Here is a 57,671-nt window from a genome sequence, read left to right as displayed (position 1 = left end):
CCGCCGTTCAAAAACGGCATGCCGCAAGCGTACCGCCGGCACCGGACCCGCGGAATACATGGAGCCTGAGGTTGAGCTGGAAACTGACTGTCATCCGTGTGCCGAACGCGCGTGTCCGTGATGCGAAAAGCTCACTGGCGAAGCCGCGCTCGGCGCGAAGTCGGCGGCTCCGCTCGCACCGGGGCGCCGAACGTCTTGCGCTAATGTTGCAGTGTCACAGTGCAATTAGCGGGACGCGGCGCCTAAATATCGAAATACGTTCGACCGCAACATGTTCGCTAACCGCTCCGGCGCTACGGCGGCAACACATATCCAAAGCCGAGCGCCAGCGCCACCCGTGGCGGGCAAGCGATCGATCCGGCTAAGATCACCACCAAGCGTGGGGACGCCGGCGCCCGAGACCGTGCCCTTTGCGAGCGGCACGCGAAGGCTCGTGCACCGCAACACCTTAGGAGTGGCCGTGGACGAAGACTGCCTGAAGCTCACCACATATCTGGCCGAGCGCCGGCGAACCGAGCAGGGCTTCCTTTCCGATGTGCTGCTCGACCTCTACGCCCGGCATCGCGTCGCCTGCGGCGTGGTGTTGCGCGGCATCGGCGGCTTCGGCAGCGGACGCCACCTGAGAACCGACGAATCGTTGTCGTTGTCCGAAGACCCGCCCGTCGCGATCATCGCCGTCGACACCAGGGCGAAGATGGAGGCCCTGCTCGAACCGGTGCTCGCCATCAAGCAGCGCGGCCTGGTCACCGTGGAGCGGGCGCGGCTGCTGCGCGACGGCATCGCGCCGCTGTCACTCCCCCAGAAGTTGCGGGAAGCCGTCAAGCTGACCGTGTACGTCGGCCGCAAGGAACGTGTCGACGGCACCCCCGCCTACGTCGCCGTCTGCGATCTGCTGCACCGGCGCCGGATAGCCGGCGCATCGGTGCTGCTGGGGGTCGACGGCGTCACCGACGGGCACCGGCACCGGGCGCGCTTCTTCGGACGCAACGCCGACGTGCCGATGATGATCGTCGCCGTCGGTTTCGCCGAGCGCATCGGCGCCGTCCTGCCGGAGCTGGCCGAGCTACTCCACCAACCCCTGGTCACGCTGGAGCGGGTCCGCGTCTGCAAACGCGACGGCGAACTCTTGGAACGGCCCCACGTGCTGCCGGGGGTTGACGAACGCGGGCTGCCGCTGTGGCAGAAGTTGACCGTCTACACCTCGGAGTCGGCGCTGCACGACGGGGTGCCGATTCACCGCGCGATCGTGCAGCGGCTCCGCCAGCGCGAATCACCCGACGGCGCGACGGTGGTGCGCGGCATCTGGGGCTATGACGGCGATCATCGACCGCACGGTGACAAATTCTTTTCGCTACGCCGCCGCGTCCCCGTGCTGACCACCGTCATCGACACCCCGGCCCACACCGCCGAATCCTTCGATGTGATCGACGAATTGACCCGCGAGGAAGGGCTGGTGACCAGCGAGATGGTGCCCGCGGTGGTGTCGGACGAGGACGACACGGACGAGGGCCCGCCGCGCATGGCCCGCCACAACTACTAGGTACGTCAGCCGGCGACCGAGGCGTCGTAGATCGACTGGATCGCCTTGTCCAGCGTGGCGTTGAACTGCTCGTCGGACTGGTCGACGGTGAGCCCCTCGGTCAGCGCGCGGCTGAAGCTGGCGATCAGCCCGGTGTTCTTCGCCAGTAGCTCGTTGGCCTCTTCGCGGGAGTAACCGCCGGAGAGGGCGACCACCCGCATCACCTTCGGGTGTTCGATCAGGGGGCGGTAGAAGTTGACCTCGCTGGGCAGGCTCAGCTTCAGCATCACCCGCTGCCCGTCGGGCACGTTCTCGAGTTGTTTGGTGATCTCGTCGCGCAGCATCGCCTCGGCCTCGGCCTTGTCCGAGATCGAGATGGTGACCTCGGGCTCGATGATGGGCACCAGGCCGTGCGAGAGCACCCGGTGCGCGAGCTCGAACTGCTGGGCGACCACGGCGGCGATGCCCTTGGCGTTGGCGCCGCCGATCACCGATCGCTCCTTGGTGCCGAACACGCCGAGACCGACGGCCCGCTCCAGCAGTTCGTCCAGGCCGGGGATCGGCTTCATCAGCTGCACGTCGTCAGCCGCCTCCGCCAGGCCCTTGTCGATCTTGAGGATGGGCACCACACCCTTGGTCTCCCACAGGTAGGTGGTCGACGGCTTCCCCGCGATCTGGCGGTCCATGGTCTGCTCGAACAGGATGGCGGCCAGCACGCGATCCCCGGTGAACGCCGGGGAGGTGATGATTCGGGAACGCATCTGGTGAATGAGGTCGAACATCTCCTCCTCGGAGGAATACGCGTCGTCCTGGATGCCGTAGAGGCGCAGCGCCTTGGGCGTCGAGCCGCCGCTCTGGTCGAGCGCCGCGATGAATCCCTTCCCCGACGTCATCCGCTCCGCTTGCTGCTGGTTCGGCATGGAAGTTCTCCACTCCTTCGTGGTCCCGTGTGGTCACGGCGCCCGCGGCGCTCCGCACCCTTGAGATGATCGTGCCGATCATATTCGGCCGGTCAGCGCCCCTGGAGGCAGGTCGTCACAGCCCCGGTTGATCCGGCCGCACCGCGACGGGCCTGACGCGCCACAGCGCCATCCGGTCAAGGAGCCGGTCGCGCAGGACGAGCGTGTGGAAGAGTACCGCGCACATATGGGCGGTAAACGCCGCGAACAGCAGGAACGCGAAGGCCCCGTGGCATTCGCGGAGGACCGCGAACACGTCGATGTTGTGCGGCGCGATGCCGGGCAGTCGCAGCGGGCCGGCCAGCGTGACCGGGAACCGCGCCGCCGACAACATCGCCCATCCGGTCACCGGCTGCACCAGCAGCAGCGCGTAGAGCAGGTATTCCGACCACGTCGCGATGCGCCGTTCGGCGCCACTCATCGTGGACAGGAACGGCGGGGGCCGGTGCCTGAGCCGGTTCGCCAGCCGCACCAGGGCGAACAGCAGAATGAGCACGCCCAGCGGCCGATGGATGGCCAGCAGCACCGGGTAATAGCTCAGCGCCGAGACCATGGTGACGCCGATGAGCAGTTGCGCGATGACCATCGGCGCCATCAGCCAGTGCAGCAGCCGGGACGGGAGCGCGAACCGGGGCGCGGCGGCGCTGTCCTTCACCGAAGCGCCCGGGAGACGTCGACTGCGCTGGCCGTCTTGGGCTCCTCGGCGCGGCGGGTGAACGAGCGGGCGTAGACCGCCGACCGCGCGGCCAGCAGCGGATCGTCGGAAGCGGTCATGCCGTCCGGCAGCACCAGCGGGTCGAAGTTGACATCGCGCGCGTTGCCGGGCGCCTCCGTCTGTGCGGCCGTCACGGTGACGATGCCGGCGTCGACGGTGCGCCGCTGCCGCGGCCACGGCTTGGTGGCGTCGCCGGTCGGGTCACCCGGCTCGCCGATGGTGAGCACCAGCCGCCAACTCAATGGTCGCCGGGCCAGGGTGCGGATGAGGTCGTCGAACAGGTAGTCCGTGCCGGCCGGCGACGCCGCCGCGACCGCCGCTTCCTGCGGGACGACGGCCCAGCGCACCGCAACGGTCGTCCCGGCGGCGTTGGTGAACCGGAACGCATTCAATCCGTAGAACGTGCTGTCGGCGAACCCCGCGCTCGGCGGGGCCTGCTTGATGACCTTCATCGCCGCGACCGTCTCGGGATGGCGGCCGAGGAAGGCGGCCATCCTGGCGGGGTCGGGCTTGCCGGTCCCGGGCAAGGGCTTGGACGCGAGCAGCCGGTCGTAAAAATCCTGCGGCGTGCTGTCCGGAAACACGGGAATGTTGATCATCGCGGTGCGCCATTGCTGGCCGTCCGGGCCCTGGAAGAGCAGGCCCAGCCCGCGGACCGTGCCGGGTGCGTCGGCCTGATCCGGGAGACCGCCCGACAGGGAAAACCGCCCGAGCAGCGGCACGCTTCCCGCCCGGAACACCGCGGCCCGGCAGACCTCCTCCCCCGCCCCGGTGCTGGAGAAGGTCCCGGCGGCGCTCAGACCCTTGGCGTGGTTGCGGCGAAAGCCGTCGTGGCGCCCGTAGACGTGCTCGAAGCGGTCGGCGAACCGGGGCGGCGTCAGCGCGCCGGGCCTCAGCCAGCCGCCGGCATACGCGAAGCCACCGACGTCGACCGCGGCGACGCCGGCCACGGCGCCCATGCCCAGCAATGCGCGCCGTCTCGTCACGGCGTCGACGGGGGGTCGCACGGGCTTGACGTCACCGGGCGGATCGTCCGGCCCGCCGCCGCCTTCACCGGGCTCCACGGCCACCGTCCTCCCGCATCTGCGCAGGCCAAACGGCCCGCAGTCGGCACGAATCCGGTGGAAGCAATTCGCGCATGGGCCACCCCCATGCGCAACTTCTGTGGGGCCCGTCGCACACACTCACAGGACGTGGCCGCGCCCCGATTCGTTCACTCGTTTTGAGTGTGGTTCGCCGCGTGACATACCATCGGAAAAAGAACTTGCAGCTGCATCTGTAGCTAGCAGCGTGGATCGACGGAGTGTGTCTCCTCCGATGGGCACGCGTTTTCGCGGGGTTGAACAAGCAGCCCCCGGGCTTGGCAGCGGCTATTTTGAGAGCTAACAGTGTCCCAGCGGGACCGAATGTGGGTGATAGACCATGGGCGAACTTACCGGCGATCCAATCGACCCGGCCGCTTTTTCGGTAGGAAAGCAGCAGGTAGAACAGGCGGTCGTACTCACCGTCTCAGGTGAAGTGGACATGCTCAGCTCGCCGCACCTGGCCGAGGCGATTCAGACGGCGCTGGCGACCAAACCGGCCGCGCTGATCGTCGACCTGTCGAAAGTGAACTTCTTGGCCTCGGCCGGGATGACGGTCCTGGTCACCGCGCAGGCGGAGACCGAGGCGCCCACCCAGTTCGCGGTCGTCGCCAACGGCTCGGCGACGAGCAGGCCGATCAAACTGATGGGAATCGACAGCGTGCTCGCGCTGTACAGCTCGCTCGACGACGCGCTGAGCGGCATCGCTGGTGGGTGAACCTCGCGATGGGGGCACAGCTGGGAACGATGGGGCGCTTTGATCGACAACCGCATAGCGTGTCAAACGTCGACGACCGGTCCCGCTTCGTGCGGAGTCGCGTCGCCGCCGATCCCCGCAGCGCCGCCCGGGTACGAGCCGACTTCGGGGCCTGGCTCGAAACGCACTTCGCCCTCGGCGCCGACCGGTTCAGCGACGTCCTGCTGGCGGTGAACGAGGCCATCGCCAACGCGGCGGAGTTCGCCTACTGCGAGGCCCCGCAGCGCGGAACGCTGGACGTGAGCGCGGCCTACGACCGGCGGTCGGATCGCCTGGCCGTCACCGTCGACGACCGCGGGCGCTGGCGCCAACGGATTCCGGCGCAGTACCGGCAGCAGTTGCGTGGACGCGGCATCCCCCTGATGGAGGCGCTCGCCGACGACGTGACCATCGATCGCACCCCGCGTGGCACCCGCGTGACGTTGACCTGGGCCGACCTCACGCAACGGTCCGACGTCTGATCCGCGCCCTACGTGGCGTGGGCGAGAACCTGCTGGACGCGCTCCTCGCGGGGCAGCACCGGACCGTCGTCGAGGGGTTCGTCGATGCCGAGTTCGGCCAGCCCGGCTTTGGTCAACAGCGAGGTTCCGTAGGCGGCCAGGACCAGCTTTTGATCGTCGCTGTGCCCGTCCTCGATGAGCATCGCCCCGATGAGGCAGATGACGGCCATCTTGTAGGCGTTGAGGGCGCGGTACCACTCGCGGTTCTGCACCTTGATGCCGCTCGCCTGCTCGTAGTGGGCGACCAGGGCGTCGATCGGGGGCGCGGCGGGATGGCTGTTGATGCCGACGGGCTGGGCCCACAGCATTTCCAGCCAGCCGAGGTCGGTCAGCGGGTCGCCGACCGTGGTCATCTCCCAGTCGAACACCGCGCTCACCTCCCCGCCGGTGAACGCGAAGTTGCCCGGTTTGGCGTCGCCGTGCACCAGAGTGACCGTCGGGCATGGCGCGGGCCGACGTTCGCGCAGCGCCCGGTGCAGCCGCTCTAGGGCGGGCAGCGGGCCCCGCCTTACCCGGTCCAGCTCCGCGGTCCAGTGGTCGAGTTCCCGGTCGAGGTGAGTGCTGCCGTCGTCGAGCGTGCCGAGCCCGGTCCGGGCGAGGTCGACGGAGTGGATGGCGGCGAGTTGCTCGACCAGGCTCTGACACATTCGCACCACGGTGTGATCGGCGACGTCGGCGGGCGCCTGCATCTCGTAGACGTCGCCGGGGGCGCGTTCCATCACGAGGAACGGCCGGCCCAACACCTCGCCGGTCTCCTCCAGCCAGAGCGCCCGCGGCACCCGCACCGGGGTGTCGCCCAGCGCACGCAGGATGCGGAATTGCCGCGCGAGATCGTAGGGCTCGAGCAGGGCGGGCGGCCGGGGGCGTAGCCGCAGCACCATGTCCCGGCGCGGGTATCGGTCGTCGCGGGTGACGACGGTGAGCATCAGCATCTCCGCCGAATGCCCGAAGCTCATCCGCTCCAGACCCTCGACGTGGACGTCGTCGGAGCCGGGCAGTCGGGTGCGCAGCCAGGCGGACAGGCGCTCCGCGAAGGTCGCGTCGGATGTCACCGCAGGGCCCCTGCGGCGTCGTTGTCGGCCGGCAGGCGCTCGACGGGGGTTTTGTCCTGGGTGAAGGCGGACATGTCCATCGCCGTCCAGTTCGGGTACCGCCGGTAGCCGTCGCCGCCCAGCAGCAATTCGAAGACGCCCCAACCGGTGTGGCCGTCGCGCTGGAAGCGCATCAGCTGATCGAGCGCCATCGACTTGGCTTCCGTCTCGGCGAGCTGATCGGGATCGCCGCTGTCCCAACGAAAATGGATGAAGTATGCGCCGGCGCCCAGGTCCTCGTACTTGCAGTGCGACATCGGCAGCCCGTAGTAGGCGTTGACGTGTTGATGCGGAGCGTCGGCGGTCACCCGATGCGTCGCACCGTCCTCGTCGGTGAACACCAGCACCGCCCGGGCGGGCCGTTTCCACTCGCCGTCGAACTCGACGTCATGCTCGATCTTGACGAACCGCTTGGACAGGGCGCCGTCCGCATAAGTGATGCCGCCGTCCACGTATTGCACCGTGCCGTCGGATGATTCGATGACCCAGGCCTCTATCGCGTGGTCTTCGAAACCGGCGTCGAGCCACAGCCAGAAGTCGATCTTGTCGGACACCCGCACACCGAAGGTTCGGTCGCGGCCACCGTGGAATCCGTCGACGCCGATGCGTTCGCCGTCGATCCGCACCCATCCGCTCCAGCGTCCGGGTTCCTTCATGTGATACATGTCGGCGAGCATCCGGCCGTCGTTGCCGACCACCTTCATGGGCAGCAGCTCCCACATCGGCGCGGTCGGCTCGTAATAGAGCTCCCACTCGATTCCGGACCCGTTGGGCGCCACGTCAAGCCGCCACTTCCGCAGCGGCTCAACGCACGTCCAGCGCATCGGCCCGGTGCTCAATTCGGCGCGGTCGCCACCGGTCACCGGCCGACCCGACAGCAGGTCCCAATGTCGCCCGTCGGCGAGGCTGACCTTGACGTAACCCAGCCCGCTCGCGGTGTTCGGGTTGTTGCCGTAACCACTGGCCAGCAGCATGGTTCCGTCGGGCGACGCCGCGAAGAAGTAGCACCGATCCGACCACGTCGGGTCGACGTCGTGCACCGCGTCGAACGTCGTCGGGAGCTGATGCGTGAACGACTCATCGGCGGCGGAGTAGACCATGGCTGCCCTCTCTGGCGATGTGCTTGATTCGCAATGGGATTCGTTGTTTTGCGCGGCAGATCCCGTAACATCTGCGCCATGGAACCGAGCCGCTGGTGGGGTGATGACCGCGCGATCCTCGACGACGAGGAGGCGCGCAGACGCATCCTGGACGCGGCGGGCCGTTGCATCGTGCACCGCGGCAACACTCAATTCCGGATGGGTGAGGTCGCCGACGAGGCGGGGGTGTCGCGGTCAACGGTGTACCGGTATTTCCCCGGCCGCGACGAGGTGCTGCTGGGCCTGATCCTGAGCCGCGTCGATGACGCGCTGGGCAAGTTGGTGCGCTCGCTGGCCGCGCCGGACGATCCCGTGCGGTCGGTGCCCGAGATGGTGCTGGCCCGAGTGGAGTCGGTGGACGGCGATCCGCTGAACGAGGCGCTGTTCGCAGCCGAGAGCACCGCGCTGGGGACGGCTCTGGAGAAGGGTTCGGAGCCCATCGTCGAGACGCTGTTGCGGCACTACCAACCGTTGCTCGATCGCTGGAAGTCGACGGGCCGCCTGCACGCCGACCTCGATCCGCGGTCGGTGGTCCAGTGGCTGCACGCGACGACGCTGTTTCTGCTCGCGCCCTCGTGGCGGTACCGCTCGGCGGCCGACAAACGCGAGTTCGTCGAGCAGTTCGTGGTGCGTGCCCTGGTACCACACATCAGACAATAATGACGTATTGTCTGATGTCCAGACGTTCAGGTATTTTTGTCTGACCCCGTGCCGCGACGTCCGAACGGCTCGCGGTGCGGGTGACACGTCCGCACCGAGGAATGAGCCCTATGAAAAGCCCGGCGCCGCAGGCTCTTTCGGTCGTCGGCCTGGCCGCCCACCTGGGCCGCGGGGTGGGCCGGGTGGCTACCGACACGGTCGTCGGCGGCCGCTGGGGATTGCCGCGCCGGGTGCAGGACATCGACGCGGCGGTGCTCTCCAGGGTGATGGGCGCAGCCGTCAGGTCGGTCCGCGTCCTGAGCAGCGACGCCGGGACGTCGTCGCGCGCCCGGCTGGTGCTCACCGGAAAGAACGTGCCGGACTCGGTGTTCGTCAAGCTCGCGGCGGAGACGGCGGCCACCCGTTTGATGGGCGAGTTGGGCCGGCTCGGGCAGACGGAGGTGCGCTTCTACCGCCAGCTCGCCCGGCAGGTCGTCGGCGCGCCGTACGCGTACGGCGCGGCGTTCGATCCGTGGACCGGCCGCTACCTCCTGGTCCTGGAAGACCTGCCCGCCGAGTCGTGCGAATTCCCCGACACCCTGCATCCGCTGTCGCCCGATCAGGCCGGCCTGATCGTCGAGCTGCTCGCCGACCTGCACGCCACCTTCTGGACACGGCTGGGCCCCGAGCGACGCGGACCGCTGGGCTGGCTCTACACGCCCTCCGGCGACGCCACCTCGCTGTTGACCGGCTCGCTGATGAACGCCTCGATCAAGCGCCTCGCCGAACGCACGCAGCTGCCCGTCGACCGGGGACGCTTCATCGCCGACAACTACCGCGCCGTCGCCGCCCTCATCGACACTCCCCCGCACACCGTCATGCACGGCGACGCGCACCCGGGCAACATGTACTTCCACGGCGGCAAGGCCGGGCTGCTCGACTGGCAGGCGGTGCGGCGCGGGCATCCCTCCCGCGAACTGGCCTACACGCTGATCACCAGCCTCACGCCCGAGGATCGCCAGGCGACCCAGCGCGAGCTGCTCGACGACTACCGCCGGGCACTCGCGGCGGCCGGCGGACCCGAACTGGACCGCGACGACCTGTGGCTGCGATTCCGCCAGGGCGCGCTGTATGCCTACGTGGCCCCGCTGATCACCGCCGGAATGGGCGGCATGCAGGTCGAGAACATCGCCATGGAGGGGCTACGGCGCGGCGTCGCGGCGCTCGACGATCTGGAGACGGTGGCGGCGCTGCAGGCGTCGCTCTGAGCCAAACAACTTGGGACCGAACCTATCGCGATGGCCACCGCGCGAGTTACGCTACTTCGCGTAGCGTAATGCTGCGGATCTTGTGAGCCTTCGGCCCGTGGCGGCGAGGAGAGTCTGATGTTCGACCTGAAGATCATTGGCGGCACGGTCGTCGACGGCACCGGCGCCGAGCGCTATCGCGCCGACATCGGCATCAAGGACGGCAAGATCGTCGACGTCGTCCGGCGCGGCGCCGACGACGCCGCACTGGGCGGGGAAGCCGCCGAAACCATCGACGCCACCGGGCGCGTGGTGGCCCCCGGCTTCGTCGACATCCACACGCACTACGACGGCCAGGTGAGCTGGGACAGCCTCCTGGAACCGTCGAGCGGTCACGGGGTCACCACGGTGGTCACCGGCAACTGCGGTGTGGGCTTCGCCCCCGTCCGCCGCGGGACCGAGCAGTGGCTCATCGAGTTGATGGAGGGCGTGGAGGACATCCCGGGCACCGCGCTCACCGAGGGCATCACCTGGGGCTGGGAGACCTATCCCGAGTACCTCGACACCATCGGCAGGCAGAAATTCGCCGTCGACGTCGGCAGCCAGGTCGCGCACGGCGCCATCCGCGCCTACGCGATGGGCGAGCGCGGCGCCCGCAACGAACCGGCCACGCCCGACGACATCGCCGCGATGGGCCGGCTGGTCACCGAGGCGATCGAGGCGGGGGCGCTCGGCTTCTCCACGTCCCGCACGATGGGCCACCGCGCGATGGATGGCGAACCGGTGCCCGGCACGTACGCGGCCGAAGACGAACTGTTCGGCCTCGGCCGGGCCATGGCGGCCGGCGGGCAGGCCGTGTTCGAGCTGGCCCCGCAGGGTGCCGCGGGCGAGGACATCGTCGCGCCGAAGAAGGAACTGGAATGGATGCGGCGGCTGGGGGCCGAAATCGACCGGCCGGTGTCGTTCGCACTGATCCAGGTCGACGCCGACCCGAAACTGTGGCGCGAGATGCTGGACCTGTCGGCGGACGCGCACGCGGCGGGCGCCCGGCTGTACCCGCAGATCGCGGCGCGTCCCTTCGGCATGATGATCGGATTCCAGGGTCACCACGGCTTCAGCCACCGGCCCACCTACCGCCGGCTGAAGGCCGAATGCGGCCGCGAAGAGCTCGCGCAGCGCCTGGCCGACCCGGCGGTGAAGGCCGCGATCCTGTCCGAGGACGACCTGCCCGCCGACCCCACCCTGTTGTTCGACGGCATGTTCGCCCTGGTGCAGCACTCCCTCGGGCGGCTGTACGCGCTCGGCAACCCACCCGACTACGAGCCCACCCCGGACCGCACGGTGGCGGCCATCGCCGAGGCCCGCGGCGAGGACCCGCTGTCCACCCTCTACGACCTCATGCTCGAGTCGGACGCGACCTCCATGTTGATGCTGCCGCTGTTCAATTACGCCGACGGCAACTGCGACGCGATCCGGGAGATGCTGCTGCACCCCGCCGGTGTGCTCGGGCTGTCCGACGGCGGCGCCCATTGCGGGATGATTTGCGACGCTTCCTATCCCACGTTCCTGCTGACGCACTGGGCCAGGGATCGGCGCCGGGGCGAGAAGCTGTCGCTGGAGTACGTGATCCGCAAGCAGTCCCGCGACACCGCCCACCTCTTCGGTCTCACCGATCGCGGCACCATCGAGCCGGGCAAGAAGGCCGACATCAACGTCATCGACATGGACGCCCTGACGCTGCACCCCGCGGCGATGGCCTTCGACCTGCCCGCCGGCGGCAACCGCATCCTGCAGGGGGCCAGCGGCTACGCGGCCACGATCGTCAGCGGGACCGTCACCCGCCGCAACGACGTCGACACCGGGGCCCGCCCGGGCCGGTTGGTGCGCGGAGCGCGTTAAGGGCTCCGGCATGCACGCGCCCGCCGGCAACCCGGCCCGCACTCGCTCGCACGTCCAAGAGGACGCGATCGGCACGCCGCCGGACAGGCCAACCCTGGTGCCCGCCGAGCGCTACTACTCCCCGGCGTTCGCCGCGCTCGAGGTCAAGCGGATGTGGCCGAAGGTGTGGCAGCTCGCGTGCATGGTCGACCACGTGGCCGAGCCGGGCGACTACTTCGAGTACCGCTGCGGGCCGTACGGGGTGTTGATCGTGCGCGGTGACGACGGGGTGCTGCGCGCCTTTCAGAACGCCTGCCGCCACCGCGGCAACTCGGTGTGCGTGGGCTCGGGCTCCGGGCTGCGCGAGCTCAAGTGCGGCTACCACGGGTGGACCTGGGACCTGGCCGGCACGCTCAAGCGGGTGCCGAACCGCAAGGGCTTCGGCTCGCTCCAGCTGTCCGATTTCCCGCTGGTACCGGTCCGGGTGGACTCCTGGGAAGGGCTCGTCTTCGTCAACCTCGACCCCGAGGCGATGCCGCTGCTCGAATATTTGGAGGCGGTGCCCGACGACATCGCCTGGTGCCGGCTGCGGGACTTCCGCTGCTACGCGACGCTCACGGTCGAGGTCGAGGCGAACTGGAAGACGATCGCCGACGGCTACAGCGAGACCTATCACATCCAGACGCTGCATCCGGAGTTGCTGCGCTGCGTCGACGACATCCATGCGCCACAACGCATCTGGGGCCACACCGGCAAGTCGGACCAGCCCTACGGCGTGCAGAGCCCCCGCTTCGACGGCGCGCTGAGCGACGAAGAGGTTTGGGACGCTTACGTTTACACGCAGGGCGCGCTCATGGGCGCTCCCGAGGGAACCCCTTTTCCCGCCGACGAACGCCGGCCGGGGCAGACGGTCCAGGATCTGATCGCCGCCCACACCCGGGCGTTTGCGGCCACGCGCGGCGTGGACCTCGAGTGGGCGGACACGGACCGGATCACCCGGCTGCACCAGTACAACGTGTTCCCGAACATGACGCTGCTGGCCAACGCGGACCACCTGACCGTGATGTGCTCGCGGCCGGGCCCGGACCCCGATCACGGCGAGCTGGTCATGTTCTTGATGACGCGGATGCCGCCGGGCGCCTCTCGCGCCAAGCCGACCGATGTTCGGGTGACCGCCGGCGAGGCCGAGCCCGGCGTGGTGCTCAGCCAGGACATCCGGGTGCTCGCCGGCCTGCAGCGCGGGATGCATCAACCCGGCTTCACCCATCTCGTGCTGTCCGGCGAGGAACGGCGCGTGATCAACACGCACCGCAATTTGGAGCGTTATCTGGACTTACCCCAGTCCGAGCGGATGAGCGGGGCGCCGATCGACCCGCCTCAAACATAATTCCGTGTAGACACGCCGTAATCAGTCCGATGCGATTTAGAATCCATTTCGTGATGACCCCGTCAAACCCGTGGGGGGACGACCGAGGGCAACTCGCGCATCAGCTACAGATGCGATATCAACCACTCGCGCGAAGACGCGCGCGGCGAATGTGCCAGAACTTCGAACGCGTCGGCGTTCGGACGGCGCCCGACCGCGTGCAGGAAATGCTGGCGGGGGCGCCCCTCGCGGCTCATGAGGTGGTGGACGTCCATTTCGCGCTGATCGCGCTGCGGCTCGACCGGGAGACGCGCGCCGCGCGGTACAAGCGGCTGAAGCGGCAAGGCACCCGCTCGATGATGTTCGCCGGGCTGGTCCTGGTGGTGCTGAACTTCCTGATGTGCATGGCCTACCTCTTGCTGAACCTGGCCGAGCAGGGCGCGCCGCTCTGACGTTCAGCGCGGGACGACGATGCCGTTGTCGCGCCCGGCCGTCCGCTGTCTACTGCTGCGGGATGACCGCGGTGGACGGCATCCCGACCAGCACGCCCTCGACGTCACCGTCGACGCTCACCATCAGGCCGCGCCCGGGTGGCAGCGCTTGCGCGCGGACCGAGCGGTTGATCCGGTTCTGCGGGTCGTTGTCCATGTACAGCTGAGCCACCTTCGCCGAGTTCTGGAACCGCATCCACGGATCCATCTGCAGCGTCGCCCAGTTCGCGCTGTTGCGGGTGGTGAACACGTGCAAGCCGATCTGGCGGGCGCGCTCCATCAGCTTCCACAACGCCGCGCCGACCGGGGGTTTGGGCGGGTAGCTCTGGTCGGGGCGCAGGTCCTGCACGTCGTCGATCAGCACGAAGTGGCGTGCACCCTCCCAGGGCTTGAGCGCGCGCAGCTCCTCCTGGCTCAGGCCCTTCGGGGGCAGCCGGGGCAACAGGACCTGTTGTGCGAGTTCGGTGATCACCTCGTCGATCTCGTCCTGGTCGTAGGCGTACGCGCGCACGTAGCCCGGCCCGCTCAGGTCCCGCAGACCGTGCGGCGCGGTCTTCGGGTCGATAAGCGTCAGCTGCGCCTCCTCGGGGCCGAAGCGACTCATGATCGCCTCACCGATGGACACCAGCGACAGCGTCTTGCCGCAGCCCTGCCGGCCCAGAATCATCAGGCCCGGGCTCTCCCGAAGCCGCAGCGGCACCGGACCCAATTCGTGGCGCTCCCCGATGGCGAACGCGATGGACTGGTCGTCACCGCTCGGATGCGCGGCGTCGTACTCGAGGATCGCCCGCAGCTCCACTCGCTGCGGAAGCCGCTGCAACGTCGCGTGTTTGGTCACACCGGCGACGTCGGCGATCTGTGCCCCGACGTCGACGATGCTCACCAGCGCGCCGGTGGCGGGGTCGGACAGCGCCGGGACGCCGACCCGCAGTTCGTGCAGGCTGTCTGTCAGGCCGAAGCCCGGCCGGTTCAGCGTCCGCCGCGCGGCGTCGCGCGATTCCAGCGACGAATGCCCCATCTGACTCTCACTCGGATCGGCCAGCCGCAATTGGATTCGGGCCGTGGCGTTTTGCAGCAGGCTTTGCCGCTGCCCGTGGATCCACCCGCCGGCGCTGCACATCACGTGCACCCCGTACTCGGGGCCGCGGCTGCTCAACGAGATGATGCGGTCCCCCAGGACGGTGTCCTTCGAGTACACGTCGTCGTAGTCGTCCACCACCACGAACACATCCCCGAAGGGGTCGTTCGGGTCGGTGCCGCCCAGCCCGTCACTGCCCGGCGCGAACCGGCGCTCGCGGAACCCGTCGAGGTCGATCTTCAGCCGACGAAACGAGTCCTCGCGCGCGTCGATGAGGGCGTCCATGCTGCTCAAGATGCGCTCGATGCCCTCGGCGTCCTTCGGCGACACGATGTCGGTGACGTGCGGCAGCGACGCCACCTGGGCCAGGGTCGCACCACCGATGCAGAAGAACGTCACCCGCGACGGGCTGTACATCGTTGCCGCCGAACACATCAGCGTCATCAGGGTGGTCGTCTTGCCGCGCTGCTTGGCCCCACCACGATGACGTTGCTGCGCAGCGCGTCGATCGCGTGCACCACCTGCTTGGACTCCTCGGGGATGTCCATCACGCCCACCGGGAACATCAGTCCCTGGTTCTGGCCGTAGTCCACGTGCCACGGCTTGCCCCGGTAGGCCCCCACCAACGTGTCGACGGGCTCGGGATCCTCCAGCGGCTCCAGCCACGGCCGGCGCGGCGCGCGGTGCGGAACCTGGTGCAACGACTCCCGCAGCACGTCGACGATCTTCTTCCGCTTGAAACCGTCGTCGTGGTAGAGGAATTCGTCGGGCTCGGTGTCGACGGCGGCCGCGGCCTCCAGCGCCGCGGCGTCAGACGCCTCGAGCGGCTGGAACTGCCAGTTGTACAGCCGCGGCTTGGTGAGCGTCATGTCGACGGTGGTCGCCACCTCTTTCACCTTGGGCACCACGAAGGGCGCCGACAGGTAGAAGCAGCGGAACGGTTCGAGGTCGCGCGGCCCCACCTTCAGCAGGGCGAACCCGTTCTCCTTGGACGGCAGGTGGTAGGCCGCGTCCGAACCGATCACCTCGCGGCTGTCGTCGCCGGACTCGGCGCGCAGCGCGATCCGGAACGCGATGTTGGACTTGACCTTTTGCAGCGACGACAGGTCGAGCCGCTGCCCGCCCAGCATGAAGAAGACGTTCGCGCCACGACCTTCCTGACCGATGTGGATGATCAGGTTGATCCACTTTTCGTGATTGGCGAAGAGTTCCAGATACTCGTCGACGATGACGAGCAGGACGGGCACCGGAGGCAGGTCGCGGCCGGCGAGCCGGATCTCCTCGTAGTCATTGGCGTCCCGCGCTCCCACCGACGTGAACAACTCGTAGCGCTGTTTGATCTCGCCGTCGATGACCCGGCGCATCCGCTCGGCCAGGTGCCGCTCGTCCTTGCCGAGGTTCGACAGGGCGGCCACCACGTGCGGGATGCCCAGGATGTCCTGGGCGGCCGACTCGAACTTCATGTCGACGAAGATGACGTTGAACGCCTCCGGCGAGTGGGTCAACGCGATGCCGTAGACCAGCGACAGAAAGAACTCCGACTTACCCGAACCGCTGGTGCCGATGACGACGGAGTGAAACCCGAAGCCGCCGAAATCCTTTGCGCGAATGATGATGTTCTGCAGCTCGCCGGTGGGTTTCGCCCCGACCGGGATCTCACACCACCGCTCGTCGCCGCGGCCCCGGCGCTCGGCCCACAATCGGTCGACGTCCAGCTCGCGGGGATCGGCGATGCCCAGCGCGCGCAGCAACTCGGCGGCGCCGCCGGTCGAATCGGCGATCTCGCTGCGGCTGGTCGGTGACCACCGCGCCATGGCCCGCGCATAGCGGTAGGCACGGTGGATGGACAGCTGGTCGGCGTGGGCGAAGAACTTGCCGCGCAAACGCAGCAGGGGTGCGGGGCGCCCGTCCTCGCCGTCGGCGTCGAAGCCGTTCCGGCCGAACTTGACTTCTCCGTTGACCGGCAGCTTGTGCCGCTCCCCCATCTCGAAGACCTGGTCCTGCGCGAACCCCACCCCGGTGCCCACGCGGGAGGCGATGCGCAACAAGGTGATTCCCGCCTTGCCGACCTGTCCGACCACGCTCTCCCACGCGTCGGGGCTGCCGGTGTTGTCGTCGACGATCACCAGGTGCGGCCCCAGATCCACCGCGTCGGCGCCCGTTTCGAGCGCGGACCCCATCGCGGTCGGGCTGGCCGCCGCCAACGGCGTCCAGGCGCCCCGTTTCCCCTTCATGTGCAGCTCGCCGGCGAGGGTCTCCTCCAGCTCCTCCGGGGTGGCGAACACCAGGCGCCGAAAGCCGCACGCGTCGAACAGCTCGTCGTGCAGGTTGTGCGGCAGCCAGACCATCCACGACCACACCTCGGGGTTGCGGGTGACCACCATCAGCTTCAGGTCGCGCGGGTTGTGGAACACCGCCAGCGAGCACAGCACCGAGCGCATCAAGGAACGCAGCCGGTCCTGGTCCTCGCCGACGAAGCTGAAGCCGGGCGCCGAGCGCAGGTTGACGACCTTGGCGATGTCGCGAATCTTGCGCTGTTCCAAAATGAAATCGCGCAGCGCCTGCCCGGTCACGGGTTCGAGCTCTTCATCGGAGGGAATGTCGGGCCACGTCACCGACAACACGGAGTCGGGCGCGTGCTGCACGCCGGTACCCAGCCGTACCTCCAGGAAGTCCACGTCGCCGCGGCCGCGCTCCCACATTCGCGGACCACCGATGATCGCGCCCAGCCCGCGCGGATCCGAATGCACCGCGTGCTGCCATTCGCGCTGCGCGCACACCGCGGTCTGGATCTCGTCGCGGTTGGAGTCGAGGTCGCGGAGGTAGCGGCGCCGGCCCTTTTCCATCTCGCCCCAGGTGATCTTGCGCGCCCGCCCGAACCGGCCGGAGAACGCCAGCATGCTGAACGCGCCGATACCCATCAGGGGGAAGAACCCGGTGGACAGACTGCGCACCCCCGACACGTAGAGCATGACGATGGTGCCGATGAGCGCCACGATCAGCGCCGGCACCCCGATCATCACCCAGATGTTGCGGGGTTCGCGCTCCGGCAGGGCGATCGGCGCATTCGGCGCCACCCGAACGGGTTTCGGCGGCTCGATCTTGACCCGGTTGATGGGAAACGCTTTCTTGGACATCCCCTAGCCTCCCGCCTTCGCCGATGTCGTCACCACGGCCGCCTTCCCCAGGGCCGGCACGGTGTCGCGCGCCACGAGCGCCGCCTCCCGCGACAGGGCCGGGCCCGCAGCGAAAGTGCGCAGTAACGGCCACGGCGCCTGCACCGCCGCGGCCGGGTCGAGCCCGAGCGCGCGCATCGTGTCGTCGTTGGCGGCGATGCCGAACCGCACCCCGTTGTCGGACACCCAGAACAGCGATTCGCGCGAGTCCGAGGTGATGACCCCGCTGGTCGAGGTGACGAAGTTGGCCGCCCCCGGCAGCACCAGCACCTGGTCGGCGACCACCGACGCCGGGTCGCGGTCGTCGCGCACCAGGTGCACGATCCGGTCGTCCAGGTACGAATACACCGGAAGGCCGCGTCCGTTGTAGATGACGACGCGGGCCTGCGGGTCCGTCGAGCCCTTCTCCCACCCGACGCAGGTGGTCGGATTGGCCGCGGTGTCAACGAAATTCAGCCGCTTGGTGGGGTAGTAATCCACGGCCAGCGAGTTCACCTGGGGGATGTTGACCAGCACGTCGGGGGTGACCACGCGCGGCGCCGTCGAACCGTAGGAGTTGGCGCTGCGCAGCAGGTCGGCGACGAAGCTGGTGATCTTCTGGACTCCGTCGGGCAGCAGGACATAGAACTGCTTGCCCCCGCCGGCGGTTTGGGCCTGCAGCACCGCGCCCACCTGCGAACCCGACACCCAGGTCGACGGCGCGCCCGCCTGGGGAACGTCGGGGACGCGCAACGGCTCGGTGGCGGGCAATCCGTCGAACAGCGCGCGCGAAATCTCCACCGGCGACGTCACTCCCGGGTCGAGCCCCAGGCTCAGGGTGATCGCTCGGCTGGCCGGGTCGACCTGCGAGCGCTTGCCGCCCCAGATGACGTAGGTGTTGCCCTCGAACGTGACCAGCACGCCGGCATCGTCGGCCAGCGGCGCCGCGCGACCGCCGCCGTTGAGCGTGCCCGCGATCGAGGTGACGACCGGCTTCTCGCCGCTGCGCGGGCGCCCGGCAGTGTCGCACACGGCCCACGCCGAAATCGCGCCGCGATTCACCGGCATCGCCGCGGGGGCACCGGGGATGCCGATCAGCGGCCCGGTCGGGTACTTCGCGATCTCGCTGCGCTTCACCCAGGTCGGTTGGTTCGCCGTTCCGGTGGCCAGCCGGGCGGACGTCAGGTTCAGCGCCGGATAGAGGCGCCCGTCGATGCGGGCGTAGATCGCGCCGGAGTCCCGGTCGCCGATGATGGACGATTCTCCCACTGCGCCAGTCGGTTTCAGCACGTTGAGCAGCATCATCCATCCGGCGGCAATGGCCACCAGCAAGATGGACAACACCAGCGCGGCGGTCTGCTTGCGGTCGTCGTGCTTCATCCGCACCGAGAACCGGGTGGTCGCCGCGCGCAGCCGTCGGTTGTAGAACAGGTGACCGGAATTCTGGTCGCGGTTCGACAGACTCAGCGGCATGCTCAATACCCCTTAGGTGATCGGCGAGGATCGGCCTGCTGAATCAGATCGGCCAGATTGGACGCGTCCGGGGCGACGCCGTAGCGGCCCATCGCATAGTTGATGAACGCGCACGCCTGTGCCACCAGGTTGTGGATGTCGCGCGATGTTCCCGGCTGGTGATAGGCCGCGAACGTGGGCGCGATGAACTGCCACGCGCCCTTGCTCGGCGTGCCCCGCGCCGCGTTGGAGTCCCAGTCGTTGACCGCGTTGGCGTTGTAGTCGGACTCGCGGCGAGCGACCAGATCCATGCCGCGTTCCCAGCGGGCGCGCGCTGCCGGATCGTGAATGCCCTTGATGTCCAACGCCTTACGGATCGCCGCTACGACGGCCGGCCGTCCGCTGCCCTGGTCGCCTCGCATTTTCCGCCTTTGTCGGTAGCGCAGCCGGCGCAGCCGCAGCGCCAGCAGCCGTGCCCGCCGGCGCGAGTTGAGGATGTGCCGGCGCTGGGCCCGCAGCCTGCCCGCCATCCGGGCCATCGCCTCGCGCCGTGCCATCGGGGTATCGGCCGTGGACAGGTCGGTCGTGGCGTCGTCCAGGACCGCCCGGGTCGCGGCCCTCGCCTGCGCATGATCCTGGTGCGCCATCGCCATGATCCGTGCCAGCGTGCGGTCGGTGTCGGTGGACCGGCGGAGTTCGTTCAGGGTTTTGGTCGACCTTCTTGCTGCCGCGTCGGGCAGGCCCTCGGTTCGCACCTCGCCGTGTTGCTGCGTGTTGTCGACCCGGGCGGCGGTCGCCTCACTAGCGAACAGACCGTGGCCGCGGGCCAAGGCCGCCACCGCGTGCATCGTCAGCGGATCAGTCAATGACTGCCCCACCCTGGTCCCCTATTGCGTCCATCCGTCCTGGACACTCGAGCTGCTACTCCCACACCCTCTGGCCGCAAATCCGTAGCAATAGCATGCACGAATCGGCAGTTCCGCTGTCAATAACGAGCGATTACGTAGCGACCCTACTGCCGGGACCGGCGCGCGACCACTCACCTTCGGAGTCTTGAGAATGGCGCCGCAGGCTGGGCTATTCCTTAGCCGCGTCGTCCGTCGGCATGATCACGATCCGCCGATTCGGCCGGTTGGTCACCACGGTGGGTTTGTCCTCGCCGGGCTTGGGCGCCGGCGGGCTCGGCGGCATCGTCAGGCGGCCCTTGACCGGCTGGCCATTGGGCACGCCCGGGGCCGAGATGCGCTTCTCCGGAGGCTTCTCTTTATTGCCGCCTTCGCCGTGGCCGCCCATCGCGCCGGGGGGCATCATCCCCATGCCGCCCATGCTGGTCGGACCCGCGGTGGTTGGCGCGCCGCTGACCGGCGGCGTCATGGCCGCCTTGGCAGCGCCGGCAGGGGTTGTCGGCGGGGACGACGTCGGCACCGGCGGCGGGCCAAGAGAACTGGCGGGCGTCGTGCCACCGCCAAGGCCGGCACCGCCCCCGCCCGAACCCGCGCCGCCGCCCAGTCCCGCGTCTGGTTTGACGCTGTCGACCAGATGCGCGTCGTTGACGAGGCCCGCGCCGTGGGCGCCCTGGACCGCGCTCATCAAAGGCTGGATGGCGCTCTGGCCGGCCTGCATCGCCTGCTGCGGCAGCTGCGTCAGCGGTTGCATGACGCCGCCGACCGCTCCCCCGAGCGCGCCCGTGATGCTCTGCAGCATCTGCTGCATCATCTGCGGGGCTTGCTGACCGACGTTCTGCATCTGCTGCGCCGACTGAGCTTCGTTTTCAGGAAATTTCGCGGCCGCGTCGGCGGCGTGAGCTCGACGGTCCGCGTCTCCTTGGGCGCTATCGGCCGCATCCTTGGGCACGCCGGCACCCGAGGCCGCGTAGAGCCCCCCACCAGCAGCACCCGTAGGCGACGGGTCCGGCGGCGGAGGCGGTGGCATTGTCACCGGTGGCGGCGGGACTATACCCAGTCCCTGCAACAGGATCTCCGGTGTGATTCGGATCGGGGCGCCACCAGGACTCGGGGGAAACGCCGGTACCGCATCGCCTGTCATGACTTCACCCCCATCGCTAAGGTCCAGTCACCATTTCGCTGGCCGCGTTGCAGTGTCATTCTGTCACAAGTGGCCTCACGGCGTATTCGCCTCGTCGCGACGCCGCGACGGCCGGGCGTCGTGGCCTATTGACGCAGATATGCCCGATTCGATGCCTTACGAATCACCCCGCGTTATCGCTATGAACCAGGCTAAGTGGTAGTTCGCAAGGTATTCATGCCCTTCGATTACCGCCTCGATCGCGGCCAAGAGCATCCAGTCGCCAACTGCAGCGACGTCGTGATTGGGATAGAGGCTCAATACCGACTGCTGAATATCATTCATGCATTTGTGCAGCAGCTCGGCTTCGCTGTCGAGCACGCCCGTTTTTCGTACCGCTGGCGCCGCTATAGCCTGCGCGATTCGTGGGAGGCCATCGCGTCGACGAACAGCTTCGACCAAAGTCGGTCCAAGCTCGTCTACCTGGGATGCGACGGTGCGGGCGGGGCGATCACCGCTCAGCGTTGGAGCTTCGGGATCCGATTCCGCGACGTAAGTGTTGTGCTCATGGGCGGCGGCAACGACGACGGCGCCCAACAAGTCGACCACGTTGGCGTCTCGTCGGCGTGCGGCTGGCTCGAGCAGGGTTACATGGGCGGGAAGACGGACGTGAGGCGGCATCCATCCGCCAGCGAGGTCAGTAACAAGCAACGTGGTCGTGCCATCGTCACGCAGCCCAGCAGCCCACGAAAGTCGCGGTTCCTGTCGGGCGACCGCGTCGACGAGCCGCTGCAACCGTTGCTGCTCGGCCGCCCTGCTCGATACCGCGCCGGCAGCTGCGCCGGTTGCTGCTGACATCGCTGACGCACCGACCATGCTCGACGGGCTCGCGCCGGCCTGCCCGGCGGCTGCTCCCTGTGCCGCCCGCTCCACCGGGGAAACAAAAGGGCCGCCCGCCGATGGCGAGGACCCTGGCGAGGGTGCGACCGGCGCGCCCGAGACCGGTCCGGCCGCAGCTGATGGTGTGGCAGGCGGCGCTGCGGCCGTTGGGCGCAGATCGGCGCCGTACGCGGGCAGTGGGCCGGCGGGCACACTCGGGCCACCGGATACGGAAGCCGCCGTTCCAGACCAAGATCCGCCTGTCATCACCGGCGCGACCGGAGCGGTTCCTGTTGCCGGCGGAGCCGGAGCGGGCGGCGGGGGTGCGTCGGCGGGAGTGCCCGTCGGGATGAAGACACCTGCACTTGGTGCGGTCGGTGCCACCGGTGGTGTGCCCGCAGGTGGTCCGGCCTGCGGAGGTGCGCCCGCTCCGGACTCCATTGCGTTCATTGCGCCCGACGAAATGCCTTGAGCGCCCGCACCGGCCGGCTGCCCCGTTGCCATGCCGGATGCGAATGATTGGGCCAAGTTGGGCGAGCCGCCAAGACCGGCTGGTGACGTGGTCATCGGGCTGCCGCCCATGCCCGACATTCCTGGCGCGACCGGTCCGCCATGACCCACCGATGACACGCCGCTGGAGAGTGTCGGTGCCGCGGCACCTGCCGCGCCCGGATACCCGGTGCCGCCGACCCTCGGTCCAGTCGGCATGAACCCACCAGGATGGGGTTCACCGCCATGCATCCCAGCCGCATTGACCCGAGGGCCGGGGGCATTCGGTGCTGATAAATTCTGGTCCGTGTGCGTTGCGCCAGCATTCAGCCCGGCGCCGCCCATGCGTGGTTCTGCCAACGAAGGTCCGGCCCCCGGCTTCAAATCGTCACCAGTGATAGAGCGTGGTGGCTGAACACTATCTGTGTTGAAGCCGTTTTCACGTGCCCACGTCCGAGCGTCGCCACCATGGCCTTCAACATCCAAGATCTTCTGGGTCGCCGTCATAATTTTGTCTACCGCTGCCGCGCTTGCATTCGCGGCATCACCGTTGCAACGCAACTGAACGGCCTGTACCTCAGCTACCTTCTGTGGCAGCGGCTCCTTGGAAGCGAGAATTTGATCTATCTCGCTATTACCCGTATGCGCTATTTCTGCCAATCGGCTCCGCAAATAGTCGGTCGCGTCAGCAGCTGAATTGAACGCTCCTGCCTTCGCTTGGTACTTCTCAGCGAGATCGAGATGAAACCTTTCGCCGTCTTGATATCTCGATATGAGGTCGTCCGCGGTATGGCCTTGATTGTGTGCCGCGATCACTGTCCATTGATTACGCAAGTTCTGAGAAAACAGCTGCTGTTCGGCACACGATTGGCTCCAATGTTGAGCCCCTGCGCGTAACTCAGTCGACGGTGCTGACCACCAAGGGCCGATTAGCGCCGCTGTGAACTTGCCGGGCGGAAGGTCAGCCCACACCGCATACCTTTTTCATCACCGCATCCTTCCCGATGACATTGTCTAGTGCCGACTGAAAGTCGGTTTCGGATGCGACTACGTAGCTGCTCTTGGCTGTCACAGTGAGGTAAGCAGCCTTGAGAGCGCCCGCTGCGTCCCGGTGCTTGCAGTCGAGGGCTGGATTGCTCGCTGCCCTGTCGAGCATCAGGGCCCCATTGGTTGTGGCGATGCGCGCCAGCGCTTTGTCAGTGCCAGCGGTGTCCACTTGAACAGCTTTGGCTGCAAGTTGATACATGTCGCACAGCTGCTGTTGCGCGTCGGCGACATCTGTCGGGGAGTAACTGGGCGCAGCAGAGATGGCTGGCGCGCTCGGAGCTGTCGGTTGTGCAAGGGCCACGACCAGGGCAGAGATGGCGGCGGTTAAGGCTAAGGCAACCGTCAGCCACGCGCGCGACCGCCGTGCTGGCTGTCCGAAATGGTTCGGTACCCAATTAGCCGCGGGTGGCTGGGCGGGCGGTCCCACGCCGGGCTCCCAAGAGGGCTGATTCGCTACCATACGTCTCCCTCTCCGCGTTTTCCACATCAGTCGAGACTGTTTACACGCATCCGTGTAGCCGCCAAACTCCATAGTGGTAGAGGGGAGGGACAGCAGCAATTCACTGGTGCCGCGATCCACTGCTGTGCGGCCCCCGTCGTGCATGCGGAGCTGATGTCGTCACGGACCCTCTAGCCCGAGTTGACCACACCGTGGGGGTAGGCGCCTTCAGTGGCAATCTTCCGCGGTGGTCGGCGCTGTGGACGAAAGCGCCAGAACGATCAGCCGTGATGCTTAAAGACTGCGCCGGTAAATATTTCGTCCGCTCGTGCGTTACGCACCGCCGCAAACCTTTTGCATAGCGGCGTCCTTCGCGTTAGCGTCACTGAGCGCAGCCTGCCAAGTGGGGTCGTCGCTACCAGTGGCCAGGCTCGATACGACTGCAACGTTGCTGTACGACTCAGCCAGGGCTAGCGCAGCGGCTCGATCGCCGGCACCCATCGCTGGATTGGCGTTTACCGCCTCTTCGAGCATCACGGCACCATTTACTGTCGCTATACCGGCGCGCTCCGAATTCTTCCCGTTTGTCTCGATTTGGACTGCACGACCGGCCAGCTTATAAGCGTCGCATAACTTCTGATGCGCAGCTGCGGTTTGCTCCGCCGTGTAGGCAACTGTGGTTGTGGTGGCCGGGAGGGCGCCTGATGAGCCTGATGGGCCGCTGGTGGGCCGGGTCATTGCAATAACCATTGCACCGACAGCCAATAGCGCGGCAATTGCTGACAAGGCGATCGCCGGCCAAGTTCGAGGACGTCCTACGAGAGGACGTCCTAAGAGTTGAGGCGGGTACGTCGGCTGCCACTGACCCGATGGCGGACCGACAGGTGGTTCCCCCCCGAGACTGGGACGTAGATCCCCCATCCAGCCCTCCTCACATCGCCACCGCGTGGTGCTCATCCTCTTTGATTATCACGCGGTTCGCGCGTCACTACGAAAGTGGACTCTAGCCAGCACATACCCTGCAAGGCGGCTTTGACGACCGCAGCAGACTGGGCTGGGCGCTCACGCCCGTCACGCCGACGTACCGGAACGCGGTCGCACAGCCTTCAATTCGCCCGCGTTCTGCTGGTCCATGCTCGTGAAACCCTTAGCCGCGTAATGCGCCTTCGCGCCGACGTCGGTCAGCGTCTGCTTGTGACCCTGCAGGTTCTGCACGTGCTGCGTGTGGGCGGTGGTGACGGCTTCATGGAATGCGTCGGCCGCCGCGAAATCACCGAACATCCCCGACGCCAGCGGGCCGCGCGCGAGTTGGTCGGCTCCCTCTTGCGCATGCCCTCCTGCGCGATGTGACTCGTTGCCTCCGGAGTGCAACAGCGCTGTGTCGACGAACATCGCCACCCCTTTCGAACTGACTCGGCAACGCGTACTGACCAGGCTAAATATCCAATCAACAGTGGTCAATTCACGTTACAGAGCCCGCGGCCTACAGAGAGCTGGCGCCATCGGCCAACCCATCCCCATCGCCGTCACTCAGCCGGACATTCCACTTGCCGTCGCCATCGGTATCGACGTAGCCGGTGACCCCCTCGTCGCCGGCGCACAGCACCCGATCGGCCACCCCGTCGCCGTCCGTATCGAACAGCCGGTCGTCGGCGCGGCCCTGGCCGTCGAAATCCACCAGCGGACCGCCGGTGTGCTCGGCGCCGTCGAGCCCGAACCAGCGCAGCTGCCGCCCCTGGTCCGTGGCCACCCCCCACGTTCCGGACCCGTCGTCGGTGAAATACGCCTCAGGCGTTCCGTCGTTGTCGAGGTCGAGCACCACATGATCGGCGACGCCGTCGCCGTCGAGATCCACGAATGCGTCGTCGTGCAGGCCGTCACCATCGAAGTCCAACCCGAAGGCGTCGAGCCGACCATCGCCGTCCAGATCAAGGTCGAGATCCCGGTGCCAGATCTCCGCGCTGCCGTCGTCGCCGCTCATGCAAAGGTCCACACAAGATCGGACGGTCAACCGCCGCTATCGGTTCCCCCGCGACCGCCACCAGTCCAGCAGTTCCGCGGTCGCCTCCTCGGCCGTCAACGGCCCCCGTTCCAACCGCAGCTCTTTGAGGAACCGCCACGCCTCCCCGACTTGCGGGCCGGCCGGGATGTCCAGCAGCTTCATGATCGCGTTGCCGTCAAGGTCGGGACGCACGCGCGCCAGATCCTCCTGGGCGGCCAGCTCGACGATCCGCGCCTCCAGCCGGTCGTAGCTGGCTTGCAGCCGCGCGGCCCGGCGCTTGTTGCGGGTGGTGCAGTCGGCCCGCACCAGCTTGTGCAGCCTCGGCAACAACGGCCCCGCATCGGTCACGTAGCGGCGCACCGCGGAATCGGTCCACTTGCCCTCGCCGTAGCCGTGGAACCGCAGATGCAGATACACCAGCTGCGACACGTCGTCGACCATCTGCTTGGAATACTTCAACGCGCGCAACCGCTTTCGCGTCATCTTGGCGCCGACCACCTCGTGATGGTGGAAACTGACGCCGCCGTTGGCTTCGTGGCGCCGGGTGGCGGGCTTGCCGATGTCGTGCAGCAGCGCGGCCCAGCGCAGCACCAGGTCCGGGCCGTCATCCTCGAGCGCGATCGCCTGCCGCAGCACGGTCAGCGAATGCTGGTAGACGTCCTTGTGCTGGTGATGTTCGTCGATGGCCATCTGCATGCCGCCGACCTCGGGCAGCACGACCTCGCCCATGCCGGTCTGCACCAGCAGGTCGATGCCGGACACCGGGTCGTCGCCGAGGAGCAGCTTGTCCAGCTCGGCGGCCACCCGCTCGGCGCTGATCCGCGCCAACTCCGGAGCCATCTCCTCGATCGCCTCGCGCACCCGCGGGGCGACGGCGAAGCCGAGCTGCGCGACGAACCGCGCCGCGCGCAGCATCCGCAGCGGGTCGTCACCGAAGGACACCGACGGAGCCGCCGGGGTGTCGAGCACCCGTTGCCGCAGCGCGGCCAAACCGCCCAGGGGATCGAGGAACTCACCCGGGCCCTCGGGGGTGATGCGCACGGCCATCGCGTTGGCCGTGAAGTCGCGCCGCACCAGGTCGTCCTCGAGCCGCTCACCGAACTGCACCTCGGGCTTGCGCGACACCCGGTCGTAGGCGTCGGCGCGGAAAGTGGTGATCTCCAAGCGATTGCCACCCTTGCCGACGCCGACCGTGCCGAACTCGATGCCGGTGTCCCACAGGTTGTCGGCCCAGCGGCGCAAAATTTCTTGCACCTGTTCGGGCCGCGCGTCGGTGGTGAAGTCCAGGTCGGGGCTCAACCGGCCCAACACGGCGTCTCGCACGGAACCGCCGACGAGGTACAGCTCGTGGCCCGCCGCGTCGAACGCCGAGCCCAACTCGCGCAGCATGGGCGCGTGCTGGTTCAGGGCAACCGCGGCGGCGGCGAGCAGCTCGACATCGGCTTCGGACACGTTCGATCAGCGTAGTCGGCCGGGGCCGAAGAACCCGTGTGAGGAGCCTCGCACCTGCGCGTGGAACCGCTGGCCCGCCTCGACGGTGAATTGACCGCCCGGCGTGCGGTAGTAGCGTTACGCGCTACGGGAAGGGTGGAACGGCGGGGTAATGCGGTGCAGCTGCGACGGACGACGCCTTGTGGAACATCAACGGCACATTGCCAATTCGGTCGGTCGGCGTGACCTTCAGTGACAGAGAGCATCGACATGTCGACTTCTACCCGAGCGGATTTCTTCGACGCCCGCGCCTGGCGCACGGCGACATGGTCGGCGCCCTTCGTCGTTCAACTGATCCTGGGAATGTTGCTTGTCGCGATGTGGCTGCTGGGTAAGTGGCCGTTCGACACGCACAGTGCGTATGCCGGTGAGCGCGCATGGATGCTGGCCGCGACCGTGATTACGGCGGTGGTGTCGCTGGTTGTCGGCGCCGCACTCCTGAAGTCCGGATCGCCGCGTAGTCGCGGCCTTGGCATCAGCGTCGTCAGCTGCTCGGCGGTCGTGCTCGCGGGGGGAACGATCTTCGCCTATTTGGTCCTGCGCTGAAGGGCCACCGATGACAAATACACCCCGAGCCACCACACCCGACAATCGCAACGGGCCCGTGAGTTTCGCGGTGGCCATCGCGCACGTCTTCGTGGTCGACCTCATCACCTGGCTGTTTGTTCTGCCGATGTGGCCCTTCGTATTTATCGTTCTGCCGGTGACGCTGCTATACGTCGGCGTCGGCGCCCTCGTCGCGCGAGCATCGGGCCGATGGGGCCAGATCGGCCGCGGAATGATGCTCGGCAGCCTGTCCGGGCCACTCTCACTCCTGATCTTCATTCCGGCATTTGTCATCGCCAACGCGATCGGCCCGATCTGAGCGGCCGCTTCGGCTTTACACCAACGCGCTCCCCAGCGGCGAGTATGTCCTGGGAGACGATGCCGTGCCAGCTACTATCGCTTGGGTGTCGGAAGGCGAACAAAGCAAGCCACGTCGGCGCCGGGGGCGGCGCCGCGGCCGTGGCGCTGCGGGTCCGGCCGAGAACCAGACGAACGGCCAAGCCCCCACCGACTCCACAGCGACGCAATCGCGCCGATCCCGTTCGCCTCGCCGCGGACCGGACCGGTTGCGTACCGTGCACGAAACATCCGCCGGCGGTCTGGTGATCGACGGCCTCGACGGTCCCCGTGACTCCCTGGTGGCCGCGCTGATCGGCCGCACGGATCGGCGCGGGCGGATGCTGTGGTCGCTGCCCAAGGGGCACATCGAACTCGGTGAGACCGCGGAACAGACGGCGATAAGAGAGGTCGCCGAAGAGACCGGCATCCGCGGCAGCGTGCTGGCCGCGCTGGGACGCATCGACTACTGGTTCGTCACCGACGGCCGCCGGGTGCACAAGACCGTGCACCACTATCTAATGCGCTTCTCCGGCGGCGAGCTGTCCGACGACGACCTCGAAGTCGCCGAGGTGGCCTGGGTGCCGATCCACGAACTGCCGGCGAAGCTGGCCTACGCCGACGAACGGCGGCTGGCCCGCGTGGCCGACGAGCTCATCGACAAGCTGCAGAGCGACGGCCCCGCCGCCTTGCCGCCGTTGCCGCCCACCTCCCCCCGGCGCCGCCCGCAGACGCACTCACGCACCCGGCACGCCGACAAGCCGGCCACCAGCCGGAAGAACGGCCACAGGCCAGGGCCGTGACGGCGTCCCGACTCTGCTTGTTGCGCCTCGCGGCAGTGATCGGCATCGTGGCCGGGTTTGCGGTGCTCACCGGGCCCGTCGCGCCGCGCGCGGCCGCGGGCGAGCCCGGTGTCACGCCCTTCGTCCGGGTCCGCATCGACCAAGTGACCCCGGACGTGGTCACCACGTCGAGCCAGCCCGTCGTCACGGTCAGCGGCATGGTGACCAACATCGGCGACCGTCCCGTGCGCGACGTGATGGTCCGGCTCGAACACGCCGGTGCGGTCACCGCGTCCACGGGCTTGCGGACCACCCTGGACGGCGACACCGACCAATACCAGCCGGCCGCCGACTTCCTCACGGTGGCTCCCGAACTACAGCGCGGGCAAGAGGCCGGCTTCACCCTGTCCGCGCCGCTGCGCTCGCTGACCAAGCAGTCGCTGGGCGTCGAGAAACCGGGCATCTACCCGGTCCTGGTCAACGTCAACGGGACACCCGACTACGGCGCCCCCGCCCGCCTGGACAACGCGCGGTTCCTGTTGCCGGTGGTCGGCGTCCCGCCCGACCAGGGCGGCGACCTGAGTTCGGCGGTCGCGCCCGACACCTCCAAACCGGTGTGGATCACCATGCTGTGGCCGCTGGCCGACCGGCCCCGGCTGGCCCCGGGCGTCCCCGGCGGCACCATCCCGGTCCGCCTGGTCGACGACGAGCTGGCCACCTCCCTGGCCGGCGGCGGCCGGCTGGACATCCTGCTGTCCGCGGCCGAGGTCGCCACCAGCCACGACGTCGACCCCGACGGCGCCGTCGGCCGCGCCCTGTGTCTGGCCGTCGACCCCGACCTGCTCGTCACTGTCAACGCGATGACCGCCGGCTACGTGGTCTCCGATTCGCCGGACGGGCCCGCCCAACTCCCGGGCACCCCGACGCATCCGGGCGCCGGGCAGGCCGCGGCGGTCGAATGGCTCGACCGGCTGCGCGCGCTGGCGCAACGCACCTGTGTCGTGCCGCTGCCTTACGCGCAAGCCGACCTGGACGCCCTGCAACGCGTCAACGACCGAGGGCTCAGCGCGGCCGCCACCACCGGCGTCAACAGCATCGTCGACCGCATCCTGGACGTGGCCTCGGTGCGCGGCGCCACCCTATTACCCGACGGTCCGCTGACCAACCGCGCGGTGTCCCTGTTGGGCGCCAACCAAAGCACCGTCGCCGTCGCCGCCGCCGACCTGTCCGCCCCCGATGCGCGGGGATCCTCCGAGACCACCGTCGACACCGCGCCGCGGCGGCTGTCCCCGCAAGTAGTGGTGGCACCGTTCGACCCGGCGGTCGGCGCCGCCCTGGCCGGGGCGGGAAGCTCCCCCGCCGCGCCCACCTACCTGGACCCCTCGCTGACCGTCCGGCTCGCGCACGACTCCGTGACCGCGCGCCGCCAGGACGCCCTGGGCTCGATGTTCTGGCACGCCTTACGGCGCGACGACGCCCCCCGCACCCAGCTCCTGGTCCCGCCGGCGACGTGGAACCTGCAGGCCGACGACGCCCACGTCATCCTGACCGCGCTGACCACCAGCATCCGTTCGGGCCTGGCGGTGTCGCGGCCGTTGCCGGCGGTAATCGCCGACGCCGCCGCCCGCACCGATCCGTCCCAGCCGCCGGGCACCTACACCTCCGCGCGCGGCCGCTTCGGCGACGACGTCACCGCCGCGATCGCCGGTCAGGTCGGCCGGCTGTGGGGCCTGACCTCCGCGCTCAGCACCGACGAACGCACCGGGCTGACCGGCTTCGCGTACACCGCCCCCCTGCGTGAAGACATGCTGCGCGCGTTGAGCCAATCCGAGCCGCCCGACACCCGCAACGGACTGGCCCAGCAGCGCCTGGCCGTCGTCGGCAAGACGATCAACGACCTGTTCGGCGCCGTCACCATCGTCAACCCGGGCGGCTCGTACACGCTGGCCACCGAGCACAGCCCGCTGCCGCTGGCGCTGCACAACGGCCTGGCCGTGCCCATCCGGGTGCGGCTGCAGGTCGACGCCCCGCCGGGGATGAGCGTCACCGACGTGGGCCAGATCGAGCTGCCGCCGGGATATCTACCGCTGCGGGTGCCGATCGAAGTGAACTTCACCCAACGCGTCGCCATCGACGTGTCGCTGCGGACCCCGGACGGCATGCGGCTGGGCGAACCGGTGCGCCTGTCGGTGCACTCCAATGCCTACGGCAAGGTCCTGTTCGCGATCACGATGACCGCCGCCGCCGTGCTGGTGTTGCTGGCCGGGCGGCGGCTGTGGCACCGCTTCCGCGGCCAGCCCGACCGCGCCGACCTGGACCGCCCGGACCCGCCGCACCCGCGTCACGCCGACGCTCACGACCGGGCCGACCATCGGGTCGAACAAGAGCACCGGGTATGAACCCCGCCCACCGGCAGGCCGCCCCGCAACAGCAGCGCCTGCCCCAGCCGTCGCGGCGGCCCCGGGCACCGGGCTCCCCGCCCACGGGGCCCCTGCCGCCCGTCCCCGCGGGCGTCGACCGCCGGCGCCCCGAACTGTCCGACGCCGCCTTGGTGTCGCGGTCGTGGGCCATGGCGTTCGCCACGCTGGTCAGCCGGCTCACCGGGTTCGCCCGCATCGTGCTGCTGGCGGCCATACTGGGCGCCGCCCTGTCGAGCGCCTTCTCGGTGGCCAACCAGCTGCCGAACCTGGTGGCCGCGCTGGTGCTGGAGGCGACCTTCACCGCGATATTCGTGCCGGTGCTGGCGCGCGCGGAGCAGGGCGACCCCGACGGCGGCGCGGCGTTCGTGCGCCGCCTGGTCACGCTGACGACCGCGCTGCTGCTGTTGGCGACCGCGCTGTCGGTGCTCGCCGCCCCGCTGCTGGTGCGGCTCATGCTCGGCCGCGCCCCGCAGGTCAACGAGCCGCTGACCACCGCCTTCGCCTATCTCCTGCTGCCCCAGGTGCTCGCCTACGGCCTCACGTCGGTGTTCATGGCAATCCTGAACACCCGCAACGTCTTCGGGCCGACGGCGTGGGCGCCGGTGGTCAACAACGTCGTCGCCCTCGCGACCCTGGCGGTGTACGCGGCCGTCCCCGGTGAGCTGTCAGTCGACCCCGTCCGGATGGGCAACGCCAAACTGCTGGTCCTCGGCGCCGGCACCACACTGGGGGTCTTCGCGCAGACCGCGGTGCTGTTGGTGGCGTTGCGGCGCCAGCGCGTCGACCTGCGCCCCATGTGGGGAATCGACGAGCGCCTCAAACGTTTCGGCACGATGGCCGCCGCGATGGTCCTCTACGTGTTGATCAGCCAGCTCGGCCTGGTCGTCGGCAACCAGATCGCCAGCACGGCGGCGGCCTCGGGGCCCGCGATCTACAACTACACGTGGCTGGTCCTGATGCTGCCGTTCGGCATGATCGGGGTCACCGTGCTGACCGTGGTGATGCCGCGGCTGAGCCGCAACGCCGCCGCCGACGACACCCAAGCCGTGCTCGCCGACCTGTCGCTGGCCACCCGCCTGACGCTGGTCACGCTGATCCCGATCGTCGCGTTCATGACCGTCGGCGGACCTGCGATCGGCAGCGCGCTGTTCGCCTACGGCCACTTCGGCGGGGTCGACGCCGGGTACCTGGGCGCCGCGATCGCGCTGTCGGCCTTCACCCTGATCCCCTACGGGCTGGTGCTGCTGCAGCTTCGCGTCTTCTACGCGCGCGAGCAGCCCTGGACGCCGATCGTGATCATCCTCGTCATCACCGCGGTCAAGATCGTCGGATCCGTGCTGGCGCCGCACGTCACCGACGACCCCAAGCTGGTGGCCGGCTACCTGGGGCTGGCCAACGGGATCGGGTTCCTGGCCGGCGCGATCATCGGGTACCTCCTGTTGCGGCACACCCTGCTGCCCGCCGGCGGGCACCTGATCGGCCGAGGCGAGCTGCGCACAATCCTGGTGACGATCACGGCCTCCCTCCTGGCCGGCTTGCTGGCCCACGTCGCCGATCGGCTGCTGGGGCTGGGCGGGCTGACGGCGCATGGGGGCGGCGCCGGCTCGTTGCTGCGCCTGTTCATCCTGGCGGTCATCATGGCGCCGATCATGGCCGCGGTGATGCTCCGCGCGGGCATTCCGGAGGCCCGGGCGGCGCTGGACGTCGTCCGGCGCCGCTTCGGCGGCCGCGTGCCGCTTCCCCGCAAACCCATGACACCGGATCGATCGTCCGGCCGGTCCCCGGTCACGTACCCTGAGCAGAGGAATTCGTCCCCGCCTGGGGTAAATGCGGTCCAGGAGCCGATCCGGCGCAGACCTCCGGAGCGGGCAGCCCCAGCCCGGCTAGCGAAAGGACCGGAGGTGACCGACCGCCCTGTCGAGAGCGCCGCGTCGGGTGCCGAGCTGCCACGACCGGTCGCCGACGACTTCCAACCCGACATCCCCGCCGACCGCAACCCGGAGCGCCCCTCTGACCAGCGCAACGGCGGCGCCGCGCCCGAATCGCGGCGCGGTCCGGCAGCGTTCGACGCGCCCCGCGACCGCGGAAACGACCCGGCCGGAGACGACGTGCATCTGGTTCCGGGTGCGCGCATCGCCGGTGGCCGGTATCGCCTGCTGGTTTTCCACGGCGGCGCGCCGCCGTTGCAGTTCTGGCAGGCGCTGGACACCGCTCTGGACCGGCAGGTGGCGCTGACCTTCGTCGACCCCGACGGGGCGTTGCCGGGCGAGGTGTTACAAGACATCCTGTCCCGCACGCTGCGGCTCAGCCGCATCGACAAGCCCGGGATCGCCCGGGTGCTCGACGTGGTCCACACCGGGCACGGCGGCCTGGTGGTCTCCGAATGGGTCCGCGGCGGGTCGCTGCAGGAGGTGGCCGACACCGCCCCGTCACCCGTCGGCGCCGTCCGGGCCATGCAATCGCTGGCCGCGGCCGCCGACGCGGCCCACCGGGCCGGCGTCGCGTTGTCGATCGACCACCCGAGCCGGGTGCGCGTCAGCATCGAGGGCGACGTGGTGCTCGCCTACCCGGCGACCATGCCCGACGCCAACCCGCAGGACGACATCCGCGGCATCGGTGCCGCGCTGTACGCCCTCTTGGTCAATCGGTGGCCGCTGACGGAGTCGAGCGTGCGCAGCGGGCTGGCCCCGGCCGAACGCGACTCGGCGGGCCAGCCGGTGGAGCCGATGGTGATCGACCGCGGCATTCCCTTCCAGATCTCGGCCGTCGCGGTCCGCGCGGTCCAGGAGGACGGCGGGATACGCAGCGCCTCAACACTTTTGAATCTCCTACAGCAGGCGACCGCCGTGGCCGATCGGACCGAGGTGCTGGGCCCGATCGATGATTCGCCCGCCCCGGCCGTCGCGCCCGCATCCCTAAGCCGGGACGACGCGGTCCTCGCCCGCCGCCGCCGCAACGTGTTGATCGGTGTCGGCGCCGGCCTGGTCGTCATCGTGGCGGCGCTGCTGGTGCTGGCGTCGGTGGTGAGCAAGATCTTCGGCAATGTCGGCGGCGGCCTCAACAAGGACGAGCTCGGGCTGAACGGTCCCTCGTCTTCCACCTCGTCGTCGGCCACCAATTCCGCGGCCGCCGGCCGGATGGTCAAACCGACCAAGGCGACGGTCTACGCGCCCGACGGCGACGCCGACAACACGAGCACGGCCGGCCAGGCCATCGACGGCGATCCCTCCACCGCCTGGGCGACCGAGGTCTACACCGACGCCGTCCCGTTCCCCAACTTCAAGCAGGGCGAGGGGCTGATGCTGCAGCTGCCCAGTCCCACGGTGGTCGGGCAGGTCACCATCGACACCCCCAGCACCGGCACCAAGGTCGAGATCCGCTCGTCGTCCACGGCGTCACCCGCGGCGCTCAACGACACCACCGTGCTGGCGCCGGCCTTCACGCTCAAGCCGGGCCACAACGTCATCCCGGTGCGGGCCGGATCGCCGACGTCGAATCTGCTGGTGTGGATCTCCACGTTGGGCACGACCGACGGCAAGAGCCAGGCCGGTTTCTTCGAGATCACGGTCCAGGCCGCGTCCTGACCGCGCTCAACAAGGCAGCCCGTGGTGAAGTGCCGCCCGGCAGCCGATTGGTTACTGTCCGGCCGTGGGCTCCCCGGGGGACAACCAGCGCCAACGCAGTGATGCCGAGCTGTTGGCGGCCCACGTCGACGGCGATCGGCACGCCTTCGGCGAGTTGTTCCTCCGCCATCAGCGACAGCTGCACCGGCTGGCCCGGCTGACCACGCGCACCGCGGAGGACGCCGAGGACGCGCTGCAGGACGCCATGCTCTCCGCCCACCGCGCCGCCGGATCCTTCCGGCATGACGCCGCCGTCGACAGCTGGCTGCATCGCATCGTGGTCAACGCCTGCCTGGACCGGCTGCGCCGCACCAAGGCGCATCCGACCGTCCCGCTGGAGGACGTCTATCCGGTGGCCGATCGCACGGCCCAGGTCGAGACCGCCGTGGTGGTGCAGCGCGCGTTGATGCGGCTCCCCGTCGAGCAGCGGGCGGCGGTGGTGGCCGTCGACATGCAGGGGTACTCGGTGGCCGACACCGCCGCGCTGTTGGGCGTGGCCGAGGGCACCGTCAAGAGCCGATGCGCGCGGGCCCGGGCACGCCTCGCCGGGCTCCTCGGCTACCTGAAACCCGCGCCCGACCTCGCCCCACCCGTGGCCGTGCAGCGGCCCATGACGGACACTGGGGCGGATGCGTGAACCCGACAACGAAGCCGACGAGGCGCCCCTGACGGTCGAGCTCCTGGCCGACCTGCAGGCCGGCCTGCTCGACGACGAATCCGCGGCGCGGGTGCGTCGCCGGGTCCGCGACGACCCGGAGGCCGAGCAGATCCTGCGCGCGCTGAATCAAGTGCGCTGTGACGTCGCCACGCTGGGCGGGGGCCCGGCCCCGGAGGTCCCGCCCGACGTCACCGCACGGGTGGCGGCGGCGCTCGCTTCGGCGGAAACCGGCCCGCCCGTCGACCACGCGGCCCGGCCGCGACTCCGGCCCACGCGGGTGCTCGCCATGGTGATCGGCGTCGGCGCGGTACTCGCGGCGATCGGCGTGGGCACCGCGGCCCTCGTCACCGCGCCCGAACCCGCCCCCAGCGCCCAGGTGACGGCCGAGCACATCACCGTTTCGACCCCGCCGATGGTGATCCCGCTGTCATCAGACGAAATCGTCGGGCTCCTCAGCCAGCGCCCCGAGTACGGCCCGCTGGCCGATCCGGTGCGGCGCGCGTCCTGTCTCACTGGCCTCGGCTATCCGGCGTCCACGCAGGTGCTGGGCGGGCGCCGGGTCGAGATCAACGCCCGCCCCGGCATCGTGCTGGTGGTGCCGGCCGACACTCCGCACAACCTGGCGGTTTACGCGGTGGCGCTGAACTGCAACGCCGCCGATACCGGCTTGTTGGCCACCACCCAAGTCCCCCGCCCTTAGTGTGGTAGCAGATGGGTTGCGCCGGCGGCATCACAGGGTTCCCGGGAACAGCGGCACCTACGCTGGCGTTTGTAGGAATCCAGGGACGATCGTTTGAAAGGGTTCTATGACCGCCGACACTGTGCACGACGTGATCGTTATTGGTTCGGGTCCTGCCGGGTATACCGCGGCGTTGTATGCGGCGCGGGCGCAGTTGGCGCCGGTGGTGTTCGAGGGGACGTCGTTTGGTGGGGCGTTGATGACCACGACCGAGGTGGAGAATTTCCCCGGTTTTCGTGAGGGCATCACCGGCCCGGAGTTGATGGATCAGATGCGTGAGCAGGCGCTGCGGTTCGGGGCCGATCTGCGGATGGAAGACGTGGAGTCGGTGTCGCTGCAGGGGCCGGTGAAGTCGGTGACCACGGCCGAGGGCCAGACCGTGCGGGCGCGGGCGGTGATCTTGGCCATGGGTGCGGCGGCGCGCTATCTGGGGGTGCCCGGGGAGCAGGAGTTGCTGGGGCGCGGGGTGAGCTCGTGTGCCACCTGTGACGGGTTCTTCTTCCGGGATCAGGACATCGCGGTGATCGGCGGCGGGGACTCGGCGATGGAGGAGGCCACGTTTTTGACCCGGTTTGCGCGCAGCGTGACCCTGGTGCATCGCCGCGAGGAGTTCCGCGCCTCGCGGATCATGCTCGAGCGGGCCCGGGCCAATGACAAGATCACCATCGTGACCAACAAGGCGGTTTTGGGGGTGGAGGGTTCGGAGACCGTCAACGGGTTGCGGGTGCGTGACACCGTGACCGGGCAGGAATCCACCTTGGCGGTCACGGGGGTGTTCGTGGCGATCGGTCACGACCCGCGCTCGGAGTTGGTGCGCGAGGTCCTCGACACCGATCCCGACGGGTATGTGCTGGTGCAGGGCCGAACCACGGCGACCTCGATCGAGGGGGTGTTCGCCGCCGGGGACCTGGTCGACCGCACCTACCGCCAGGCCATCACCGCCGCCGGCAGCGGCTGCTCGGCAGCCATCGACGCCGAACGCTGGCTGGCCGAACACGCCGAATCCAGCACCCCCGCCCACAGCGACGCCACCGAATTTCCGGGCAGTACCGAGATGATTGGAGCACCTCAATGACCGACGCCGAAAAAGCCGGAGCCACAATCGAAGTCTCCGACGCATCGTTTTCCAACGAGGTGTTGTCCAGCAATAAGCCTGTGCTGGTTGACTTTTGGGCAACATGGTGCGGGCCGTGCAAAATGGTCGCGCCGGTTCTCGAGGAAATCGCGAGTGAGCGCGCCGGCCAGCTAACCGTCGCCAAGCTCGACGTCGACGCCAACCCGGTGACCGCGCGCGACTTCCAGGTGGTCTCGATCCCGACCATGATCCTGTTCAAAGACGGCCAGCCCGTGAAGCGGATCGTCGGCGCCAAAGGCAAGGCAGCGTTGCTGCGCGAGCTTTCGGACGCCGTTCCCAACCTCGGCTGACCGGGATTTGCGTCGCCGCACCACGCCCCGCGTTCAGCCTGGGGTTTTCCCGATTACGCGAAGCATCTGCGACAATAATTGCCAGCTGTCGCCCTGATACGAGCCTGTCAGTCTGTCCCGGAGGGCCCTTGGTATGTCGAGTCCGCGCCGTGAATACGGCGATGCGCTGCGCTGTGGTGACCGCAGCGCAGCCGTGACCGAAGTCCGGGCCACGTTGGCAGCGCTGGGGCTGCTGGACATCCCCGAGGACGATCTCGCCACCGGCCGGCACGTCTCCCCCGAAGTCTTCGACGCCGAGCTCGACCAGGCGGTGCGGGCCTTTCAGCAACACCGCGGTCTGCTGGTCGACGGCATCGTCGGCGAGGCCACCTACCGCGCGTTGAAGGAGGCCTCCTACCGGCTCGGCGCGCGCACGCTGTACCACCAGTTCGGCGCCCCGCTTTATGGCGACGACGTCGCCACGCTGCAGGCCCGCCTCCAAGACCTCGGTTTCTACACCGGGCTGGTCGACGGGCACTTCGGATTGCAGACCCACAACGCGTTGATGTCGTACCAACGCGAGTACGGCCTTGCCGCCGACGGCATCTGTGGGCCAGAAACGTTGCGCTCCTTGTACTTTCTGAGCTCCCGTGTCACCGGCGGCTCACCGCACGCTATCCGCGAAGAAGAACTGGTCCGCCGGTCCGGGCCCAAGCTGTCTGGCAAGCGGATCATCATCGATCCGGGTCGCGGCGGCACCGACCTCGGCGAGCTGATGCAGGGTCCGTCGGGACCGATCAGCGAAGCGGACGTGTTGTGGGACTTGGCAAGCCGCCTCGAGGGGCGGATGACCGCCATCGGCATGGAGACCTTCCTCTCGCGACCGGTCAACCGCAGCCCCTCCGACGCCGAACGCGCCGCCACGGCCAACAACGTCGGGGCGGACCTGATGATCAGCTTGCGCTGCGAGAGCCAGCCCAGCGCCGCGGCCAGCGGCGTCGCGTCCTTCCATTTCGGCAATTCACACGGCTCGGTCTCCACGATCGGGCGCAACCTCGCGGACTTCATCCAACGAGAAGTGGTCGCCCGCACGGGGTTACGCGATTGCCGGACGCACGGCCGGACGTGGGATCTGTTGCGCCTGACCCGGATGCCGACCGTGCAGGTCGACGTCGGCTACATCACCAATCCGCAGGACCGTGCGATGCTGGTCTCCACGCAAACCCGCGACGCGATCGCCGAAGGCATCCTCGCCGCGGTCAAGCGGCTCTACCTCTTGGGTAAGAACGACCGGCCGACCGGCACGTTCACCTTCGCCGAACTGCTGGCCCACGAACTGTCCGTGGAACGGAGCCGGCTCGGCGGCTCGTAGCCGACCTCCGTGCCCCGCAACGTGTTTCCCGCCGCTGTCCCGGCTCCGACCGGCTCCTGCAGCTGCGCATTCTCCAGCAGGCGCTCCAGCGCCGCCTCGACTTCGGCCTTCCACCCGAGGCCCTTGTCCAGCTCGAGCCGAAGCCGCGGGAAGTACGGATGCGGCGCCACCACAACGAATCCCGCGTCCTCCAAGAGCTGCGCGTCGATCACGCAGTGGTCCACCGAGCAGTCACCGACGGCCTCCAGCACCGGTCGCACATCCGGGCCCGCCGCCAACGGATCCTGCAATTCCGCGGCCGCCGGCGTGCGCCCGAACGCTTCGAGCGCGCGGACCCCGCGCCTGACCAGTTCGTCGATCACCCGGGCGAGCAGCCCGTGCGGTAGATCTTCCGCGGTCTGGCCGGGCTCGATGCCCATCGACGTCAGCAGCACCGCGTCCGCGGACACCGGCGCGGTGGGAAACCGCTGCGCGCGCGGCACCGCACGCGGCGGCGCGTAGAAGACATACCCCAGGACCGGGGGTTCGCTTTGGCTTCTGTCGTCGGTGGCCGCGGTCGCCACCTGCCCGCAGGACCCCCACTCCAGCATGACCATCGACAGCCAGGCTTCCTTCTCGAACTCCGGGTCGGCGAGGTGGTCCTGGTTACCGAGCGTTGCCGGGTCGACCTCCCAGTACACGCAGCGGCGCGCATGCTTGGGAAGTTGTTCGAAGGCCTCGAGGCGCAGCGGGGTGATGCGAACGGACACTAGCCTCCTGGCTCCTGTGCGGTACTGCAGCCAATTGCACCGGCAACCCCTCCAGGATAGGAGAGTTTGTCGCAATCGGGCCAGCTTTGTCGCCGAGGTGCCGATCACGGCGCCGCGACGCTCACCGCGTTACCGTCGCCGCCGATTCGTTACCGAATGTCCTTGGAACGCATGCGGTTTCGTAACACCGCGGCGCCGCCGCCCCTCCGTGACCGTCCTGGTGTCACAGTGACGTAATTACACGGTGTGGCGGGTCAGGGGTTTGCGGGGGTCATCATGTCGATGATGCGCTGCAAGTCGTCGACGGAGCCGAACTCCACGACGATCTTGCCCTTGCGTTTGCCCAGGCTGACCGTCACCCGGGTGTCGAAGGCGTTGGACAGCCGCTCGGCGACCTCCTGCAGGCCGGGCATCTGGATCGGCTTGCGCCGCTGCGGCGCCGGGGTGGTCGCGCCGGCGCGGTTGGCCAGCGTCACCGCCTCTTCGGTCGCCCGCACCGACAGCCCCTCCGCGACGATCCGGCTCGCCAACTCCTCCTGCGCCTCGGGACCGGCCTCCAGCGACAAGAGCGCGCGGGCATGGCCGGCCGACAGCACGCCCGCGGCCACCCGCCGCTGCACCGGGATCGGCAGCTTGAGCAACCGGATCATGTTGGTGATCAACGGCCGCGAACGGCCGATGCGTGACGCCAGTTCATCGTGGGTGACGCCGAACTCGTCGAGCAGCTGCTGGTAAGCCGCCGCCTCTTCCAAGGGGTTGAGCTGCACCCGGTGGATGTTCTCCAGCAGGGCGTCGCGGAGCAGGTTGTCGTCACCGGTCTCGCGCACGATGGTCGGGATGGTCGCCAACCCCGCCTCTTGGGCCGCCCGCCAGCGCCGCTCCCCCATCACGATCTGATAGCGCGGGCCCGTCTTGGCGCCGGGTACGGCGCGCACCACGATCGGCTGCAACAGACCGAACTCGCGGATCGAGTGCACCAGCTCGGAGAGCGCCTCGTCGTCGAACACCTGCCGCGGCTGGCGCGGGTTGGGTTCGATGTCGGCCGGCGCGATCTCGCGATACACCGCACCCGCCGGGGCCAGGTCTGGTCCGGGTCCGCCGATCAACACATCCGCGGCCGCGTCGCCCATCCGTGGGCCGAGGGTCGCGGGACCGGAGTCGCCTTCGGCGGGACCGGTCGGGATCAGCGAAGCCAGGCCCCGGCCGAGGCCGCCCTTCTTGCGTAACGGCTGCGTCATGGTCGTCCCTTCACGGCTGGTGGTCAATCGCGTTCGGCGAGTTCGCGGCTCGCGTCGAGGTAGCTCATCGCCCCGCGCGAACCGGGGTCGTAATCGATGATGGTCATGCTGTAGCCGGGAGCCTCCGACACCTTGACGCTGCGCGGGATCACGGTGCGCAGCACCTTGGTTCCGAAGTACCGGCGCACCTCTTCGGCGACCTGGTCGGCGAGCTTGGTGCGGCCGTCGTACATGGTGAGGACCACGGTGCTCACGTCGAGCTGCGGGTTGAGGTGGGCCTTCACCATCTCGATGTTGCGCATCAGCTGTGACACCCCCTCGAGTGCGTAGTACTCGCACTGGATGGGGATCATCACCTCGGGTGCGGCGACGAGCGCGTTGATGGTCAGCAGCCCCAACGACGGTGGGCAGTCGATGAAGACGTAGTCGAAGTCGAGGTCGTCCAGGTCGGCCAGGGCGGTTCGCAGCCGGTTCTCCCGTGCCACCATGCTCACCAATTCGATCTCGGCGCCGGCCAGGTCGATGGTGGCCGGGACGCAGAAGAGGCGCTCGTTGTGCGGGCTGCGGCGCAGCGCGTCTTTGACGGCGACCTCACCGATGAGCACTTCGTAGGACGACGGCGTGCCCGACTGCCGATCGGTGATCCCGAGTGCCGTACTCGCGTTGCCCTGCGGGTCGAGGTCGATGACCAACGTCTTCAGCCCCTGCAGGGCCAGTGCGGCGGCGAGGTTCACCGCCGTGGTGGTCTTGCCGACGCCACCCTTCTGGTTGGCGACGGTCAGGACCCTGCGGTGCCTCGGTCGGCGCAGCGGTGGATAGGTGGTGTGCAGTATGCGCATCGCCCGCTCGGCGGCGGCACCGATCGGGGTGTCGAACTCGTGCGATGTTTCACGTGAAACGTTCGCGGCCGGGTCCGCGAGCGGGGCGGGTGCGGCACCGGACGGCGCCCCGGGCGCATGGACGTGTGCGGCACCCGGCGGCGTCATCGACTCTCCCGGACTGCTCATCGGTTCCCGGCCTTCCCGCTCCGTGTCGGCTGCTGGCGCGGCGGCCTTGCGCGCCGGGCCATAACTACGGTTGCGGGGGGACGCAAATAGGTCGCGCCACATGTCACCACCCTGGCATCAACGGCGCCCGATGCTGCCATCACACGCCGGAATTGTTCAACTTCCTCGGTGGCGCGCTCACCCTTGATCGCGAGCATCCGTCCGCCCATTCGCAGCAACGGCACACTCCACTTCGCCAACTTGTCCAACGACGCAACCGCTCGTGACACCGCCGCATCCCTTTCGCCGAACCGGTCGCGGACCCAAGGATCCTCGGCGCGGCCGCGGACCACCTCGACGGCTAACCCTAGTTGTTCGACCGCCTCGCTGAGAAACTCGCTGCGGCGCAACAACGGTTCGAGGAGGACGACGTCCACGTCGGGGCGTGCCAGGGCGAGCGGGATGCCGGGCAGGCCGGCCCCGCTGCCGATGTCGATCACCCGATCGCCCGGCTCGAGAAGCTCGGCCACGGCGGCGCTGTTGAGCAGATGCCGGTCCCAGATCCGCTCCACTTCGCGCGGGCCCAGGAGTCCCCGCTCGACTCCGGGACCGGCAAGCATCTCCGCGTACCGGCGGGCGAGGTCGAGCCGGGGACCGAAGATCGCGCTCGCCGCGGCGGGCTCGGATGTGGCGGTTTTGTTCGCCGTGGGTTCCACCGGGCCGACATGTTTCACGTGAAACATCCTCTGCTTTGCCTGGCGGCCAATGGGGGCTCGCACGCCGGAACTACACGGCTGTAACTCGTTAGTCGTGCAGGACGACGACGCGCCGCGCGGGCTCGACGCCCTCGCTTTCGCTGTGCACACCGGGCACCGCCGCGACGGCATCGTGGACGATCTTGCGCTCGAACGGTGTCATGGGCGCGAGCTCTTCCCGCTCGCCGGACTCCAGCACCCGCCGTGCCACCTTGTCCCCCAGCGCCGCCAACTCCTCCCGGCGCCGGCGGCGCCAGCTGGCGATGTCGAGCATCAGCCGGCTGCGCACGCCGGTCTTCTGGTGCACGGCCAGGCGGGTGAGTTCCTGCAGCGCGTCGAGCACCTCGCCGCCGCGGCCGACCAACTTGTTCAGGTCGTCGCTGCCGTCGATGCTTACCACCGCGCGGTTGCCCTCGACATCCAGATCGATGTCGCCATCGAAGTCCAACAGGTCTAGCAGCTCTTCCAGGTAGTCACCGGCGATCTCGCCCTCGGCGACCAACCGCTCCTCCAGGTCGTCGAAGTCGTCGGCGGCCTCCGCGCCGTTCTCGACGGTCGACTCCGTGTCGACGTCGCTCTCCGCGTCACGTTCGGTGGTGGTGGTGTCTGCGTCGGTCATGTCTTTCTCTCCCTCATCCAACGGGTCTTGCCGATCGGGGTCCCCTTCCTGGCGCCCCGTGCGGCTAGGTCGCCCTGGTCAGCGTTTCCGTCTCTTCGGTCGCGCGCCAGGCCGGGGTGTGCGATTGGCCGCGCCGCCGTTTTGCCCGCCCGCACTGGGCTTGTCGGCCTGGGGCTCCGTCGTGTCCGTTCCGGTGTCGGGGGCATCGGTGTCCGGCTCCCCCTCCCCGGCGGCCGGCGACCCGTTCCCGCCCGGCTGCCCCGCCTTGGGGTTCCGTTTGGGTTTGGCGCCCGGCGCGGGCGCATTGGCCGCTCGCCGCTGCAACACTTCCTGCTTCTTGGCCTCGTCCTCTTTTTCGATCATGCCGAACACGTAGTGCTGCTGACCGAACGTCCAGATGTTGTTCGCGAACCAGTACAGGATGATCGCCAGCGGCAGGAACGGACCGCCGACCACAACCCCGAGCGGAAACACGTACAACGCAAGCTTGTTCATCATCGCGGTCTGCGGATTGGCCGCGGCTTCCGGACTCTGCCGCGCCACCGACGCCCGGCTGTTGAAGTAGGTCGCGATGCCGGCCAGGATCATCACCGGCGCACCGACCGCGATCACCGCGGGCCGGCTGAAGTAGGTGAACGCGTCCAACCCCGTCCGCTGCGTCATGAACGCCCCGATCGGCGCGCCGAACAAGTTGGCGTCCAGGAAGTGCCCGACGTCGGTCGGGCTGAACACGTAGTTTCCCGTGAGGCGGTTCTGGGCCACCGACAGGTGCGGCTGGCCGAAGCCGCCGGTGGTCCGGTTGAACGACCGCAACACGTGATACAGGCCGATGAAGACCGGGATCTGCGCGAGCATCGGCAAGCACCCGAGGATCGGGTTGAAGCCGTGCTCGCGTTGCAGCTTCTGCATCTCCAGCGCCATCCGCTGGCGGTCCTTGCCGTACTTCTTCTGCAGCGCCTTGATCTGGGGTTGCAGTTCCTGCATCTGGCGTGTGGTGCGGATCTGCCGCACGAACGGCTTGTACAGCAGCGCGCGCAAGCTGAACACCAGGAACATCACCGACAGCGCCCACGCGAAGAAGTTGGACGGCCCCAGCATCGCGGCGAACAGCTTGTACCAGGCCCACATGATCCACGACACCGGGTAGTAGACGAAGTCGAGACTAAAGAAATCAAACAAGAGTTCCACTCTCCCCTCGCGCCGCCGGGCGGGGCCACGCGTCGTTGGCATCTTCGAAGTTCGCCTGACATCCCGGGCGTTCCGGTATCGGATCCCACCCACCCCGATGCCATGGTCCGCACTTGACGAGTCGGGCGGCAGCCAACCAACTCCCCCGGATCAATCCGTACTCGGTCAACGCGTCGACCGCGTACTGGCTGCACGTCGGAACGAAGCGACACGTGGCCGGCCGCAATGGCGACACCATGTGCCGATACAGCTGGATCAACCAGACCAGCCCCCGCACCGTCGCCGTCCCCAACGCGTGCCTGCCCCGCCCCGGCGTGATCACCCTTGCCGCCCCTCCGACTCGAGCGCGCGTCGCAGACCGCGGCGCAGCTGCTCCGCCAATCGGCCCGACGACGCGGTGCGGCTGCCGGGCAAGGCCCGGATCACCACCTGGTCGGAATCGTGCAGATCGCCCAGAACGGATCGCGCCACATGCCGCAGCCGGCGCGACACCCGGTGCCGGTCGACCGCCGAACCGACCGACTTGCCGACGATCAGCCCGAGGTGAGGAGGCGTTGAGCCGTCACGGTCGCCGGCGCGACGGAGGTGGACGACGATGTCGCGCTGCGCCGCACGAGCACCGTGCTTCACCGTCGCGTCAAATTCCGTTGATCGCCTCATGCGGTTGCGTGCCGGAAGCACCGCCGAAAAACCCGACGTTGCAATCAGGCAGAGAGCGCCCGGCGCCCCTTACGGCGCCGGCTCGACACAATCGAGCGTCCGGCGCGGGTGCGCATGCGCAACCGGAAGCCATGCACGCGGGCTCGGCGCCGGTTGTTCGGCTGGAAGGTCCGCTTGCCCTTGGCCACGACGTTCTCCTCGTTGTGTCTCGCATTTGCATCCGGCCGGCCAGACGTCTCGCTCAGGTTCGTCTGCGGGTCGGTCGGAGGTAATCTTGCTGCTGGCCGGCGCGGTCCCCAGGCAGACCTGGGTCGCAGCCGCATCGCCGACTTTCGGGCGACTGTTTGAGGGTACTGACCGCGCTTCCCCTGGTCAAACCTGGCCTGCCGCAACGGACCCGCCCTATGCCGGCGAGAGACGTCGCCCCCTATGGCCGGCTCCGGCCGCACGGCACACCGGCGCCGAGCCGAACCAGGCCCAACGAACCCTAAACAACCCGATTGGAATGCAGCAGAACGGTTGGCAGCCGCACGGAAAACTGTTAGCTTCTGCCAGTGTCGTTTTAGACTGCAACGGCGCTCGACAACGAAGCGAGGATGGTGGGTCGACTAGCTGCCTAGACAGCCTGCAGAGGTTTTCTTCCAGCACGGAGATCGCGAGCCGTCGCCGGTAGGTTGTGGCTCGCATACGCTCATCCTGTCCACACCTGTGTATAACTATGTGGACAGTTGCTTTGTCACCAAGCGTGGTTGTACCTCGACCCGGGATGCTCGAGAACCAGGGGGATGCGTCGTTGACCGATGACCCCGGTTCAGGTTTCACGACCGTGTGGAACGCGGTCGTATCCGAGCTCAACGGAGAACCCACTCCGGACGGGGCACCCGCCAACCGCACCACCCTCGTCGCTCCCCTCACCCCGCAACAGCGGGCCTGGCTCAATCTGGTGCAGCCGCTGACCATCGTCGAGGGATTCGCCCTGCTGTCGGTGCCCAGCAGTTTCGTCCAGAACGAGATCGAACGTCATCTTCGTGCCCCCATCACCGATGCGCTCAGCCGGCGGCTCGGACAACAGATTCAACTCGGGGTGCGAATCGCACCGCCCGACGACGACGCCGACGACGTGGTGCTCGGGCAAGCCGAACCGTTCGCCCAGGGCGACAGCGCATTTCCGGACGACGCCGGCGACGCGGACGAGACCGACGAAAACGGTGAAGCCGCCGACAGCGCGCAACAGGGCTGGACGAACTACTTCGCCGAACGTCCGCACCCCGCCGACCCGGCCGTCGCCGGCGGAACCAGTTTGAACCGCCGCTACACCTTCGACACGTTCGTCATCGGAGCGTCCAACCGTTTCGCGCACGCCGCGGCGTTGGCCATCGCCGAGGCGCCGGCGCGCGCCTACAACCCGTTGTTCATCTGGGGCGAGTCCGGGCTGGGCAAGACCCACCTGCTGCATGCCGCCGGCAACTACGCGCAGCGACTGTTCCCGGGGATGCGGGTCAAGTACGTGTCCACCGAGGAATTCACCAACGACTTCATCAACTCGCTACGCGACGACCGCAAGGTCGCGTTCAAGCGCAGCTACCGCGACGTCGACGTGTTGTTGGTCGACGACATTCAGTTCATCGAGGGCAAGGAAGGTATTCAGGAGGAGTTCTTCCATACCTTCAACACCCTGCACAACGCCAACAAGCAGATCGTCATCTCCTCAGACCGGCCCCCCAAACAGCTCGCCACCCTCGAAGACCGGCTGCGAACCCGGTTCGAGTGGGGCCTGATCACCGACGTCCAGCCACCCGAGCTCGAAACCCGCATCGCCATCCTGCGCAAGAAAGCACAGATGGAGCGCCTCGCGGTCCCCGACGACGTCCTGGAACTCATCGCCAGCAGCATCGAACGCAACATCCGCGAACTCGAGGGCGCCCTCATCCGGGTGACCGCGTTCGCCTCGTTGAACAAGACCCCGATCGACAAGGCCCTGGCCGAGATCGTGCTGCGGGACCTCATCGCCGACGCCAGCACGATGCAGATCAGCGCGGCGACCATCATGGCCGCCACCGCCGAATACTTCGACACCACCGTGGAAGAACTCCGCGGCCCGGGCAAGACCCGCGCGCTCGCGCAGTCCCGTCAGATCGCGATGTATCTGTGCCGGGAGCTCACCGACCTCTCGCTGCCCAAAATCGGGCAGGCCTTCGGGCGCGACCACACGACGGTCATGTACGCCCAGCGCAAGATCCTGTCGGAAATGGCCGAGCGGCGTGAGGTCTTCGATCACGTCAAAGAACTCACGACTCGCATCCGCCAGCGATCCAAGCGCTGATTCCGGCTCCCCCAAGTCCCGACCGCCGGATATTTTCAAAAAACTTCCCGCACGCCTGTCACACGCGCCACATGTCGGCGTTGTGCGCAGACTGTGCACAACGCCATCAAACAGCCGTGTACTAAGCCGCCCTGCGTCCACAACCGTCCTTCGTCCCCAGCGGCCCAACACCCGACGCCGAGTTGTCCACGCACTGATCCACAACCCGATCCCCGCCCTAGCTGCGTCAAAGAGCCGCCGTCCCCAGACTGCACAGCCCTTATTACTAGTACTGAGATCTCTTCATCTGTTCTTCTTTGAAACACAGCGTTGGGGACGCCGGGTTCAGACGCCGTCGCGGATCCGCCCGTAGCCCGGCTTGTCGGGCTTGGCGATTAGCTTTCAAGATGGCCTCCGACGATCTACGGTTGTTCTTCGACAGCCGTTGCGGTCGTCGTTGGCTGGACCTGTCAATGGCGTTCGTGGCGGAGCCCCGTGCTAGCGGGGGGAGGCTAGCCACTGGACTTTGAAACGCTCGGTAGGTGAAGGGACGCTATGGACGCGGCGACGACGAGAGCTGGCCTCAGCGACTTGAAGTTTCGTTTGGTGCGGGAGTCCTTCGCCGACGCGGTGTCGTGGGTGGCGAAGAACCTGCCGACCCGGCCGGCGGTGCCGGTGCTGTCGGGAGTGTTGTTATCCGGGTCCGATGAAGGTCTGACGATCTCCGGATTCGACTACGAAGTTTCCGCCGAAGCGCAGGTCGCCGCGGAAATCGCTTCTCCGGGAAGTGTTTTGGTGTCCGGCAGGTTGCTGTCCGACATCACCAGGGCGTTGCCGAACAAGCCGGTGGACTTCTACGTCGACGGTAACCGGGTGGCCCTGAACTGCGGTAGTGCGAGGTTCTCGCTGCCGACGATGGCGGTCGAGGATTACCCGACGCTGCCGGTCCTGCCGGAGGAGACCGGGACGCTGCCCGCCGACCTGTTCGCGGAGGCGATCAGTCAGGTGGCGATCGCGGCCGGCCGGGACGACACACTGCCGATGTTGACCGGGATCCGGGTTGAGATCTCGGGCAACACGGTGGTTTTGGCCGCCACCGACAGGTTCCGGTTGGCGGTGCGCGAGCTGACGTGGGCGGCGTCGTCGCCCGATATCGAAGCCGCGGTGCTGGTGCCGGCGAAGACGTTGGCCGAGGCCGCGCGGGCCGGCGCCGACGGTTCGGAGGTTCGGCTGTCGTTGGGCGCCGGCAGCGGCGTCGGCAAGGACGGGCTGCTGGGCATCAGCGGAAACGGCAAGCGCAGCACGACGCGGCTGCTCGACGCGGAGTTCCCCAAGTTCCGCCAACTGTTGCCCGCCGAGCACACGGCGGTGGCCACCATCAACGTGGCCGAGCTGACCGAGGCGATCAAGCTGGTGGCGCTGGTGGCCGATCGGGGCGCACAGGTGCGGATGGAATTCTCCGAGGGTTCGCTGCGGCTGTCAGCGGGCGCCGACGATGTGGGCCGGGCCGAGGAAGACCTCGCGGTCGACTTTGTCGGCGAACCGTTGACGATCGCGTTCAACCCGACCTACCTGACCGACGGCTTGGCGGCGGTCCATTCCGAGCGGGTGTCGTTCGGTTTCACCACGCCGGGCAAGCCCGCGCTGCTGCGGCCGGCCTCGGCCGACGACAGCCCGCCCACCGGCGACGGGCCGTTCGCGGCGTTGCCGACCGATTACGTCTACCTGCTGATGCCCGTTCGGCTGCCCGGATAGGTGTACGTCCGGCATTTGGGACTGCGCGATTTCCGGTCCTGGGCGCACGCCGACCTCGAACTGGAGCCGGGCCGGACGGTGTTCGTCGGTTCCAACGGTTTCGGCAAGACCAATCTCGTTGAGGCGCTGTGGTTTTCGGCCACATTGGGATCGCACCGGGTGGGCAGCGACACACCGCTGATCCGGGCCGGGGCCGACCGGGCGGTCGTCTCGACGATCGTGGTCAACGAGGGCAGGGAATGCGCGGTCGATCTCGAGATCGCGGCGGGGCGGGCAAACAAAGCGCGGCTGAATCGCTCGCCGGTGCGCAGCACCCGCGAGGTGATCGGGGTGTTGCGCGCCGTGCTGTTCGCCCCCGAGGACCTGGCCCTGGTGCGCGGGGACCCGGCCGAGCGGCGGCGCTATCTGGACGATCTGGCGACGGTGCGGCGCCCGGCGGTGGCCGGGGTGCGCGCGGACTACGACAAGGTGCTGCGGCAGCGCACCGCGTTGTTGAAGTCGGCGGCCGGGATGCGGCACCGCGCCGACCGCGGCGCCCTGGACACCCTCGACGTGTGGGACAGCCGATTGGCCGAACACGGCGCGGAGTTGATGGCGGCGCGTATCGACCTGGTCAACCAGTTGACGCCGGAGGTGGAGAAGGCTTACCAGCTGCTCGCTCCGGCGTCCCGGCCAGCGTCGATCGCCTACCGCAGCAGCCTCGGGGCACAGCTGGCGGCCGACGGCGGCGGCCACGACCGCGAATTTCTCGAGGCCGCGTTGTTGGCGGCGTTGGCCGAACGCCGTGACGCGGAATTGGAACGCGGCATGTGCCTGGTCGGCCCGCATCGTGACGATCTCGAGCTTTGGTTGGGTGATCAGCCGGCGAAAGGCTTTGCCAGCCATGGCGAATCGTGGTCGTTCGCGGTCGCGCTGAGGTTGGCGGCGTATGAGTTGTTGCGCGCCGACGGCAGCGAGCCCGTGCTGTTGCTGGACGACGTGTTCGCCGAACTGGACGCGGCCCGCCGCCGCGCTCTGGCGACGGTGGCCGAAGCGGCGGAGCAGGTGTTGGTCACCGCCGCGGTGGTGGAAGACATTCCCGCGGGATGGGCCGCCAGGCAGGTGTACATCGATTTGCGCGACGGCGACCTCGGCCGGGTGTCGGCGGTGCGGGCGTGACCGGCAGCGACGACCAAGACGCGGCCGGCGTGGAACCGGGTCTGCTCAAGGGCATCGACTTGGTCAGGCGCACGCTCGAGGAGGCCCGCGCCGCGGCGCGGGCGCAGGGGAAGGACGCCGGACGGGGGCGGTCCGTGCCGCCGTCGCCCCGCCGCGTCGCGGGCCAGCGGCGCAGCTGGTCGGGGCCGGGACCCGACGCGCGCGACCCCCAACCGCTGGGCCGGTTGGCGCGCGATCTGGCGAAGAAGCGCGGATGGACGGCGCAGGTCGCCGAGGGTACCGTGCTCGGCAACTGGGCGTCGGTGGTGGGCCAGCAGATCGCCGACCATGCGACGCCGACGGCGCTGAGCGACGGGGTGCTCAGCGTGACTGCCGAATCGACGGCCTGGGCCACCCAATTGCGGATGATCCAGTCCCAGGTGTTGGCCAAGATCGCCGCGGCCGTCGGCAACGGCGTGGTGACCGCGCTGAAAATCACCGGCCCGACCGCGCCGTCGTGGCGCAAGGGGCCGCGTCACATCGCCGGGAGGGGTCCCCGCGATACCTACGGTTAGCGCCGCGACCGGCGCCGACCATCCCCACTCACGCCTTCATCAACAGGCGGCTCAAAGCCGCCAGGACGGCGCGTAGTGCCTTGATGCACGTCGGGACGCGGCCGGAATAGAGAAATTGCCCGCACGGCGCAGTTAGCTGGGTAGAAACGCGCCCAGAGAATCGGTGCGGACGGCTCATCACGGTAGACTGGCGGCATGCGACTGACGCGGTGACTGGAACCGCCCGCATGAAACCCCAAGGAGAGCATTCCGACCGTGGCTGCCCAGAAGAAGAAGGCGCAAGACGAATACGGCGCGTCAGCGATCACCGTGCTCGAAGGCCTGGAGGCCGTCCGCAAACGCCCCGGCATGTACATCGGGTCCACCGGTGAACGGGGCCTGCACCACCTCATCTGGGAGGTGGTCGACAACTCGGTCGACGAGGCGATGGCCGGCTACGCGACCAAGGTCGATGTGCGGCTCCTGGACGACGGCAGCGTGGAGGTCGTCGACGACGGGCGCGGCATTCCGGTGGCGATGCATGCCACCGGCGCACCCACCGTCGACGTGGTCATGACCCAGCTGCACGCCGGCGGCAAGTTCGGCGGCGAAAACAGCGGCTACACCGTCAGCGGTGGGCTGCACGGTGTGGGCGTGTCCGTGGTCAACGCGCTGTCCACCCGCCTGGAGGTCACCATCAAGCGCGACGGGCACGAGTGGTTTCAGTACTACGACCGCGCCGTGCCCGGGACCCTCAAGCAGGGGGAGGCCACCAAGAAGACCGGAACCACGATCCGGTTCTGGGCGGACCCCGAGATCTTCGAAACCACGCAGTACGACTTCGAGACCGTGGCGCGGCGCCTACAGGAGATGGCCTTCCTCAACAAAGGCCTCACCATCAACCTGACCGACGAACGAGTGGAGCAGGACGAGGTCGTCGACGAGGTCGTCAGCGACACCGCCGAGGCACCCAAGTCCGCCGAGGAGAAGGCGGCCGAATCGACTGCGCCGCACAAGGTCAAGCACCGCACCTTCCACTACCCCGGCGGCCTGGTCGACTTCGTCAAGCACATCAATCGCACCAAGAGCCCGATCCAGCAGAGCGTCATCGACTTCGACGGCAAGGGCACGGGCCACGAGGTCGAGATCGCCATGCAGTGGAACGGCGGATACTCGGAGTCCGTCCACACCTTCGCCAACACCATCAACACGCACGAGGGCGGCACCCACGAGGAGGGCTTCCGCAGCGCGCTGACCTCGGTGGTGAACAAGTACGCCAAAGACAAGAAGCTGCTGAAGGACAAGGACCCCAACCTCACGGGCGACGACATCCGTGAGGGCTTGGCGGCGGTCATCTCGGTCAAGGTCGCCGAACCGCAGTTCGAGGGTCAGACGAAGACCAAGCTGGGCAACACCGAGGTCAAGTCGTTCGTGCAGAAGGTGTGCAACGAGCAGCTGACCCACTGGTTCGAGGCCAACCCGTCCGAGGCGAAAACCGTTGTGAACAAAGCGGTGTCGTCGGCGCAGGCGCGCATCGCCGCCCGCAAGGCGCGTGAGCTGGTGCGCCGCAAGAGCGCCACCGACCTTGGCGGCCTGCCCGGAAAGCTGGCCGACTGCCGCTCCACCGACCCGCGGAAGTCGGAACTGTATGTGGTGGAAGGCGATTCGGCCGGCGGCTCGGCCAAGAGCGGCCGCGACTCGATGTTCCAGGCGATTCTGCCGCTGCGCGGCAAGATCATCAACGTCGAGAAGGCCCGCATCGACAGGGTGCTGAAGAATACCGAGGTCCAGGCCATCATCACCGCGCTGGGCACCGGCATTCACGACGAGTTCGACATCACCAAGCTGCGCTACCACAAGATCGTGCTGATGGCCGACGCCGACGTGGACGGCCAGCACATCTCGACCCTGCTGTTGACCCTGCTGTTCCGCTTCATGCGGCCGCTGATCGAGAACGGACACGTGTTCCTGGCGCAGCCGCCGCTGTACAAGTTGAAGTGGCAGCGCACCGACCCAGAGTTCGCCTACTCGGACCGCGAACGCGACGGCCTGCTCGAGGCCGGTCTCAAGGCGGGCAAGAAGATCAACAAAGAGGACGGCATCCAGCGGTACAAGGGTCTGGGCGAGATGGACGCCAAAGAGTTGTGGGAGACCACGATGGACCCGTCGGTGCGCGTGCTGCGCCAAGTGACGCTCGATGACGCCGCCGCGGCCGACGAACTGTTCTCGATCCTGATGGGCGAGGACGTCGACGCCCGCCGCAGCTTCATCACCCGCAACGCCAAAGACGTTCGCTTCCTGGATGTCTGATCTTCCCGAATGCCAAGTCAGGCAGGCCAACCCGAAAAGGGGATTAAATGACTGACACCACGCTGCCACCGGGCGGCGAAGCCGGCGACCGCATCGAACCGGTCGACATCCAGCAGGAGATGCAGCGCAGCTACATCGATTACGCGATGAGCGTGATCGTCGGGCGCGCCCTGCCCGAGGTCCGCGACGGCCTCAAGCCGGTGCACCGCCGCGTGCTGTATGCGATGTACGACTCGGGTTTCCGACCGGACCGCAGCCACGCCAAGTCCGCGCGGTCGGTCGCCGAGACCATGGGCAACTACCACCCCCACGGCGACGCGTCGATCTACGACACATTGGTGCGCATGGCCCAGCCGTGGTCGCTGCGGTACCCGTTGGTCGACGGGCAGGGCAATTTCGGCTCGCCGGGCAACGACCCGCCAGCCGCCATGAGGTACTGCCTGACGGAAGATGCATTGGTGCGCTTGCCCTTTGGGCAATCAGTGCGAATCGGCGACATCGTTCCGGGTGCATCGCCCAACTCCGACAATGAGGTAGACCTCAAGGTTCTGGATCGGCACGGCGACCCGGTCGTCGCGAGTCGGCTATTCCACTCGGGCGAGCATCAGACCTACACGGTGCGCACCGCCGAAGGCTACGAAGTCACCGCTACATCGAACCACCCGCTGCTGTGCCTGGTCGACGTCGCCGGCGTGCCCACCCTGCTGTGGAAGCTGATCGAAGAGATCCGGCCCGACGACCGCGTCGTTCTACAGCGCACGCCACCGGTGGAGTTCGGGCCCGCGGAGTGGCACGACGTGATGGAAGCCCTGCTGTTGGGCGCTTTCATCAGCGAGGGATTCGTATCCCCAACCCGTGCAGGTTTCAACAACCTGGATCGGGACTACTTCGACATGGTCGTCGGCGCGTACGACGCCGTCGTCGGCGGTCGGCGCTACGTGTCCTCGCGGACGATCTCCTCCGGATCGCTGCTGCACGAGCTCGATATCCACAACTTGGCAGCGCTCAAGCAGACGCGGCTTGGCGCCCTGTGTGGGCAACGGTCCGCCGACAAGCATGTTCCGGAATGGCTCTGGCAGTCCCCGGCCGCAGTGAAGCGGGCCTTTCTGCAAGCCCTTTTCGAGGGCGACGGCTCGTGTTCCGGGTTGCCACGCAACACGATTCAAGTGTCGTACTCGACGCGTAGCGACCGGCTTGCCGCCGAGGTGCAGCAGCTGCTCCTGGAGTTCGGCGTGGTGTCGCGGCGTTACCGGCACGCGGTGGGTGAACACAAAGTCGTCATCACGAACCGCGCGCAAGCCGAAATATTCGCGACCCAGATCGGTTTCGGCGGCGCCAAACAGGCCAAGCTGACCGCGATCCTGACGGCGATGCCGGTGTGCGCGGGCAGGGATGGCGACCACGTCCCCGGGCTGGCCGCCTTCATCCGTAAGCACGCGGGTGGCTCCTGGGCCGACCGGGACTGGTTGAATCGCCACAACCTCGACCGCATCCAGCGCTGGCGGACTCGCGGCGCTGAAATCCTCTCGCGCATAGCCGATCCCGACGTGCGTGCCATCGCGGCCGACCTCACCGACGGCCGGTTCTACTACGCACGCGTCGCGGCGGTGACCGATGCCGGAATACGACCGGTGTACAGCCTGCGCGTCGACACCGACGACCATGCATTCCTCAGCAACGGTTTCGTCAGCCACAACACCGAGGCGCGGCTGACCCCGCTGGCCATGGAGATGCTGCGCGAGATCGACGAGGAGACAGTCGATTTCATCCCGAACTACGACGGCCGGGTGCAGGAACCCACCGTGCTGCCAAGCCGGTTCCCCAACCTGCTGGCCAACGGCTCCGGCGGCATCGCGGTCGGCATGGCGACCAACATCCCACCGCACAACCTGCGCGAGTTGGCAGAAGCCGTCTACTGGTGCCTGGACAACCACGAGGCCGACGAAGAAGCAACCCTGGCCGCGGTCTGCGAGCGGGTCAAGGGTCCCGACTTCCCCACCCACGGTCTGATTGTCGGGTCGCAGGGCATCCACGATGCCTACACCACCGGTCGCGGATCGATCCGGATGCGCGGAGTCGTTGAGATAGAAGAAGATTCGCGGGGCCGCACCTCGATCGTCATCACGGAGTTGCCCTATCAGGTCAACCACGACAACTTCATCACGTCGATCGCAGAGCAGGTCCGCGACGGCCGGCTTACGGGCATCGCCAACATCGAGGACCAATCCAGCGATCGGGTCGGCCTGCGCATCGTCGTCGAAATCAAGCGCGACGCGGTGGCCAAGGTGGTGCTGAACAACCTCTACAAGCACACCCAGCTGCAGACCAGCTTCGGCGCGAACATGTTGTCGATCGTCGACGGGGTGCCGCGCACGCTGCGGCTCGACCAGATGATCCGGCATTACGTCGCACACCAACTCGACGTCATCGTCCGCCGCACCACCTACCGGCTGCGCAAGGCCAACGAACGCGCCCACATCCTGCGCGGCCTGGTCAAGGCGCTCGACGCCCTGGACGAAGTCATCGCCCTGATCCGGGCGTCGGAAACCGTCGACATCGCCCGGGCCGGCCTGATCGAGCTGCTCGACATCGACGAAATTCAGGCCCAGGCCATCCTGGACATGCAGCTGCGGCGCCTGGCGGCCCTGGAGCGGCAGCGCATCATCGACGACCTGGCCAAGATCGAAGCCGAGATCGCCGACCTCGAAGACATCCTGGCCAAGCCGGAACGGCAGCGCGGCATCGTGCGCGACGAGCTCACCGAGATCGTCGACAAGCACGGCGACGACCGTCGCACCAGGATCGTGGCGGCCGACGGTGACGTCAACGACGAGGACCTGATCGCCCGCGAGGACGTCGTCGTCACCATCACCGAGACCGGCTACGCCAAACGCACCAAGACGGATCTCTACCGCAGCCAGAAACGCGGCGGCAAGGGCGTGCAGGGCGCCGGTCTCAAGCAGGACGACATCGTCCGGCACTTCTTCGTCAGCTCCACGCACGACTGGATTCTGTTCTTCACCACGCAGGGCCGGGTGTACCGGGCGAAGGCCTACGAACTGCCCGAGGCGTCCAGGACCGCCCGCGGTCAACACGTCGCCAATCTGCTGGCCTTCCAGCCCGAGGAACGCATCGCCCAGGTGATCCAGATCCGCGGCTACGAGGACGCCCCGTACCTGGTGCTGGCCACCCGCAACGGCCTGGTGAAGAAGACCAAGCTGACCGATTTCGACTCCAACCGATCGGGCGGCATCGTGGCGATCAACCTGCGCGACAACGATGAGCTCGTCGGCGCGGTGCTGTGCTCGTCGGAGGAGGACTTGCTGCTGGTGTCGGCCAACGGCCAATCCATCCGGTTCTCGGCCACCGACGAGGCGCTGCGCCCGATGGGGCGCGCCACGTCCGGCGTCCAGGGCATGCGGTTCAACACCGACGATTACCTGTTGTCGCTCAACGTGGTTCGCGAGGGCACGTACCTGTTGGTGGCGACGTCCGGCGGCTACGCCAAGCGCACGGCGATCGAGGAGTATCCGGTGCAGGGCCGCGGCGGCAAGGGCGTGCTCACCGTGATGTTCGACCGGCGGCGCGGCAAGCTGGTGGGCGCGCTGATCGTCGACGACGACAGCGAGCTGTACGCCATCACCTCCGGGGGCGGCGTGATCCGCACCGACGCGCGCCAGGTCCGCAAGGCGGGACGGCAGACCAAGGGCGTGCGCCTGATGAACCTGGGCGAGGACAACACGCTGCTGGCCATCGCCCGCAACGCCGAGGAGAACGCGGACGAGGTCGTGGAGGAAGCCGAAGGCGCCGCGGAGTCCGACGAGTAGCTGCGGAACAATCCGGGCGGCCCGGACGACGGCCGGGGAATTAGACTCGGCCCGACCAGAGAAAATGCGACGGCAATCGCTCCCGCGGGCGCTGCCGGAGATCTAAGGAGTCGGGGTGACCTCACCGAACGAGCCGGGCGCCCCCAAAAAGGGCGACGGCCCTAATGGGGATGGCTCGGCCGAGCGCGCCGGTGTGCACCGCGCGGCGCCACCCGCGCAGGCCGGCCGCGCTCCGGACGCCGGGGATTCCCCGCCCCGGCAGCGAGGTGGG

Annotated in this window: 47 protein-coding genes and 2 pseudogenes; 25 read left to right on the top strand and 24 right to left on the bottom strand. The window is 68.1% G+C overall.

What is annotated here, in order from left to right:
* Positions 1-460: 460 nt before the first annotated feature.
* A complete protein-coding gene (locus tag HMPREF0591_RS03650; protein ID WP_040621778.1) occupies positions 461-1,540 on the top strand; it encodes a DUF190 domain-containing protein in 1,080 nt (359 codons plus the stop codon).
* 5 nt (positions 1,541-1,545) lie between these two features.
* Here HMPREF0591_RS03650 and HMPREF0591_RS03645 read toward each other — a convergent pair whose 3' ends face one another.
* The 3 genes from HMPREF0591_RS03645 to HMPREF0591_RS03635 all read right to left on the bottom strand — a co-directional run bounded on the left by HMPREF0591_RS03645 (position 1,546) and on the right by HMPREF0591_RS03635 (position 4,257).
* Positions 1,546-2,439, bottom strand: a complete 894-nt coding sequence (locus tag HMPREF0591_RS03645; protein ID WP_007167064.1) for a fructose bisphosphate aldolase — start codon at positions 2,437-2,439, stop codon at positions 1,546-1,548.
* Positions 2,440-2,554: 115 nt separating this feature from the next.
* On the bottom strand, positions 2,555-3,133 hold the full coding sequence (locus HMPREF0591_RS03640) for a cytochrome b (protein ID WP_007167063.1): 579 nt from the start codon (positions 3,131-3,133) through the stop codon (positions 2,555-2,557).
* The gene (locus HMPREF0591_RS03635; protein ID WP_007167062.1) at positions 3,130-4,257 is read right to left on the bottom strand and encodes a catalase family peroxidase; all 1,128 of its coding nucleotides are present in this window, start codon (positions 4,255-4,257) and stop codon (positions 3,130-3,132) included. The genes HMPREF0591_RS03640 and HMPREF0591_RS03635 overlap by 4 nt, the downstream gene beginning before the upstream one ends.
* Before the next feature lie 358 nt (positions 4,258-4,615).
* On the opposite strand from HMPREF0591_RS03635, the gene HMPREF0591_RS03630 reads away from it, so the two are divergent.
* Both HMPREF0591_RS03630 and HMPREF0591_RS03625 read left to right on the top strand, forming a co-directional pair.
* Positions 4,616-4,993: an STAS domain-containing protein gene (locus HMPREF0591_RS03630; RefSeq protein ID WP_007167061.1), complete on the top strand. Its 378-nt coding sequence runs from the start codon at positions 4,616-4,618 to the stop codon at positions 4,991-4,993.
* Between the two features lie 59 nt (positions 4,994-5,052).
* Positions 5,053-5,493 carry an ATP-binding protein gene (locus HMPREF0591_RS03625; RefSeq protein ID WP_050789969.1) on the top strand — a complete coding sequence of 147 codons (441 nt, stop codon included), beginning with the start codon at positions 5,053-5,055 and terminating at the stop codon, positions 5,491-5,493.
* An 8-nt stretch (positions 5,494-5,501) separates the two neighbouring features.
* Here the strand turns inward: HMPREF0591_RS03625 and HMPREF0591_RS03620 are convergent, their stop codons facing one another.
* Both HMPREF0591_RS03620 and HMPREF0591_RS03615 read right to left on the bottom strand, forming a co-directional pair.
* The gene (locus HMPREF0591_RS03620; RefSeq protein WP_007167059.1) at positions 5,502-6,584 is read right to left on the bottom strand and encodes a phosphotransferase family protein; all 1,083 of its coding nucleotides are present in this window, start codon (positions 6,582-6,584) and stop codon (positions 5,502-5,504) included.
* Entirely contained in the window at positions 6,581-7,723 is a 1,143-nt protein-coding gene (locus HMPREF0591_RS03615) for an Rv3169 family protein (protein ID WP_007167058.1), read from the bottom strand. Before HMPREF0591_RS03615 ends, HMPREF0591_RS03620 begins: the two co-directional genes overlap by 4 nt.
* 78 nt (positions 7,724-7,801) lie before the next feature.
* On the opposite strand from HMPREF0591_RS03615, the gene HMPREF0591_RS03610 reads away from it, so the two are divergent.
* From HMPREF0591_RS03610 to HMPREF0591_RS03590, 5 genes are all read left to right on the top strand, one after another.
* On the top strand, positions 7,802-8,422 hold the full coding sequence (locus HMPREF0591_RS03610) for a TetR/AcrR family transcriptional regulator (protein ID WP_007167057.1): 621 nt from the start codon (positions 7,802-7,804) through the stop codon (positions 8,420-8,422).
* 110 nt (positions 8,423-8,532) lie between these two features.
* On the top strand, positions 8,533-9,669 hold the full coding sequence (locus tag HMPREF0591_RS03605) for a phosphotransferase (protein WP_083212237.1): 1,137 nt from the start codon (positions 8,533-8,535) through the stop codon (positions 9,667-9,669).
* A gap of 117 nt (positions 9,670-9,786) precedes the next feature.
* Positions 9,787-11,547, top strand: a complete 1,761-nt coding sequence (locus HMPREF0591_RS03600) for an N-acyl-D-amino-acid deacylase family protein (RefSeq protein WP_007167055.1) — start codon at positions 9,787-9,789, stop codon at positions 11,545-11,547.
* A 10-nt stretch (positions 11,548-11,557) separates the two neighbouring features.
* Entirely contained in the window at positions 11,558-12,913 is a 1,356-nt protein-coding gene (locus HMPREF0591_RS03595; protein ID WP_007167054.1) for an aromatic ring-hydroxylating oxygenase subunit alpha, read from the top strand.
* A gap of 149 nt (positions 12,914-13,062) precedes the next feature.
* Entirely contained in the window at positions 13,063-13,344 is a 282-nt protein-coding gene (locus HMPREF0591_RS03590) for a hypothetical protein (protein ID WP_007167053.1), read from the top strand.
* Between the two features lie 49 nt (positions 13,345-13,393).
* On the opposite strand, the pseudogene eccCa reads toward HMPREF0591_RS03590, so the two are convergent.
* The 5 genes and pseudogenes from eccCa to HMPREF0591_RS34550 all read right to left on the bottom strand — a co-directional run bounded on the left by eccCa (position 13,394) and on the right by HMPREF0591_RS34550 (position 21,951).
* Positions 13,394-17,598 (bottom strand): annotated as a pseudogene (gene eccCa, locus HMPREF0591_RS03585) (type VII secretion protein EccCa).
* A gap of 3 nt (positions 17,599-17,601) precedes the next feature.
* Positions 17,602-19,089 (bottom strand): type VII secretion protein EccB, encoded by a 1,488-nt coding sequence (gene eccB / locus HMPREF0591_RS03580; RefSeq protein WP_007167050.1) that lies wholly within the window; start codon positions 19,087-19,089, stop codon positions 17,602-17,604.
* Between the two features lie 2 nt (positions 19,090-19,091).
* The gene (locus tag HMPREF0591_RS03575) at positions 19,092-19,916 is read right to left on the bottom strand and encodes a transglycosylase SLT domain-containing protein (RefSeq protein ID WP_040621042.1); all 825 of its coding nucleotides are present in this window, start codon (positions 19,914-19,916) and stop codon (positions 19,092-19,094) included.
* A 229-nt stretch (positions 19,917-20,145) separates the two neighbouring features.
* Complete coding sequence (locus HMPREF0591_RS03570; protein WP_007167048.1) at positions 20,146-21,114, bottom strand: hypothetical protein; 969 nt, start codon at positions 21,112-21,114, stop codon at positions 20,146-20,148.
* Positions 21,115-21,270: 156 nt separating this feature from the next.
* Complete coding sequence (locus tag HMPREF0591_RS34550; RefSeq protein WP_341857995.1) at positions 21,271-21,951, bottom strand: DUF5631 domain-containing protein; 681 nt, start codon at positions 21,949-21,951, stop codon at positions 21,271-21,273.
* A 978-nt stretch (positions 21,952-22,929) separates the two neighbouring features.
* Here HMPREF0591_RS34550 and HMPREF0591_RS34545 point away from each other — a divergent pair.
* Complete coding sequence (locus HMPREF0591_RS34545) at positions 22,930-23,157, top strand: hypothetical protein (protein ID WP_157137470.1); 228 nt, start codon at positions 22,930-22,932, stop codon at positions 23,155-23,157.
* Between the two features lie 265 nt (positions 23,158-23,422).
* Here HMPREF0591_RS34545 and HMPREF0591_RS33670 read toward each other — a convergent pair whose 3' ends face one another.
* The 5 genes from HMPREF0591_RS33670 to HMPREF0591_RS03545 form a co-directional block, all read right to left on the bottom strand.
* Complete coding sequence (locus HMPREF0591_RS33670; protein ID WP_007167046.1) at positions 23,423-23,707, bottom strand: hypothetical protein; 285 nt, start codon at positions 23,705-23,707, stop codon at positions 23,423-23,425.
* Between the two features lie 573 nt (positions 23,708-24,280).
* A complete protein-coding gene (locus tag HMPREF0591_RS34540; protein ID WP_007167045.1) occupies positions 24,281-24,868 on the bottom strand; it encodes a hypothetical protein in 588 nt (195 codons plus the stop codon).
* 150 nt (positions 24,869-25,018) lie between these two features.
* Positions 25,019-25,339, bottom strand: a complete 321-nt coding sequence (locus HMPREF0591_RS03555; RefSeq protein ID WP_007167044.1) for a DUF2563 family protein — start codon at positions 25,337-25,339, stop codon at positions 25,019-25,021.
* 91 nt (positions 25,340-25,430) lie between these two features.
* The gene (locus HMPREF0591_RS03550) at positions 25,431-25,928 is read right to left on the bottom strand and encodes a hypothetical protein (RefSeq protein WP_007167043.1); all 498 of its coding nucleotides are present in this window, start codon (positions 25,926-25,928) and stop codon (positions 25,431-25,433) included.
* Between the two features lie 36 nt (positions 25,929-25,964).
* On the bottom strand, positions 25,965-27,401 hold the full coding sequence (locus HMPREF0591_RS03545) for a CCA tRNA nucleotidyltransferase (RefSeq protein ID WP_007167042.1): 1,437 nt from the start codon (positions 27,399-27,401) through the stop codon (positions 25,965-25,967).
* 342 nt (positions 27,402-27,743) lie between these two features.
* Here HMPREF0591_RS03545 and HMPREF0591_RS03540 point away from each other — a divergent pair, with 342 nt between their 5' ends.
* The 10 genes from HMPREF0591_RS03540 to HMPREF0591_RS03495 all read left to right on the top strand — a co-directional run bounded on the left by HMPREF0591_RS03540 (position 27,744) and on the right by HMPREF0591_RS03495 (position 39,320).
* A complete protein-coding gene (locus tag HMPREF0591_RS03540) occupies positions 27,744-27,986 on the top strand; it encodes a hypothetical protein (RefSeq protein ID WP_040621758.1) in 243 nt (80 codons plus the stop codon).
* A 91-nt stretch (positions 27,987-28,077) separates the two neighbouring features.
* A complete protein-coding gene (locus HMPREF0591_RS03535; RefSeq protein ID WP_040621755.1) occupies positions 28,078-28,305 on the top strand; it encodes a hypothetical protein in 228 nt (75 codons plus the stop codon).
* Between the two features lie 85 nt (positions 28,306-28,390).
* Positions 28,391-29,125 (top strand): NUDIX hydrolase, encoded by a 735-nt coding sequence (locus tag HMPREF0591_RS03530; protein WP_040621034.1) that lies wholly within the window; start codon positions 28,391-28,393, stop codon positions 29,123-29,125.
* Positions 29,122-31,503, top strand: coding sequence for a hypothetical protein (locus HMPREF0591_RS03525; RefSeq protein WP_007167038.1), 2,382 nt, complete (start codon positions 29,122-29,124; stop codon positions 31,501-31,503). The genes HMPREF0591_RS03530 and HMPREF0591_RS03525 overlap by 4 nt, the downstream gene beginning before the upstream one ends.
* Positions 31,500-35,108, top strand: a complete 3,609-nt coding sequence (locus HMPREF0591_RS03520) for a murein biosynthesis integral membrane protein MurJ (RefSeq protein WP_007167037.1) — start codon at positions 31,500-31,502, stop codon at positions 35,106-35,108. Before HMPREF0591_RS03525 ends, HMPREF0591_RS03520 begins: the two co-directional genes overlap by 4 nt.
* A gap of 64 nt (positions 35,109-35,172) precedes the next feature.
* On the top strand, positions 35,173-35,784 hold the full coding sequence (gene sigM / locus HMPREF0591_RS03515; protein ID WP_007167036.1) for an RNA polymerase sigma factor SigM: 612 nt from the start codon (positions 35,173-35,175) through the stop codon (positions 35,782-35,784).
* Positions 35,777-36,505, top strand: a complete 729-nt coding sequence (locus tag HMPREF0591_RS03510; RefSeq protein ID WP_007167035.1) for a hypothetical protein — start codon at positions 35,777-35,779, stop codon at positions 36,503-36,505. The genes sigM and HMPREF0591_RS03510 overlap by 8 nt, the downstream gene beginning before the upstream one ends.
* Before the next feature lie 106 nt (positions 36,506-36,611).
* Complete coding sequence (gene trxB, locus HMPREF0591_RS03505; RefSeq protein ID WP_007167034.1) at positions 36,612-37,619, top strand: thioredoxin-disulfide reductase; 1,008 nt, start codon at positions 36,612-36,614, stop codon at positions 37,617-37,619.
* Positions 37,616-37,969, top strand: coding sequence for a thioredoxin (gene trxA / locus HMPREF0591_RS03500; RefSeq protein ID WP_007167033.1), 354 nt, complete (start codon positions 37,616-37,618; stop codon positions 37,967-37,969). The genes trxB and trxA overlap by 4 nt, the downstream gene beginning before the upstream one ends.
* A gap of 133 nt (positions 37,970-38,102) precedes the next feature.
* On the top strand, positions 38,103-39,320 hold the full coding sequence (locus HMPREF0591_RS03495; protein WP_007167032.1) for an N-acetylmuramoyl-L-alanine amidase: 1,218 nt from the start codon (positions 38,103-38,105) through the stop codon (positions 39,318-39,320).
* A gap of 20 nt (positions 39,321-39,340) precedes the next feature.
* Here HMPREF0591_RS03495 and HMPREF0591_RS03490 read toward each other — a convergent pair.
* From HMPREF0591_RS03490 to rpmH, 9 genes and pseudogenes are all read right to left on the bottom strand, one after another.
* A pseudogene (locus HMPREF0591_RS03490) lies at positions 39,341-40,069 on the bottom strand (acetyltransferase); the annotation flags it as partial.
* A 254-nt stretch (positions 40,070-40,323) separates the two neighbouring features.
* A complete protein-coding gene (locus tag HMPREF0591_RS03485) occupies positions 40,324-41,307 on the bottom strand; it encodes a ParB/RepB/Spo0J family partition protein (protein WP_007167030.1) in 984 nt (327 codons plus the stop codon).
* Between the two features lie 23 nt (positions 41,308-41,330).
* Positions 41,331-42,416, bottom strand: coding sequence for a ParA family protein (locus tag HMPREF0591_RS03480; protein ID WP_425270121.1), 1,086 nt, complete (start codon positions 42,414-42,416; stop codon positions 41,331-41,333).
* Positions 42,311-43,036, bottom strand: a complete 726-nt coding sequence (gene rsmG / locus HMPREF0591_RS03475; protein ID WP_007167028.1) for a 16S rRNA (guanine(527)-N(7))-methyltransferase RsmG — start codon at positions 43,034-43,036, stop codon at positions 42,311-42,313. The genes HMPREF0591_RS03480 and rsmG overlap by 106 nt, the downstream gene beginning before the upstream one ends.
* Positions 43,037-43,097: 61 nt before the next feature.
* Positions 43,098-43,667 carry a Jag family protein gene (locus tag HMPREF0591_RS03470; protein WP_007167027.1) on the bottom strand — a complete coding sequence of 190 codons (570 nt, stop codon included), beginning with the start codon at positions 43,665-43,667 and terminating at the stop codon, positions 43,098-43,100.
* 78 nt (positions 43,668-43,745) lie between these two features.
* Positions 43,746-44,855 (bottom strand): membrane protein insertase YidC, encoded by a 1,110-nt coding sequence (gene yidC, locus HMPREF0591_RS03465; RefSeq protein WP_007167026.1) that lies wholly within the window; start codon positions 44,853-44,855, stop codon positions 43,746-43,748.
* Positions 44,839-45,093, bottom strand: coding sequence for a membrane protein insertion efficiency factor YidD (gene yidD, locus HMPREF0591_RS30670; RefSeq protein ID WP_244268829.1), 255 nt, complete (start codon positions 45,091-45,093; stop codon positions 44,839-44,841). Before yidD ends, yidC begins: the two co-directional genes overlap by 17 nt.
* A gap of 80 nt (positions 45,094-45,173) precedes the next feature.
* Positions 45,174-45,536 (bottom strand): ribonuclease P protein component, encoded by a 363-nt coding sequence (gene rnpA, locus HMPREF0591_RS03460; protein WP_040621031.1) that lies wholly within the window; start codon positions 45,534-45,536, stop codon positions 45,174-45,176.
* A gap of 23 nt (positions 45,537-45,559) precedes the next feature.
* A complete protein-coding gene (rpmH, locus tag HMPREF0591_RS30665; protein WP_073880743.1) occupies positions 45,560-45,703 on the bottom strand; it encodes a 50S ribosomal protein L34 in 144 nt (47 codons plus the stop codon).
* Positions 45,704-46,308: 605 nt separating this feature from the next.
* Here rpmH and dnaA point away from each other — a divergent pair.
* The 6 genes from dnaA (at position 46,309) to gyrA (ending at position 57,400) form a co-directional block, all read left to right on the top strand.
* Positions 46,309-47,838 carry a chromosomal replication initiator protein DnaA gene (gene dnaA / locus HMPREF0591_RS03455; RefSeq protein WP_040621752.1) on the top strand — a complete coding sequence of 510 codons (1,530 nt, stop codon included), beginning with the start codon at positions 46,309-46,311 and terminating at the stop codon, positions 47,836-47,838.
* 534 nt (positions 47,839-48,372) lie between these two features.
* On the top strand, positions 48,373-49,572 hold the full coding sequence (gene dnaN / locus HMPREF0591_RS03450) for a DNA polymerase III subunit beta (RefSeq protein ID WP_007167022.1): 1,200 nt from the start codon (positions 48,373-48,375) through the stop codon (positions 49,570-49,572).
* A complete protein-coding gene (recF, locus tag HMPREF0591_RS03445; protein ID WP_007167021.1) occupies positions 49,573-50,730 on the top strand; it encodes a DNA replication/repair protein RecF in 1,158 nt (385 codons plus the stop codon).
* Entirely contained in the window at positions 50,727-51,284 is a 558-nt protein-coding gene (locus tag HMPREF0591_RS03440) for a DUF721 family protein (RefSeq protein WP_007167020.1), read from the top strand. Before recF ends, HMPREF0591_RS03440 begins: the two co-directional genes overlap by 4 nt.
* A gap of 255 nt (positions 51,285-51,539) precedes the next feature.
* Complete coding sequence (gyrB, locus tag HMPREF0591_RS03435; protein WP_007167019.1) at positions 51,540-53,573, top strand: DNA topoisomerase (ATP-hydrolyzing) subunit B; 2,034 nt, start codon at positions 51,540-51,542, stop codon at positions 53,571-53,573.
* 47 nt (positions 53,574-53,620) lie between these two features.
* Positions 53,621-57,400 (top strand): intein-containing DNA gyrase subunit A, encoded by a 3,780-nt coding sequence (gene gyrA, locus HMPREF0591_RS03430; protein WP_007167018.1) that lies wholly within the window; start codon positions 53,621-53,623, stop codon positions 57,398-57,400.
* The last annotated feature ends 271 nt before the right edge of the window (positions 57,401-57,671 follow it).

Origin of the sequence: Mycobacterium parascrofulaceum ATCC BAA-614, assembly GCF_000164135.1 — a bacterium.
GTDB lineage: Bacteria > Actinomycetota > Actinomycetes > Mycobacteriales > Mycobacteriaceae > Mycobacterium > Mycobacterium parascrofulaceum.
Note: the sequence above shows the minus strand (reverse complement) of the source record. Positions and strands in the feature narration are given on the sequence as shown.

Excerpts from the sequence above, each read along its gene's own strand:
- HMPREF0591_RS03485 (WP_007167030.1), bottom strand. The coding sequence starts at position 41,307 with ATGACGCAGCCGTTACGCAAGAAGGGCGGCCTCGGCCGGGGCCTGGCT.
- HMPREF0591_RS03575 (WP_040621042.1), bottom strand. The coding sequence starts at position 19,916 with ATGCACGCGGTGGCGGCCTTGGCCCGCGGCCACGGTCTGTTCGCTAGT.
- HMPREF0591_RS03615 (WP_007167058.1), bottom strand. The coding sequence starts at position 7,723 with ATGGTCTACTCCGCCGCCGATGAGTCGTTCACGCATCAGCTCCCGACG.
- eccB (WP_007167050.1), bottom strand. The coding sequence starts at position 19,089 with ATGCCGCTGAGTCTGTCGAACCGCGACCAGAATTCCGGTCACCTGTTC.
- HMPREF0591_RS34545 (WP_157137470.1), top strand. The coding sequence starts at position 22,930 with ATGGCCTTCAACATCCAAGATCTTCTGGGTCGCCGTCATAATTTTGTC.
- rsmG (WP_007167028.1), bottom strand. The coding sequence starts at position 43,036 with ATGTTTCACGTGAAACATGTCGGCCCGGTGGAACCCACGGCGAACAAA.
- HMPREF0591_RS03540 (WP_040621758.1), top strand. The coding sequence starts at position 27,744 with ATGTTGCTTGTCGCGATGTGGCTGCTGGGTAAGTGGCCGTTCGACACG.
- HMPREF0591_RS34540 (WP_007167045.1), bottom strand. The coding sequence starts at position 24,868 with ATGGGGGATCTACGTCCCAGTCTCGGGGGGGAACCACCTGTCGGTCCG.
- HMPREF0591_RS03605 (WP_083212237.1), top strand. The coding sequence starts at position 8,533 with ATGAAAAGCCCGGCGCCGCAGGCTCTTTCGGTCGTCGGCCTGGCCGCC.
- HMPREF0591_RS03570 (WP_007167048.1), bottom strand. The coding sequence starts at position 21,114 with ATGACAGGCGATGCGGTACCGGCGTTTCCCCCGAGTCCTGGTGGCGCC.
- HMPREF0591_RS03555 (WP_007167044.1), bottom strand. The coding sequence starts at position 25,339 with ATGTTCGTCGACACAGCGCTGTTGCACTCCGGAGGCAACGAGTCACAT.
- HMPREF0591_RS03645 (WP_007167064.1), bottom strand. The coding sequence starts at position 2,439 with ATGCCGAACCAGCAGCAAGCGGAGCGGATGACGTCGGGGAAGGGATTC.
- dnaN (WP_007167022.1), top strand. The coding sequence starts at position 48,373 with ATGGACGCGGCGACGACGAGAGCTGGCCTCAGCGACTTGAAGTTTCGT.
- HMPREF0591_RS03600 (WP_007167055.1), top strand. The coding sequence starts at position 9,787 with ATGTTCGACCTGAAGATCATTGGCGGCACGGTCGTCGACGGCACCGGC.
- HMPREF0591_RS03550 (WP_007167043.1), bottom strand. The coding sequence starts at position 25,928 with ATGAGCGGCGACGACGGCAGCGCGGAGATCTGGCACCGGGATCTCGAC.
- HMPREF0591_RS03590 (WP_007167053.1), top strand. The coding sequence starts at position 13,063 with ATGTGCCAGAACTTCGAACGCGTCGGCGTTCGGACGGCGCCCGACCGC.
- HMPREF0591_RS03495 (WP_007167032.1), top strand. The coding sequence starts at position 38,103 with ATGTCGAGTCCGCGCCGTGAATACGGCGATGCGCTGCGCTGTGGTGAC.
- HMPREF0591_RS33670 (WP_007167046.1), bottom strand. The coding sequence starts at position 23,707 with ATGTATCAACTTGCAGCCAAAGCTGTTCAAGTGGACACCGCTGGCACT.
- HMPREF0591_RS03630 (WP_007167061.1), top strand. The coding sequence starts at position 4,616 with ATGGGCGAACTTACCGGCGATCCAATCGACCCGGCCGCTTTTTCGGTA.
- gyrA (WP_007167018.1), top strand. The coding sequence starts at position 53,621 with ATGACTGACACCACGCTGCCACCGGGCGGCGAAGCCGGCGACCGCATC.
- HMPREF0591_RS03470 (WP_007167027.1), bottom strand. The coding sequence starts at position 43,667 with ATGACCGACGCAGACACCACCACCACCGAACGTGACGCGGAGAGCGAC.
- trxB (WP_007167034.1), top strand. The coding sequence starts at position 36,612 with ATGACCGCCGACACTGTGCACGACGTGATCGTTATTGGTTCGGGTCCT.
- HMPREF0591_RS34550 (WP_341857995.1), bottom strand. The coding sequence starts at position 21,951 with ATGTCAGCAGCAACCGGCGCAGCTGCCGGCGCGGTATCGAGCAGGGCG.
- HMPREF0591_RS03595 (WP_007167054.1), top strand. The coding sequence starts at position 11,558 with ATGCACGCGCCCGCCGGCAACCCGGCCCGCACTCGCTCGCACGTCCAA.
- HMPREF0591_RS03520 (WP_007167037.1), top strand. The coding sequence starts at position 31,500 with ATGAACCCCGCCCACCGGCAGGCCGCCCCGCAACAGCAGCGCCTGCCC.
- HMPREF0591_RS03610 (WP_007167057.1), top strand. The coding sequence starts at position 7,802 with ATGGAACCGAGCCGCTGGTGGGGTGATGACCGCGCGATCCTCGACGAC.
- HMPREF0591_RS03480 (WP_425270121.1), bottom strand. The coding sequence starts at position 42,416 with ATGTGGCGCGACCTATTTGCGTCCCCCCGCAACCGTAGTTATGGCCCG.
- HMPREF0591_RS03510 (WP_007167035.1), top strand. The coding sequence starts at position 35,777 with ATGCGTGAACCCGACAACGAAGCCGACGAGGCGCCCCTGACGGTCGAG.
- trxA (WP_007167033.1), top strand. The coding sequence starts at position 37,616 with ATGACCGACGCCGAAAAAGCCGGAGCCACAATCGAAGTCTCCGACGCA.
- yidD (WP_244268829.1), bottom strand. The coding sequence starts at position 45,093 with ATGGTGTCGCCATTGCGGCCGGCCACGTGTCGCTTCGTTCCGACGTGC.